Here is a 57,671-nt window from a genome sequence, read left to right as displayed (position 1 = left end):
CTACGGCAATGGCAAGGCGCGGATGAATGCCTTCGGCTTGCCCGATCCCATTCCGGTCCACCGCGAGCCGATCTACACGCCGCGCGTCGACCTCGTCGCCAAATATCCGACGCTGCCCGACGCCAAACAGTTCAGGATGCCCAATATCGGCTTCTCCGTGCAGAAGGCCGCGGTGGAGAAGGGAATTGCCAAACAGTTCCCGCTGATCCTGTCGTCCGGCCGTCTGGTCGAATATGAGGGCGGCGGCGAGGAGACCCGCACCAATCCGTGGCTCGCCGAATTGCAGCAGGACATGTTCATCGAGATCAATCCTGCCGATGCCGCCGACCGCGGCGTCAAGGACGGCGGCTGGGTCTGGGTCACGGGCGCGGAGAACAACTCCAGGGCAAGAATGAAGGCGCTCGTCACCGAGCGTGTCGGCAAGGGAGTTGCCTGGATGCCCTTCCACTTCGGCGGTTGGCTCGCAGGCAAAGACCTTCGCGGCAACTATCCGAAGGGGACCGACCCGATCGTGCTCGGCGAAAGCGCCAACACGATCACCACCTACGGCTACGATCCCGCGACGGGCATGCAGGAGCCGAAGGTCACTCTCTGCCAGATCGCGGCGGCATAGGAGCAACGACGATGGCACGTATGAAATTCCTCTGCGACGCCGACCGTTGCATCGAATGCAATGCCTGCGTCACCGCTTGCAAGAACGAGCACGAGGTGCCCTGGGGTATCAACCGGCGACGGGTCGTCACCATCAATGACGGTAAGCCTGGCGAGCGCTCGGTCTCGATGGCCTGCATGCACTGCACGGACGCGCCCTGCGCGGCAGTGTGCCCGGTGAACTGCTTCTATACCACCGCCGACGGCGTGGTTCTGCACTCCAAGGACCTCTGCATCGGCTGCGGCTACTGCTTCTACGCCTGTCCGTTCGGCGCGCCGCAATATCCGAAGGTCGGTAATTTCGGCTCGCGCGGCAAGATGGACAAATGCACCTATTGCGCCGGCGGCCCCGAGGCCGATGGCAGTAAGGAGGAATACGAGAAATACGGCGCGAACCGGCTTGCCGAAGGCAAGCTGCCGCTCTGCGCCGAGATGTGCTCGACGAAGTCGCTGCTCGCTGGCGACGGCGAGATCATCGCCCAGATCTACAAGGAGCGCGTGCTGAAACGCGGCTACGGCTCAGGTGCCTGGGGCTGGAAGACGGCCTATCGCGAGACGATCGAGTCCTGATGCGAGTTGCGACGGAGAACATCCAGGAGGAGCTCATGGTGTCATGTGGAAAGTTCGTTCGGCTTGCCTTCGGCGCCTGGGCTCTGCTCCTGCTCGTCATGGCGGCGCCGGTCCCGGTGAGCGCCCAGCAGGTCAACCCGACCGCGAGCTCGGTGAAGGAGCAACAGCTGTTGCAGGAATTCGACCGCATCCAGGGCCGCGTCAGCATCCCCGACCAACGCTCCAGTGTGCTGGTGCAACCGCAGGGGCGCGAATGGCGTGAATTCCGTACGGTGATCCTGCGCTGGATCGGCGGCGTTACCATCATCGGCATGCTCGCGGCGATCGTGATCTTCTATCTGACGCGCGGCATGGTTCGTCTGGAAAGCGGACGGTCGGGCCGCACTGTCGTGCGCTTCAACGTCTATGAGCGTTTCGTGCACTGGATGACCGCGACCTGCTTCATCATTCTGGCGATCTCCGGATTGAACATTACCTTTGGACGACCGCTGCTCTTGCCGTTGATCGGCTTCGAAGCTTTCTCCGAATGGTCGCAATGGGCGAAGTACGCGCACAACTATCTGAGCTTCCCATTCACCGTCGGCGTCGTCCTGATCTTTCTGATGTGGATCGCCGGCAACATCCCGAACAAGGTGGATGTCGAGTGGGCGAAGCGCGGAGGCGGCATGTTGGGCCATGATCATCCGCCGGCCTATCGGTTCAACGCCGGGCAGAAGGCGATCTACTGGATTGTCGTCATCGGCGGAGGGCTGATCGCCGCGAGCGGCTACGTCCTCATGTTCCCGTTCTACACCACGGGTATCGAAGGCATGCAGATGGCCCAGATCGTTCACGCGATCGTCGGCGTGTTGTTCGTCGCCGCGATGCTGGCGCACATCTATATCGGCACGATCGGAATGGAGGGCGCCTTCGAGGCCATGGGCTCGGGTGACGTCGATCTCAACTGGGCACGCGAACACCATAGCCTCTGGCTCGACGAGCAGATGGCGCGGACCGGATCGGACGACAACCGGCCGCGATCCGCAACCGCTGCGGCGGAATGAACGAGAGAGGCTGGCGCGACGCCCTATTGCGTCCGCTCCTTGGCAAACACAACGGAGCGGTCCTCGATCTCTTGGTCGGGTAACGTGCCCGAGCGTTGGGTCTGCAGCGCTTCGACGGACGGCATGCCGGTCTGCCTTGAGGGGGAGAGCACGTGTGATCTGAGCACGCTCGAAGCTGCGCCGATCGCGACAACCGCAACGACCATGGAAAACAGGAACCGTTTCATGCGTCATATCCGTTTGGAGTTGCGTCCGGGAACCAAGGGTAAGCCTCAATTCCCGTCGTCGATGTGAAACGCGTCACATTTTGCGAGATTTTGTCCGAGCTCGCCGATCACGCGCGCGGAGATGGAACTGCGGCGCGCGAAGCGGCAGCGCTCGTGGCCCCCGCGCTGGTCGGCGGCGACAGCCGCGCGACCTTCTTCTCTCGCTACGATCGCTTACCGCTGTGAGCAATATTGCCGGCTAGGACCGGATCGCTATGACCGTCCAGTAGCGAAGCGCGGTGCTCGAAGGACAGCATTCCAATGCCCATTGAGACACCGGTGGACCTGGTGCGCGAGGCTCGTATCTCCTTGCATGATATCGGTCATTTCAAGCGAGGCCGGAATCACGTCACGGGATGCTGGCGGGGGCACCTTTTGCTTGTCGCGAGCATGGCTGACTATGCAAAAACGGCAAGAAGACCAATCCGCACACCGGGAAATTGTGGCAGCGAAGGCACAGTCTCCCGCTAAAGCTGCACAAGCTCGGAGTGCGCCGGTTCCGCATAGGCGCGCTGTGGTAGCATCTGCACATTTTCCGGGTCCTCACACGGCCGGATTGTTCTTCGGTCGTGACAGGAGGGCAGTAGAAAAGTGGGGATCGGCAGATGCAGATAAAGGTCGGGACGTCGGCATCGACGGCTGGTTTTGTTTGGCGGTTTGGCGCGGCGGCAATTGCCGTCTTACTCATGCTCCCCAATGATGCGGCGCGAGCCGATGAAGGCGGCGTCAGCTTCTGGATACCCGGATTTTTTGGCAGCCTCGCGGCTGTGCCCGCGCAGGCGCCGGGCTGGTCGATGACCTCGATCTATTATCACACCTCGGTTTCCGCAGGCGCCGACGTCGCGCGGGCCCGCGAGATCTCGATTGGTCGCTTTCCCGCGAATCTGACGGCCACCGTGAACGCGAACGTTAAGGCGAATGTGGATCTTGGCCTTGTGGCCGGGACCTACACCTTTGCGACGCCGGTGCTGGGTGCTCAGGCCTCTGCCAGCCTGTTGGGCCTATACGGCTCCAACTCAACGTCGCTGGCGGGATCGCTCACGGGGGCATTGACGTTCCCGGGCGGCGCTACGCTCCCCTTCTCGCGCTTCGACACCATCGATAGCTCGCTCATTGCATTTGGCGATTTGCTGCCAATGTTCCAGATGAAGTGGAATGCCGGGACCAACAACTACATGGCCTACATCACCGGTGACATCCCGGTCGGAGCCTATCAGTCGGACCGTCTTGCAAATATAGGGCTCGGGCATTGGGTAATCGACGCTGGTGGCGGCTACACCTATTTCGATCCAAAGACCGGGCATGAAGCTTCGGCGGTGCTGGGATTCACATACAACTTCAAAAACCCCGCTACCCAATATCAGAATGGTGTCGACATGCACCTCGACTGGGGCGCGTCGCAATTTCTGACCAAGCAATGGCAGGTCGGCCTCGTGGGTTACCTCTATCAGCAGATCGGCTGCGACAGCGGCTCCGGCAACCGCGTCGGCTGCTTCCGGTCGCGGGTGGCCGGCGTCGGACCGCAGGTTGGTTACATTTTCCCAGTCGGAGACATGCAGGGATACCTGAACCTGAAGGCCTACGGCGAATTCGCCAACGAAAATCGGCCAGCAGGCTGGAATGTCTGGCTGACGTTCAATCTTCAGCCTGCGGCGGCAACGCCGCCGACGTCCTCGAGGCCGAGGTTCACGAAATAGAAGCGCCGGTGCTAACGCACTATTGTGATGAACTGAGCACCTATATCACTTCAAGCGTGCGCGAAGATCGTCGGTGAGGCGGTTTAGTTCACGGTCATTCGGGACGAGGCGAGAGAGCCGCTCAGCATATTCGAGGGCGGCTCCGATGTTTCCGGAATCGCGGCTGAACGTGACAAGGGCAGACAGGCTGTCGCGATCGTCTGGATGCCGGACCAGGTTGGCCTTCAAGACTTCAATTGATTCACCGACGCGGCCCGACGAATGCAGCGCCACGGCGTACACGTAGGCGTAGCGCGACCGGTCAGGTTCGAGTTCGCTTGCAGTCTGGAATTCGCTGAGCGCGTCGTTCGGTCGTTTCTGCCTGATAAGGGTGAGCCCCAGAGCATGGTGCAGGCCGCCGTCTTGCCGTGAAGACGTGATCGCTGTTCTCAGGATGCTTTCTCCCTCGCGATCCCGGCTGAGCTGCCGGTACAGGTCCGCCAGATTGATCGCTGCGGGCGTGTATTGGGGGCTGAGCCGCAGGGCTTCCTTGTATTCGCTCTCTGCGTCGGTTGTCAGCCCGCGCCGCGCATGGAAGTTTCCAAGCGCCGAGCGAGCTTCGGGCCGGTCCGCGTTGAGGCGTTGGGCCGCAACGAACTCGGCCGCCGCCCGCTCAAATGCTGCGCGATCGGAGGCGGTCTGGTTGGCAGGAGGCACGGCGGCCAAAACGGACACCGCCCTGATACGAACTCCGCGGCTTGGATCGGAAAGAAGCGGCGAGACGAGCGGCCAGATCCGGTCGCCCGGAAAGCCGTCGAGCATGTCAAGCGCTGCGACCCGCACCATTGGATCGGGATCGGCCAATCCCTTCCGGACGAGCTCGATATTCGCAGGCGAGACACGCGAATGAAGTTCGCTGAGAGCGCTCGCACGCGCGATTGCCGGCGCTGTGGGACTGGCCGCCACCGTAGCCAGCAGCGCGGCCGCGTCGCTTTGGTCGGTCCAGGACGCCAGGAATGCCTCGGCGTAGTTCTGGAAGCCTTTTCGGACAGGCCCGTGCCAGCGCTCGATCGCGTCGGCCGCCCATTGTGCGGATTTGTCGGTATGGCAATTGTTGCAGGCATTTGGCGTGCCCAGCTTCACGGAGAGATCCGGCCTCGGAATTCGAAGGCTGTGGTCGTGCCGCTTGTCGACACCCATGTAGGTACTGACAGGCATATGGCATGACGCGCAGGTTACCGCCGGCGTTACGCCTTCGTGGCGACTGTGTGAGGCAACTTCATATTTGTCGGAGGCGTGGCATTGCAGGCAAACGCCATTGCCTGGAGCGCGCAGCTTCGCGGCATGGGGTTCATGGCAATCGCTGCAGGTGACGCCGGCCGCGAACATCTTGCTCTGCTTGAACGGGCCGTAATTGTACACCTCGTCGCGCATCTGCCCGTCCGCATGATACAGGCCACGAGCAAGGAGGGAGATGGCATGCGTATCGGACAAGGGTTGTCCCGGCATCCAATCTTCTGAGAACTCGCCGCGTCGCGCGTGGCACAGCCCGCAGGTCTCGACCTCTCTGCGCGTGACCGCAGCCGCGATGCTGCGTTGCGGGTTGCCGGTCTTCGGATCGGGGTGCCAAGTGACGCCGTCGCGCTCGTTCAGCAAGGCGGTCAGCCCTTTGCGCGGGTCATCATCTTTTCCAAACCAGCTCCGCTGGCTGTGCGCCCAATCGACGTGGCGGGAGCCCTTGCCGTGGCACGCTTCGCAGCCGACGCTGATTTCCGTCCACGTCGTGTGGAAACGGTCATTGGCCGCGTCGTAGTTCTTCTGCACGCCGGTTGAATGACACTCCGCGCACATGAAATTCCAATTCTGATTGAGCCTGGTCCAATGCAGCACGTCGTCGTGCTTGATCTCTTCGTTGGGATAGAGATGAAACCAGCGTTGACCACCCTGGTCCTTCGGCCGGCTGTCCCAGGCGATTGTGAGCGCCTGTATGCGGCCATCCGCGAATTCGATGAGATATTGCTGGAGTGGGTCGATGCCGAAGGTGTATTTCACCTCGAAGGTCGCAAGCTTGCCGTCGGGTCCGTCGGTCTCGACGAAGAACTTGTCGTCCTTTCTGAAAAAGCGCGAATGGACGCCGAAATAGTCGAAACTGGCATCGTCGAAGTTGCCGAGCACGGAAGCAGTCGTCGCGTGTTGCATGGCATGCTTGTGCTGCGATTCCTTCCACAGCGCGGTTTCGGCCTGGTGGCATCCGGCGCAGGCCTCGCTGCCGACGAAGGCCAGGGCAGGGGCCGCGCCGCCGCTGCGAAGAGCGTTGGGCAGAACTAGCCCGCCCTCGGTGGCGAACAGCAAGGTCAGGCCACCCGCGAGAGTCGCAACTGTCGCCAGCACGGCTATGAGCGTCGCCGATCTCCACGAGCGGCGGGATGGGCTGTGGGACCCGTCGGGGCGGGCGCCTGTCGAGAGTTCAGCGGATCTCGACGCGGAAGGGCGTTTCGAAGGCTTATCGGTCCTGCCGGCTCTGATCTTTTTGTGCGCCACGAACTGAAAACTCCCAAATCCTCACGTTTGAGAGCCGCATCTGCCAGCAGCTCCTCGAACCATCGGCTTCTGACGATGCAAATCGTCGACGAGAAGTTGGGTGGAAGCGCCCGGAGCAGGCTATGCAGTTTCGGCAGAAAGTCATCAGAATCGGCCGCGTCATCGCATCTATCCGTCGCATTGATGTCTCGGAGGTCTGCAGGCGCCACGAGAGGGCTACCACTGTATTTGCTCGAATCGAGGGAGAGGGGCCCCACGATCAGCCTCTGCGGTTAGCGCTCAAAAGTCGATAATGCCGCGTTAGCCGAATCTGCATAGCGCGCTATTCGCTCCTGGTTCAGGCTGGCTGCTGTGGCAGTCAATCAAATGGAGCGGAAAATGAACAGGATCAGGGGCTTATTCCTCGGCCTGCTCGTGCTGCTTGCCGGAGCGACGGTGGCGATCCCGCCGGCAGCGGCGCAGCAGCAACAGCGGCCGAATATCGTTTTCATCATGGGCGACGACATTGGCTGGGCCAATATCGGCGTCTACAACCAGGGCATCATGGCTGGCCGCACGCCAAACTTGGACAAGCTGGCGTCGGAAGGCATGCGGTTCACCGACTACTATGCCGAGGCGAGCTGTACGGCGGGCCGCGCCAACTTCATCACCGGCGAGCTGCCGATCCGCACCGGGCTGACCACCGTCGGACAGGCCGGCTCTCCGTTGGGCATTCCGGACGAAGCGCCAACCATCGCGACCGTGCTGAAGTCGATGGGCTACGCCACCGGCCAGTTCGGCAAGAACCATCTTGGAGACCTGAATCAGTTCCTGCCAACGGTTCACGGCTTCGATGAATTCTTCGGCTACCTGTATCACCTGGATGCGATGGAGGATCCCTGCCACGTCAACTACCCGGCGGCGCTCAAGGCGACGGTGGGACCGCGGAACATGGTCCATAGCTGGGCGACAGACACTGATGACCAAACGATGCAACCGCGCTGGGGCAAGGTCGGCAAGCAGAGAATTGAGGATGCCGGCGAACTGTGTCCAAAGCGCATGGAGACGGTAGACGACGAGATACTCGATAACGCGCTCAAATTCGTGGACAAGGCGCGTCGCGACGGCAAGCCATTCTTCCTGTGGCTGAACCCGACCCGGATGCATGTCGTCACCCACCTCTCGCCGAAGTATCAGGGCATGCGCAACTCGGACAACAATTGGTCCGAGGAGGAAGCCGGAATGGCCCAGCTCGATGATGTCGTCGGGTCGGTCATGAAGTACCTCAAGGACAATGGCCTGGAAGGCAATACGATTCTCGGCTTCAGCACCGACAATGGCGCCGAGAACTTCACCTGGCCCGATGGCGGCCAGACGCCATTTGCCGGCGGCAAGGGGACCGCCCTCGAAGGCGGCTTCCGGGTGCCGATGATCCTGCGCTGGCCCGGCAAGGTGCCAGCCGGCAAGGTCGAGAATTCGATCGTATCCGGGCTCGATTGGTTCCCGACGTTGGTCGCAGCGGCCGGTAACCCCAACATTGCCGACGAACTCAAGAAGGGCAAGCAACTGGGTGATCGCAGCTACAAGGTCTATCTGGACGGCTACGACCAGACCGATTTAATCACCGGAAAGGGCCCTTCGAAGCGGCATGAAATCCTCTATTTCACCGAGACGACGTTGAGCGCAGTGCGCATCGACGACTTCAAATACCGCTTTACAGATCAGCCCCAGGGCTGGCTGGGTGGTACGGTGAAGGTCGATTGGCCGATCCTTACCAACATCCGGCTCGATCCGTTCGAGCGCACGAACCTGCCGAAGGGCGCTGAGGGATCCCTGGCTTTCTACAACTGGTTTGCCTTCCAGTTCTGGCGATTCCAATTCGTCCAAAAGGAGATTGCAAGGGTCGCCCAGACCGCAATCGAGTTCCCGCCGATGCAGAAGGGCGCGAGCTTCAATCTTGAGGCCGTGAAAGAGCAGATCGAGAAGGCGATAGCGGCGCAGCACAGCAAATAGGCTGACCCCGAAAGCGAGCGCCCGATCTGGGCGCTCGCTTTCCTCAGAGGACTACAAGCAAGACCGAGGTCGGTTCACCGGACCGCGTCGAACACAGGACCAGGCCACCAACGGCGATGCCACCGACCGCTGCCTGTGACACGATTGAGTGGAAAGCGGCAGCCGGGCGTTGTCCGTCTTGCCGAGGCTTGGCTTCGACCCCAGCGCCGGGAGAGCTTGCGCGCCACCGGCTCTGCCTTAGTAGACCTGCGATCCTCAGAGCTTGCTCAATATGGGCCAATTCGGGCTATGCAGATTCGGCAGCGAGCACAGTGATCGGTGCTAATTCTTGTTCCGGTTCTTGCCCGCGCCCCCTTAATGCCGGTGTTGGTGACAATGTCGCCGGGGCGTTCATCTGCATGCAGGTCAACAGGTCAACATAGCTGCCCGTTCCCAAAAGCGTCGCTTCGGCCGCGCAGCGGTCACGAATGGAAGCGGAATAATTTGACCAGATGGCGGCAAGCCGCTCTTGCGCAGCATTCTCGTCGCGCATGCAATTCTCGACCGATTGAGGAAGATCGAGGTCCATGGCCTAGTCCGTGGCCGCCGTTTCTTTGCAGGTCCTTTCGATGTTGATAACAGGCACCACATCTCCGACGGATATTACCAATGGACCACCAAGTTGAGTGACCAGTGCGAGTGACAAGAGCGCGCCGTTCATTGGAGGCTCCTTCCGACGATCGCGTTGTGGGTTGCGGGCGTTCTCAGGAGAGCGCCCGCATGTTGAAAGGTCGGGCCGATCACTGCCCTTGATGAGCTTTGATGGCTTGCTCAACCTCTTTTTTTACGGCTTCAAGGTTGAAGCTCGCCGGCGCTTGCATTGGGGGATACTCGATTGCCGTTTGCGCCAATCTGGCAACCTCCTGTTGAACAACCACGAACCGCCAGAATTCACGGCCCATGAAATCGTTCATATAGCCCCCGCCGGCGTTGTTCAGGCTTTCACCTCTAGTTATCGGCGTCCGCTCAAACGGGTCCTGGCGGATGTTGATGACGGTCGGCATGTCCGTGGTGTCCTTTTCGCCCGGCCACCCGTATGGCTGCTGGAAGAACTGGAACTTGAAATTATCGTGGCGGAGAGCACCGAGATGCGGACCAGCGAAATAGAAGATCTCGTGGCGAGCGGAGGGGCCCTTGCCCGTCAGCAGATCCATCTGATTGTAACCGTCGAGGTGGTTCTTGTAAGTGCGGCCTTCCAGTGTCACGCCCTTGAGAAGCTGGTCGGTGATGTTCGGATTTCCTGCTGCAGCCGTAAGTGTCGGGAACCAATCGAGCCCCGAGACGATTCCGTTTTCTACTGAACCCGGCTTGATGCGGCCTGGCCAGCGAATGATGGCCGGCACACGGAAGCCGCCTTCATAGCTGGTCCCTTTGGTCGCCTTGAACGGGGTCATGCCGCCATCCGGCCAAGTGAACACCTCGGCGCCGTTGTCCGTCGTGAAGATGACGATGGTGTTGTTGGTTTCGCCGATGTCGTCGATATGCTTGAGCAGGGTGCCGACGCTGTCATCGAGCTGGGCCATGCCGGCTTCCTCGAGACCGTAGTTCGTCTCGGAGTTCTGCATCGCGCTGTACTTCTTCTGCAGGAACGTCCAGACGTGCATGCGCGTCGTGTTGTGCCAGACGAAGAAGGGTTTTCCGTCGCGCTTGGCCTTGTCCATGAAGTCGCTGGAGGCCTTGGTCAAAACTTCGTCGAAGGTGGTCATGTCGTACTTCGCCTTCAAGAACGGCATATCGTGCATATTCGGCACGTTCGACATATCGGGGAACGGCGGCAGCGGCCCTTCGTCGACGATCCGTTGCTTGCCGATCTTGCCCCAGCGCGGCATCTCGGTGGGGTCGTCGTTGTCCGTCGCGTAGCTATGGATCAGGCTGCGCGGGCCGTACTTGTTGTAATAGTTCTGGTCGGCTGGGAACGAGTACCAGTACGGGTCAGACATCGCGTCGAGGTGATACAGGTAACCGAAGAATTCGTCGAAGCCGTGCACCGTCGGCAGATATTTATTGAGATCGCCGAGGTGGTTCTTGCCGAATTGTCCCGTTGCGTAACCGAGCGACTTGAGCGCGGTTGCGAGTGTGACGGCCTGGTCCGGTATGCCGACATCGGCGCCCGCCTGACCCACGGTCGTCAATCCGCTACGGATCGGCAATTCGCCGGTGATGAAGTTGGCGCGGCCCGCCGTGCAGCTTGCTTCGGCATAGTAGTCGGTGAACATCATGCCTTCGGACGCCAGCTTGTCGAGATTCGGCGTCCTGCCCGACATCATTCCGCGGTGGTAGGCGCCGACGTTGAACCAGCCAACATCGTCACCCATGATCACAAGGATGTTGGGCGGTCGTTGCTGCTGCGCGGAGGCAGGCATGCACGCGAGTGTCGTGGCGGTACACACCACGACAAGCGCGCCCCAGATTGCTTTGAACAAGCTCATGGTTGCTTTCCTCGATGTCGGCTGCCGAAGCCCGGGCCGCAGCCTTCGCCCAACTCCACCCACCCACCGATTTTGCATTGCGATCAATGGAGGATCGCATGTCGGCAACCGGTCGGACGCCTCGCTGACGGGAAATTGGTCGAAGCCTCCTGGACGCGCTATGCACTTTCGGCAAGCTATTGGAACGCGAAGACGCGTTTCCAATCATTCTTCATGCTGATCATGCTGCAGCCATCCTTCTTCGCCTCGTCGTAGAGCGCGGGGGTGAAAGTGCCGACCTTGCTGTCCGGCAGACCCTGCGCCGGGCCGTAGGCGTACTCGCGGACGTCATCGTCATGCAGCACGAGCATCTTCAGCCGAGCGCCGGCGCCTGCACCGGTCCACTCCAGCATCTCGCGATCGCCCGTCGAGTTGCCGAACGCGGCATATGGCCGGCGGCCGATCATGAGGTGAATTCCTTCGGGCTTGCCGGCGTCGTTGTCGTTCAGGAGGAGCTTTGGCTCTTTGGTCAGGAAAGGCTTGCCGTCCTTGCCGTAGCTGTATTTCGTTCCGCCCGCGGTTCCGACGACCTGCTCGGGCGGGATACCGTAGACTTGCTGGGCGTAGACGCGCACGAAGTCTTGCCCGCCGCCGGTCACGATATAGGTCTTGTAACCGTTGTCGCGCAGGAAGCGCAGGACTTCGAGCATCGGCTGATAGACGAGCTCGGTATACGGGCGTTTCCAACGCGGATGCCGAGCGGTCTCGATCCACTTCTTCGCCTCGGCGTCAAACTCCTCCACCGACATGCCGGTCAGCGTCGCCGCGAGGATCTGCTCAAGATCCCGCATCGAAAGCTTGGCGATCGCTTCCCGGTCGCCCGAGAGCACGGTCTTGAACGGTTCAACGTTCTTGAGCTCCGGCTTGTTCGCTGCCACCGTAGGGACGCGGTCCAGGCAATAGACCACTTGCGTGTACAGGGGATGCTCGACCCAGAGCGTGCCATCCTGGTCAAAGACGGCGATTCGATCCTCTGTTGGCACGTAGTTCGGGCCCGCGGTGTCGGTTGTGACGCGCACGAAGTCGAGGATCGCCTGCTTCGCGGCACCGTCATTCCACGAAGGCAATGGGCTTCCCGACGGGCTTGTCTGCGCCTGCGCCGGGAGCTTCAGGAGCGGTCCGCACAGTCCGGGCCATAGTGTGAGCGCCGAAAGTAGAACGCGACGGTTGGCGTGATAATGCAAGGGGTGCATGAGGACCTCGATCACGTTAGCAGGAGCGATACATCGCCTGCAGCGGCTTGCCGCGGAGGAAGATTGTCCGTGGAGTCAACCCTCCGTGACGAGCGATCCAGCGCCGCACCGGCACGGGATACATCGCAAAGAGCATCCGTGTTGCTTCAGGGCTCGTGATGGCGCGTCGGTGTGCGCCGACCACCCAGGCTGCGTGGAAAGCGAGGTTGGCCTTCGAGGTTACGCAAATTTTGTCGTTCGGGATCGCTGCAAGCACGATGGTGCAGGCCGACGCGCAAAGGCCGTCGATCATCACGCTTTGGCCGGAAGCACCCAGCTCCTCATAACTGTCCAGGTAGCTGTCGAGCAGTCCTCCACGGTCATTTGCAATGCGTACCGCTGCCTGGCAGGCTCCCATGCACGCGAGCATGAGCGCTGCCGCGAACATTCCGCTCACAAGCTTCATGTCTTGCCGCCCCTAGGTGAATATGATGCGTGTCAAGCGCTCCCTCGGGCTAGCTTCACCACCAGTAGCCGGAAGGTTGATCGCAGCCGTTCACCCAGGTGAAGCCGTCCCAGAACAAGCACTGGTCATAGCCCGCATACGGATAGCCGTAGTCCCAGCTACTCGCGGCGATGCCAGCGGCGACGCCGGCCGCAATCGGAAAGCCCCATCCGCCCCAGCCACCGCGCCAGCCAGGCCGCCATCCAGCCCAGCCTCCGCCCCAGCCCGGGCGCCATCCGCCGCGCCATGCACCACCACCCCAGCCGGGGCGTGCGACCACAGCGCCGCCGCCCCAGCCAGGTCGCGCAACCACAGCGCCACCGCGAAAACCACCAATAGCCATGGCGCGGCTTCCCGCGAATCCGGCGCCTCTAAAGCCGCCCCCGAAACCTCTTCCCGCAAAGCCCCCGCCATGAAAGCCGCCGCCATGGAATCCACCGCCGCCGAAGCCTCCTCTCGCTGCGGCAGGATCTGGACTCAGCGCCAGCACCGATGCGCCGATCGCAACAGCGCCTAAGATCATCAATCTCTTGTCGCGCATTGCATGCCTCCTGTTCATTCGGTCTTCCAAATCAGTCGTGGTTCCGGTTTTCCTGATCGGGGGCTCTGTCGGCACCTGTCCAACAGAGCCCGCACTTTCGCGTTGCCTCAGTAACTAGGTGGGTAGGGGCAGTAGCGGCAATAGGGGGCGGCCGCCGCGTCGCCTGCTGCCGCTGTGCCGTCGTTGATCGTGATGAACGCCCGCGGCGCCAGCCGGTTCGATTCATCATGGACATGAGCAATTCCCAGTTTTCACTGCCCAAACGCATGGGCGGCCAGGTTTACGATCTGTCGCAGGGAGGGCGCGGCAAGCGTATCAATCGCTTCATCTGTCGCTTGCGGACGCCCAGGCGGCCAAAGCAAGCAGGCCCATCATCCCTCCTTGCGGATATCCTAATGCTCTGGGACGAGCGACCGGTCCTTTGAGACCGGCCGCTTCTTTTCTTGTTCTCAAGTTGCGGCCCGAGGCGCCCGACTAGTCGCTGGCCCCGGCGGTCCTCATGTCCTTCACCCGCTGCATGACCTGTTCCAGGTTGTAGCTGGCAGGGTCCTGCAGCGGCGGGAATTTGATGAATGTCTCGAGGTGCCTCAACCACAACTGCTGTCCGATAGGCAGCATGTTCCAGTCATAGACATAGGCGGTCGACGGAGATGCAATCGCCCCGGCCATGCCGAACAGCGTCTTCTGCTGTTCGCCAACGGAGGTCTCGAAGGGATCGCGCTTGATGTTGACGACCTGCGTCCATGAATAGGGCCGCACACCGTTAATGAAGCCCGCCGGTGAGTCGGACACCATCGCGAAGTACATCTTCCAGTTCTTGTAGCGGACCGCAGACGGCTCCTTGCCGGAGTAATACAAGAAGTGGTCGCGGGCCGACTTGTCGGACTTGCCGCTCAGATAGTCGGTCTGATTAACACCGTCGAGCGTGGTCTTGACCATATTGGGATAGCCGGCCTCGACCTGTTGCTTCAGTGCGTCGCCCTTGGGCCCGCCGCAGATCTCGACGAAAGTCGGGAGCCAGTCGAGGGCCGAAAACATTTCGTTCTTGATCGTGCCGGGCTTTATGACGCCAGGCCAGCGGATCACCATCGGAGCGCGCATGCCGCCCTCCCAGGTGCTGAGCTTGCCGCCCTTGAACGGCGTGGTGCCGCCGTCCGGGAAGGTGATGGTCTCGGCGCCGTTGTCGGTGGTGAATACGACGATCGTGTTGTTGAGCTGGCCCATGTCTTCGAGCTTCTTCAGCACCACGCCGATGTTGTCATCCATCTGCTTCATGCCGGCTTCGTTGACGCCCCAGTCCTTGCCGCCGGGCTCCCCCACCATGGCCAGGTACTTGTCCGGCAGCACGGTCGTGATGTGCATGCGCGCCGGGTTGTACCAGACGAAGAACGGCTTGTTGGTCTTCTTCGGGTCGTTGCGATCGAGGAAGTCGACGACCTTCGCCGAGATTTCCTCGTCCACGGTCTTCGATCGTTCGAGGGTCAGCGGGCCCTCATCCTTGCATGTCATGTTTTTGGCGGTGCCGTCCGAGGACTTGCACGCCAGCATTGGCCGCGGCGGCGTCAGGCAGACCGTGGTCTTCGGATCGACAGCGCCGGGGACCTCGGCTACGCCCGGGATCGGTGTGTTCTGGCATGGCGGGGCAAGGGTCTGCTGGGTCGGGGTTTTGTTGATGTCCGGGAAGCTCACCCCTTGCATGGCGTCGAGGTGATAGAGATAGCCCCAGTACTCCTGGAATCCTTGCGCGGTCGGCAGCGACTCGGTGTGGTCGCCGAGATGGTTCTTGCCAAATTCGCCGGTGGCGTAGCCGAGATCGAGCAGGAACTTGGCAAGCGTCGGCGTCCCCGTCCGCAGGTAGGATGGGCTACCTGGAATTTCCGGCAAGACCATGCCGACCCGAACCGGCTGCATTCCGGTGATGAAGGCTGTACGTCCGGCCGTGCAGCTCTGCTCGGCGTAATAGTGCGTGAACATCGCGCCCTCATTGCCGATGCGATCGATGTTCGGCGTTTCTCCGACCATCAGTCCGCGGTGATAGATGCTCGGCTGCATCCATCCGATATCGTCGCCCATGATGAAGAGAATGTTGGGCTTTTGTCCCTGCTGGGCGGAGGCAGGAACACTTGCCATTGTCGTGGCCGTACACGCCACGACAACAGCGCCCCAGATTGTCCTGAACAGGCTCATCATTGCTTCCTTGATGTCGGCTGCCGAAGCCGGGCCGCAGCCTTCGCCCCCCACTCCACCCACTGAAGCTCTTCCGATCCATGCAGGATCATCCGAGCGGTCAGTCGCCATGCGGACGGGAAGTTGGCTGAAGGGCCCACGACGCGCTATGCGATTCCGGCAAGCCCGCTGTACCTTCTAGACGCAGCCATCCAGAAAATACTGGGCGACCAGTCGTAGGCGTACGCCCCGAGGGATGCCCGCCTGGTCACATCTCACGCCCGCCGGGTCCCTTGAAAAACTCCGAATCTGCATAGCCAGCGACGCTAGCCGGACCCTAACTTGGTACGCTTCTCGGCAAACTAAGCGGCCCAACCAGGCCGCCATTCTCGGGCTGTCAATGCCGAGCCCAGAGCTAACTGGAGGGAGTTACCCATGACTTGGAAGATTTTGTCAGCCACTATGCTGTCGGCCGCTCTCCTGACTTTGACTTCGCCAATCACGGCCCAGGAGACAGACAAAGAGACGAACGCTCGAGCGGCGTGTTTCAAGGAAGCTCATGCGGCGGCCGCCAGGCAGGGCCAAGCCTCTGCCCTTCCGCAGGGGGATGCCGGGCAATATGCGTATGATGCCTACGCCTCATGCTGCAAGAGGGTGGGAATCAGACCTGGGTTTTCGCCGCGCGTTGAACCTTGGCCAATCATGCCGACCTGGAATGGCTGACCGCGCGGCTGGCCTTGCGTCCGCTTTAATTTGTATGTCCATTCCCACTCTTTTGGTTTCGCGCGAGGAAACAGAACCGTAGTCCGACATTGTCGGCGGCAGCAGCGTAGCTGGCTATGCGTTTCCGGCAGAATTCGCGGATGCTCCGTTCAACGAACCTCTCCTCAACGGCTTGGCAGCTTCCTCATGAATCCGCGCCCCTGCTGCGGTCTCCGAGGTTCCGAATCTGCATAGTCAGTACTACGAACTAAAGATTAGCTTTGCCTGGTTTATCGGAAGGCAAATTGTCCCGACACGATTTCGAGTGTCAACTATGCAATCAAGAGCCGGAGCATTCCTTTTTGTGCGCCCGCGCAACCATCAAGTGAGCGTCGCACACAGTTCAGATTGCGCAAAGGCTTGTTGGCGCCATGAGAATGTCTGATTCAGAATCAGATGCGATCATGATGCGTCGCTGCGTTGCTCTCGCCCGATCCGCGGGCAAAAACGGGGAGTACCCATTTGCGGCCGTCATCGCGCGACGGGGCGAATTCATTTGCGAATCCCTCAATATGGTCAGGGTCGAAGGAGACCTGACGCGACACGCCGAAATGGTTGCAATTGGTTCGGCCCAAAAGATGCTCCGCGCGACAAGCCTTGACGATTGCACGCTCTATTCGACCATCGAGCCGTGTGCGATGTGTTCCTATGCCATCCGCGAAACCAGGATCGGACGCGTGGTGTTCAGCTTGCGGTCACCGGTCATGGGCGGCCACTCGCGCTGGAAGGTTCTGACCGATGGCAATTTGTCCTCGGTATTGCCGGAGGTGTTCGCTCCGCCGCCCATCGTCCTGTCCGGATACTTGCAACACGACGTTGAGGCGATTTTTCAGAAGCGGAATCCGCTCAGCTGGCGGTTCATGAAGGCTCGAAAGATCTTCGTGGAGAGCCCAGAGGTTGAGCGCTCGACTTCGAACCATAAATCGCGGGTCGGCCGTCGGTCCAGTCTCGCAAACTTTGTCAGGGCTGTGGTCCTTGATCGCCTTTGGCGCAGGTAGAATTTTCGGCGGCAACGTGGTCGTTCGACGCGCGTCAGTGCAACCGGCAACCTTGCGAGTCACAACGCCCGCTACGCAACGGGCGCCATGTTGACCCGATGACTCACCAGGCGTTGTCTGGTCATCGCAGGGCGGTCGGGAACGCGGACCAACTGGGGAGAGTGGCTGCCATCGGCCAGCCAGCCGCAGCCGTCGGCCCCTGGTCTTCCTTCGCCCGCAAATATTGGACCGACAGTCCGGCCGCCGGAGTGGTGAATGCGTCAGACCGATGTGGCCGCATCCCGCGTCCCGGACGTTTCAAGCATGATCGATTGCGAGTAATGCGCGCGACCCGCGCATGCGAAGCGCCCAGGATGGGCTATGCGCTTTCGGCGGGTGGCGCTTGTGTCTGCCGAGCGCGTTGCAGCGTGGTCGAAGGCGATTCACCGAAGGTGGTGCGATACGTCACCGAAAAACGGCCAAGCTCCAGGAACTGATGATTCCGGGCAACTTCAGCGACGCTCGCCTTTGAGGGGGCGGCTCGCTGCAGCGCGGCGCGAGCCTTGTTCAAGCGCTGCAATAAAAGATATCGTGTAGGGCTTACGCCAAGAAACTCGGCGCAACACATTCGCAACGTTCGCTCGGCCACGCCGATCTCCGCACAAAGCGTTGGCATGTTGAGCTTCTGATCAATGCGTTTGCCCAGCGTTTCCTCGAAGCGAACCATGACAGCGGCGTGATGATGTCTCCCCCTGGAGTGGTCGTCCGCCTCGTTGGCAGCCAGGCAATGGGTGATGGCGTCGAGCATTTCCTGCTCCAGCGCTCTTGCGATCTCGGGGCGCTTGGTTACCTTTCGGGTTTCCGCGAGATGGCAGGCTTGCCTGAACAGGCCCTGGAATCTTGACGCTAGCGCGCGCGAAGGACGGAGTATCCTGTTGGCGGGTGGTGATGCGATCAGTCCGGTCAAGGCCTTGCCGCCATCGGCGAATTGCTCGGGCGGTAACGACAGCAACCCCCACTGGCACTCACCGTTAGAGCGTTGATGCACGCGCTCGCCGCCGAGGTGAAGGACCATGTCGCCGTTTCGCAAGGCGAATCCGCCGCATCTGAGAGATGCGGTGGCGACTGGAAACGACAGGAAAGTCCGTTCGGGGAGCAGCGAGATATAGGCGATGCGGGGGAGGGCCTCGCAGCACCGATAAATTTCCAGCTGGTTCAGTTTCAGCCGCGTCAACTGAGCTTTGAAATCTCCGGCGCCCGCTATCGTGAGGTTGACGCGTACATCGCCGAACGCGGCCGCGTAACCATCCGGATCGCTAAATGTACGTGTACCGCCTTCTGCCATATTCCATGCCCCGTCGCGCCGGCGGAACAGTTCTTGCGACCGGTTGAAGCTTCTTGGGTCGCATCAAAGGAGCCAGCATTGGGCAATTGACGTTTTTCGGCTATGCGCCTTCGGAACTTCGAAGGTGCATTGCGGAGTCCGTCGACTATGCAAGTTCGGCAGGCGGGAAAGGTCTCGACGAGGCCGCGATCAATCGAAAGACCGCCCTCAGGGGGCGGTCTTTCGGATAGCGACCGAATGTCTACGGCCGTATTCCATCCTTGACGAACACTGGGCGCAACTCGCAGGTCATGCTGACCGGTTCCCGGATCCGAGTCAGCTCGCCTATGAGGACGATATCCGGCGGAGCGCGGGCGGCTATGCATTTGCGGCAAGGATCCGCAATTGTTTGCGGGATGGTCGACGGTGAGAGCGAGCGACTAGGCGAACTGAAACGGGCGGTTGGGGCGGTACAAAATCCGCCTGGGAGTCCGTATAGGAGCTTCGATTAGAACTGGCTGGGTTGAGCAGGTGGACCGGGATAATCCGATCGCAAATTGTTCGCGTCATTGCGATCGAACAAATCTTGCCGAAGGACACAGCCGCACCTGCCGCCGTCAACTGGTGACGGAGTTTTCCGCATGTCCCGAACGACGGAAAGTGAAGAAACTGTTTCTGGCTTGGCTACGCCGATTGTCTTCGGCAGCGAGACATGGCGCGGAGGAGTTGTCTGTGCCGATGTTAGACTTGTCATCGCTAATAGGGGAGCGGTGATGGCGAGCACGCGCAGCAGTTTGAAGAGCATGACATCCCTCCGGCATAGTCGGTTGACGGCCTTGTGGTGTGCCTGAAGAAGATACGCAATCTCATCGGGCCGCCGAGCCCGCCGATAGTTAGCCATGGCAGGTTAGCGCCGACTTCGCGTGGTTGACTATGCAGGTTCGGAATCGAGCCTGGAGCGGTCTGCCAGTCTGAGCGTGGGCTCAGCTCCATGAGGTCGGCAATAGACAGCCCATGCGTTCTGCCGTTTTTGCGCGATCACCCCTGTTGCGGAGCTCGCGCGTGCGGCCGACGGACCTAGCTGGCCTGTACGCCCGGCCCAAGATAGCTGCGCACTTGGATCTCAGTTGGATTGGGCAAATTCGTCCAGCACCTGGACCGGCACGGAGACGACGTTGGGCATTCCCCACGCTGTCGAGATCCGTATTTGGTGAGACGCCCAGACGATACTCTGCGTGAACACGTTGCTGATGACTGCCGCGACCCGGCCGTCGCAATCGATCACTGGTGCTCCCGACGCGCCATGGTCGATGACAAGGCGGTTCTCGCCTTCATAAAATTCCAGGAGTGCCATGCCGGCGAGCTTCCCATCGTCTCCGAAACGAACGAACCGTCCTCCTACGGGATGCAGGCGGCCGGCCGGATAGGCGAGCGTCATGACCTGCTCGTCCGGCACGAGCGGCTTCCTCCGGATTGTGACGCGCCGTGCGGCGGTGACTGCATGTTCGAGTTCGATGACTGCGAGCCTTTCGGCCTGGACTCCCGCGAGACGCTGGATTCGCGCGGCGATGAAATGGCTACCATCTTCGTCCGCGATCTCGAGCGGCTTCCACTCCTCCATCGAGAGCTTCATTCCCGCTGTTACGTGCGCGGCGGTGACGATTGTTGTTGGAGACAGGAACCAACCGGTACCACGCACGCCGATAAGATCCGGACGTGCATCGCGCTCAGCGTCATCGAAATATCGCATGATGCTGACGGTCGAGTGCGCAAGCTGTGCGGGATCGATGCAAGCTGCACGAACATGCTGGGTGGTCGCAAACAGAAGGAAGGAAACGAACAGCAAATGATCGGCACGTCCACGCATCTTAACGAGTCCCCGTATCCAGTCACAGTGGATGAGCGACTCTGCGACTGGGCAATAGGGCGGACCGACTTATCCGAAGCTTTTCCCAAGGCGCGGGAATTTTCGCGGCCGGTGTCGCGCCTTTGTCACAGACGTCGAGAATCTGCCGTGTCAGCAGCCGGCCAGCGCAACCCATTTCGGTTTGCGCTCTGCTCAAGTAACGCGAGGGAAGTCACGGCGTTCCTAAATTGATCGTGCGCTATTCAGGACTGGCGATTTGAAGCCGGTCGTCGCCCACCGAGTCCCTTGCGCAAGGTTCAAGCAGGCAAGGGAGGTGACGACAAAGACGCGCTTAGGTGTAACCGGTGCCAAGGGGTGAGAGTTAACTGGGCTGCATTGCAGCCTGCCAAGGTGAGCTGTCGCAATGTCTCAGACCGCGACTTTCCAAGGAGGGCGTAGGCATCGGAAAACTGGCCAAGCTCCCTTACGGGGGGCTTGCTTGCGCCCCATGAACTCAGGCGTATCCAGGTTCGGTGACTACAAGGGACGATGGCCGATTGAGGTGGATAGCAATCCTCTCTGCAGGGCGCCGCAACGTCTCGGATGGCGATTCACCGAACAGCGCGCGATAGGCGACCGAAAAGCGGCCAAGCTCCCAAAAACCATGATCGGCGACAATGCGCGTGACGGTTGACTTCAACGGATCCGCCCGCAGCAACGCGTGACGCGCGAGGTGCATCCGGCGCAGGGTGAGAAAACGGATCGGCCCCATGCCCAGGTGCTCTTCGCACGAGGCGCGAAGTGTTCGCTCCGCGACACCTATGGCGCCGCAGATTTCGGTGAGATAAAGCGGCCGGTCGGAATTTGCCGCCAAAAACTCCTCGAAACGAGCGACGATCGCATCGTGGTGGCGGTCAACCGTTTTGGGTTCTACGCCGACGCCGTCGGCGAGACATCGGACCATGACATGGATGAGTTCACTCTCCAGTGCGCGAAGCACCTCCGGGATTTGCAGTACATCTGGAGTGTCATGAGCGAGCTGTCCGATCGCTCTGTGCAGCTTCAACAGCCGCGACATCAATTGAGGGTGTGGATGAACAATGCGCTGGTCTGATTTTTCCACGAACTCGTAGCCCATGATCGCTTCGACCGCCTGATTCAACTCATCGGTTGGTAGAGAGAGCGAACCGTAGTCGAAATCAGGACCTGATCGCCGATGGACGACATCAGACCTGTTGACGATGATGTCGCCGGGCAAGACCTCCAATCCACAGTGCTGGAGGGGCGACGAATTGGATTCGGTCAGAAACCCGATCGACCGCCGCTCGGGTTTGCACGCGACGGTGCAGACTGTTGGCGCGGATGCACGAAGACCTTGCACCCAGAGCCGGTTGGCGCCGACCTGCGTGATCTCGACCTCAAAAGCATCCTTCGTTGTTGGCAGTATCTCGACGTCGGCAGCCAGGATCGCCGCCTGACATAGCAACGGATCTGAAAACGCAAGAACTCTACTCCAGGGCATTTCGGCCCCCCGAGACGCAAAAGTACGCTGTTGCAGGTGACGGCTACGCAATCAGTTCTTAGAATGAATTTGTCGGCTTTCTCATCAAACGGCGCCGACCCTGAGTTCACGCCGTTTTTTAACATAGGATCGTAGTACTCTAGCGCCAGCACTACTCCTGATCAATGTGGCGTTTACGACACTATTGGGGTGCGCAGCTACCCGGGCAAAATGCGGCAAGGTGCACGCCAGCCAGGAACGACGCGGGTGTTTGATATAGATCAACGCAAGGATTGTGACGCTGCAAATTGCGATCTTCGCGGCAACGTCGCCTGGAATCTTCACTTCTGGAATGCCAGCGCTTGTTGCTCTGAGTAAGCACTCCCGCCACTGATGATTTTCGGGAGACATTTGCTCCACTTGACCAGGTGCCGCTCATGATAGTTGCCTTGCGTGCAGGTCTTCGATTGGAAGCGGCCAGCGATCGCATAAGCGCGGCAACAGCATGCGATTTATACTCACATCGCCGAGTGAGTATAAATCGATGCCGACTTCCAACCTGAGTGCCTCGACAATCACTGATATTCGCGGGGCGAGTGGCGTGTGCACTCTCGCTCTCGTGCGCGCGACGTGTGTATTGATAATCCGAAGACGCGATTTTCGCTTCCAATTCATGCACATATGGTCCTAGAAGAGCCAAGCAGCGCAAGCTTGCTTAAACCAGATTTCTCAATCGGTCCCATAACATAAGGAGCCGATCGGAGTCGAAATATCTCAGTAAAATGAATGACTTTGGCCGTAAATTTTCTACGGCGCCCATGATGGACGGGACGCGGGATTTTTGCGTAATCGCAACAGGTTGGTGCGGGTGCAACTGCGTCTCGTAGCAAATGCTTCGCGTCTTTTGGTGATGGTGTCGAACCATCTTCGAACGCATCAGCACAATTCTCTGTAGTTGCTTGATAGTCGACTCACTCAAGTCAACTACGTAAGTGTGGCAGTTGATGAGATCGGCGCTCGCGCCGCGAAAGCGGACCTCGCCGGAGGTCTGGGCCGACCCAAAAACAGATTTAATCTGATCCCAACGGCGGGCTTATCGCGCTAGCGTCTGTGATGCCGAGCATCCGGCCGAGTTTCAACGCGGGCGGCAAGACCCAGAACGGAGAGTCTGGATCGAACGGCGTCGGCTCATGAGTGATGTTGTAGAGAGTCTTAGCGCAAATCTCTTCGAAGGCGTATTGAGCTGCAGCCGGCTGATCGCGACGTTGCTCTGCCGCCAATGTCTTGCGTCTAATCTCGTTAAATAATGCATGCGCTTGCTTGCGACGGGATTTGTCATTCGCCAGCGTGATCAGTTTTCGAAGTGTTTCCTTGTCCTCGCACCGTCGCTCAAAGAGCGTAAGCGGTGCTAGCATGGCCGAGATTATGTCTCCATTCATGCAGGAACGGTAACGCATTCAGCAGATCTCTCCAACGGGTCAAAACCGGCAATGCTCTGATTGAGCATCTGCTTAGCCCCCAAAGGCGGCATCGGCATTTTTCGACGCCAGATCTGATACGCATCGAGTCGCTTCCGGGTAGTTCGCTTAGTTGAGGATGCTTTGGTGCGCTATTGTTGAAACTGTCGCGATTGTAGGATCGCCCTTCGCTAGCATTTATTCCATCACGATCAGCGGGATCGGCAACGCAGTCATCGACTCGATCTTCTCCATCGCGAAGCGCGAGGTGATGTTCTTGAGCGGGACGGTGTGGATCAGCTTCTTGTAGAACAAGTCGCAGTTCTGCTGGTCAGGGATGACGACGCGCAGAATGTATTGACGGCAGCTGCGAAGCGCTTCAGCTATTCCGTCGGCGGCCATCAGTATGGTTGGATCGTGCTGAAGCCGCCATTCGTTTTCAAGCGGAGCATCGGGCGCGGCGGCGCTGGATCAGTCGTTCGCGAGCAACGCGAGCACGTCTGCGTGCCGCAGGCGCGGCGTGGAACCGACGTTCAGCGGCCGGCGGCAGGAGTCCGGCAGTACAGAAAGCGTAGGCATGCCCATGCTGCCGAACGACGCATAGAACGAGATACGGTCGGTGGGCGTATGCTGAGGCGCCCCTGTCATGATGCCGAGCGCGAAGAGGAGTGCGAGCAATAGGACGAGCGGCACGATCAATGCCTCATGCGTGCCGATACGATCCGTCACTGCTCTTGCGTCGATCGCTCGCGCGAGAGGAGAGCGAAGGTCGATCCATTCCAGGGTGAATTTGAGCATGCTGGCCCCACGTGTCGCTGTTGCTTCGCGAACGCCTCACTTCATCAAGAATCGGAGGCGACTGCTGCTCCGGACGTGCGCGAGCGGCGCGCCTGGAGCATCTCGATGATCGCGAACATCAAGATCACGACAATGAGCACGACGACGGATGCGGCAGCGATGACAGGGCTTACCTGAAGCAGGATTCCATCCCACATCTGCTTCGGCAAAGTCGTCTTGATGCCGCCGCCGACGAACAGTGCAACCGTCAGTTCCTCGAACGATTGCAGGAACCCGGTTACAAAACCGACGGCGAGCCCGCCCGCCACCAGCGGCAAGGTAATGCGCAAGAAGATGCGCAGCGGTCCGGCGCCAAGCGTTGCCGCTGCCGCATCGAGCTTCCAGTCATAGCCCTTGAAGGTCGCCAGCATGACCATGAACACCACTGGCATCGCGATGACGGTGTGACCGATGGTGATCCCTATGTCGCTTGCGACCAGCCCCATTCGCGCGAACAGATAGAACAGCGCGATTGCGGTGACGATGGACGGGACCATCATCGGTGAAAGGCAGAGCAGGAACGCGATGCCGCCGAGCCGGCTGCGGGTCCTGGCAACTCCATATGCTGCCATCGATGCGATCAGCAGCGTGATGGCCGCTGTCGCGAACCCGATGCCGAATGAACGGGTCATCGCGCCAAGCCAGAGCGACGAGGCAAAGAACTGTTCGAACCAGCGTGGACTCCAATTCGGCGGCGGAAACGACAGAAAGGTCGAGCCCGTGAAAGCCATAGGGACAAAAGCGATGATCGGCGCCAGCAGCAAGGCGATCATGACCCAGGCATAGATCGAGAGCAGAGCGCCCCCGCGCAGGCCGCGGATATTGCGCTTCCAGAGCTCCTCAATCGTACCGCAGGTCAGCCCGGCGGCATGGATGATGGAAAGACCGATACGTCGTACCAGGCCGTCCGCGTTGGTCGGTCGGCCACTGCCCGTCGACACCGCCGACAGATCGAAGAGCCTGTCATAAACGAAGCAGATCGTGATGGTTGAGATCAGGAGGATTGCCGCAAGCGCGCTGCCGAGTTGCCAATTCTGCAATTCGTTGATCTGCAGAATGATGAGCTGCCCGATCATGGTGTCCTTGGCGCCGCCGACGAGGGCCGGCGTGATGAAGAAGCCGAGCGAGGCAACAAGAACGAGGAGGCCGGCCGACGCGACGCCGCGTACCGAGGGTTGGAAGAACACCTGCCAGAATGCTCGTGAGCCGTTGGCCCCGAGCGTCGATGCCGCCATCATAAGGCGACGGTCGATCTGGTTCATGACCGGCAACATCGTGACGACCGCGAGCGGCAGCAGCGTGTGCACCATGGCGAAGATGACGGTGGTACGTCCGAACAGCAATTGATCCCCGCCCATCATCCCGATGGCAGCGAGGGTCTTCGCCACGATGCCGTTGCGCCCGAGCAGCACCAGCCAGGAAAAGTTCTTAATCAGTGCGCTGGTCCAGAACGGTAGCAGCACGAACATGGTGGCAATGCGTTGCTGCTGGGGCGGCTTTTGCGACAGCCAATAGGCGAGGGGATAGCCTAGTGCCAGGCAGAGTACGGTGGTCCAGCACGCGACCTGGAACGTCGTCGACAGCACGGTGAGATAGGGGCCGCCGTTCCATATGCGCAGGAATGGAGCGAAAGTCAGCGTGCCCGTGACCTTGTCCATCACGCTCACGGACAACATCTGCGCGGTCGGCCATACCAGGAACAAGGCCAGGAAGCCAAGACCAGGCAGCGCCAGCCACAGCGGATCGAGTTTGAGCTTACGTGCCTTCGTGCCAGGACGCTCGGCAATTCCAAGAGACGTGATCTCGGCCATCTCTCAATGCCCTCGTTCGATCTGTTGCAGTGCGGTCATCTCACTCTAGGCGCGCTTGGCAAGTGGCGCCTTTGCCAATGCCGCGTTGCGGTTCTCGGGGCGCGCAAGGCCGAGATGCTCGCGGAGGGTCTGCCCTTCATAGTCTCGGCGGAAACGCCCGCGCCGCTGCAGCTCCGGTACCACCTTCTCGACAAAGTCAGTCATCGTGCTCGGCAGTGCCACGAACGAGATCATAAAGCCGTCGCAGGCGCCTGCGTCGATCCAGGTTTCCATGTGATCGGCCACTTGGGACGCGGTGCCGCAGAACGTCGCCTTGGCGCGATTGAACCGGCGCGCGATCTCGCGCAAGGTCAGGCCTTGGCAGATCAGGCCGGCGATCTCGTCGAAATACGCCTTGTGGAGGTTGGACGTCGCCGGAATCCGGCTGACCGGCACCGGCTCGTCGAGGGGGAGATCCGACAGGTCGGTTTCGAGGTCCTGCCCAAGGCGCAAAATGCCGACATCGGGATGGATCAGATCCTGCCAGCGATCGAGCTTGTCGCGGGCCTCTTGCTCGGTATCGCCGATCACGACCGAGATACCTGAGGCGATCTTCAGATCGTCCGGCCGGCGGCCGAACTTGGCCATCCGGGTCTTGAGATCGCTGTAGAATGCCTTGGCGGCATCGAGATTGCCGCTCGACCCGAACACTACTTCGGCATGCTCGGCCGCGAAATCCCGGCCGGTGTCGGATGCGCCGGCTTGGATGATGACCGGGCGGCCCTGCGGTGAACGCTCGATGTTGAGTGCGCCATGCACGGTGAAGTACTTGCCCTTGTGGTCGACCAGATGCTGCTTGTCGGGCAGGAAGCTCTGGCAGGTCTCCTTGTCGTAAACGAAAGCGCCGTCTTCCCAGGTGTCCCAGAGCGCCTCGACGACCTCGAGGAACTCCTTCGCCTTGGTGTAGCGGTCGGCATGCGGGGGCAACCGTTCGAGACCGAAATTGCGGGCCGCGTAGTCATTGGCGGAGGTCACCACGTTCCAGGCGGCACGGCCGTGCGAGATGTGATCCAGCGAGGAGAACAGCCGCGCAATATTGTAGGGCTCGTAGAAGCTGGTCGACGCGGTCGCTCCGAGGCCGATACGGGTAGTCGCCCCTGCGATGGCCGAAAGCAGGGTGATCGGCTCCAGGACGTTCATGAACAGCGGCGATCGGCTCCAGGCTCTCAGGTTCTCGGTGCGTGCCGCCGGCGTGTCCGCAATAAAGAAGAAGTCGAACTTGCCGCGTTCGGCGAGTTGCGCCATCTCGCGGTAATAGTCGATGTCGGTCGAGGCGTGCGGCCGCGCCTCGTCCATCAACCAGGATGCCGCGTGCGATCCGTTGGCGTGCACCAACGCGCCAACCACCATCTGCTTCTTCTTGCTCATGACCGTCCCTCCGTGTTTCTTCGCGCGTCGCAGACGTTACTTCTTGCCGCCCATGAGCAGCCACTCCTGGAAGCGTTCCGAGACTGCTGCGTAGTTCTTGCCCCAATAGGCATAGTCGCGCACGGTGAGGCCGGCGAGATTTTCGGGCAGCGTCGGAAGCACCTTGGCGCGCTGCGGCGTAATGAACTTGTAGGCATTGAGGTTGCTCGGGCCATTGGCGACGATGCTGGAATAAGCTGCCTGGCGCTCGGGATGCATGGAGAATTTCACGAATTCGCGAGCCTGTTTCAGCTTCGTCGTGCCCTTCGGAATCGACCAGCCGTCGATCGAGTAGAGGCCCTTCCAGACGATATTGACCGGAGCGCCGGAATCGATCGCGGCGAAAGCGCGCGCCGACCACGTGTCCGCCATATCGACCTCGCCGTTCTGCAGGATCTGCGTGTTCTGGGCGCCGGCCGTCCACCACACCGCGACCTCGGAACGGATCTTGTCCATCATCTTGAAGGCGCGATCGACATCGAGCGGATAGAGATCTTTCGGCGCGACGCCATCGGCAAGCAGCGCCGATTCCAATACGCCCTTGGGGTTGCGATACAGGCCGCGACGTCCCGGAAACTTGGCCGTGTTCCAGAAGTCGGCCCAGCCCGTCGGGGCCTCCTTGTAAACGTCGGTTCGATAAGCCATCACGATGCCATAGGCGGAGAAGCCGAACCAGTTCGGCATCAATGCGCCCGGAATTAGCTCGTCATCCGGTCCCTTGTCGACCTCGAGCGGCTCGAGATAGTTTTTGTCCTGGGTCAGCCTCAGCACGTCGTCGGGGGTGACCATGCAGACATCCCAGAGCTTGCTGCCGGTGTCGACGATAACCTTGAACTGCGTCACCGGATCGGATTCGTGGGCAACTCCTTCGACGCGGATGCCGGTGGCCTTCTCGAACGGATCATAGAAGGCGGTGCGCAGCGCGGCACCGGGAGCGCCACCGACGTCGGCGACAGTGATCTGCTCGGCCGCACCGGCCCGTCGAGACCAGACTGCTGGCAGTGCGATGCCGGTAGCGGCGGCGCCCGCGGCCTTTAGAAGCTTCCGTCTCGAGATGCGCGTGATAGCGGACATTGTTGTTCTCTCTGTGATGCAATGAACGGTGTCGGAGGACGCGATGTGATGGCGTGATGCTACGCGCCTGCCATTGATGGACCGCTTTCGAGGACTCGGGCTTGGTTACGTTCCCAGCGGATAAAGACGCTTTCATCGATTTCGACCGGCGGCAGGCCGGCCCCACGACGCACGGTGATCAGCGTGCCGCCGGCGAGACGGACCAGAAGCCGCGTCTCCGAGCCCGCATAGATGCTTTCCTGAACGCGACCGCTCAGCAGCGCCTCGTCACCGCCGCAAAGAACGAGCTTCTCCGGACGCACCACTAGCGCGGCCGATTGGCCGACCTGCATATTGCAGTCGTCGGGCAGCGGAAGGACGCCATCGCTGGTCTCAAGACATCCGTTCGCGGCGACCTTGCCATGGATCAGATTAGATGCGCCGATGAAGTCGGCGGCGAAGATGTTGGCCGGCCGTTCGTAGATCTCCTCGGGTTTGCCGAGTTGCTCGATCCGGCCGTCGTTCATCAGGCATATGCGATCGGCCAGCGCGAGAGCCTCTTCCTGATCGTGCGTCACGAAAATTATCGTGGCGCCGGTTTCTCGATGCAGGCGCTTGATCTCGATGCGCATGTCCTCCCTGAGTTTCTTGTCGAGCGCCGACAGGGACTCATCCATCAGGATCAGCGACGGCCGATAGACGAAGCAGCGCGCCAACGCGACCCGTTGCTGCTGGCCGCCGGACAGTTCGCGGGGAAAGCGGCTGGCAAAGTCCGACAGCCCGACCATCGCGAGCGCTGCTTCCGTCCGGCTCTTGACCCCCTCCGCCGGCATTCGCCGCATCTGCAGCGGGAACGCCACGTTCTCTCGGACGGTGAGGTGAGGAAACAAAGCGTAGTTCTGAAAGACCACGCCGATGTCGCGCTTGTCGGCGGAGCTCTCGGTCTCGTCACGGCCATCAATGATCAACTGGCCGCCCGATGGTTCGACTAGACCGCAGATGATCTGGAGCAGGGTCGTTTTGCCGGAGCCCGATGGACCAAGAACCGCGAGGAGTTCACCGGCAACAACCTTCAGCTCGATCGGCTTGAGCACGGTTACGGCGCCATAAGCCTTCGAGATACCGCGAGCGTGCAGCTTGACCTTCGACGTCATCATGCCGGCCGATGCCGAGGTGTGGTCGGATAGCGCGGGCCCTGCAGGTGCATCGTATGCGTCGCGCGGCGATCGCCACAACATACGAAACACGTCGCTACGGCGGCTTCGGAGAGGCGGAACGGCGCGGATCGCATCCATTACAGATCCTGTCTGGTCAACTCGGGCAAAGTAAGCCTCCCGGATCCGTGATGTGTAAATTACGAAAACCGGGTCCTTTGATTAGACGACGCCTAATCGATCCAGTTGAGGAATTATTGGGCGAACGGTGGTCAATCATTGGCCTTTTCGCCTACGGCGTCGGCGTTGGCCCGCTATAGCTTTCAGGTAATCAGCGACGACGATTTTCTTATTTTACGCCCGTACCGGAATCCATAACTCTCGTTTGCCTGAACGTGCCTGTCGTAGGAGCAATAGATGACGAATTCCGCCGTCTCGTCGGAAGAGCAGCAGCTTCGTGTTGATCTAGCAGCCGCCTTCCGCAGCATCGCCAAGCTCGGCATGCATGAGGCCGTCGCCAACCATTTCAGCGCCGCGATCTCCTCGGACGGCCGCCGGTTCTTGATGAATCCGAAGTGGCGGCACTTCTCGCGGATCAAAGCCAGCGATCTGGTTCTGTTCGACCTAGACGACGAGCAGGGCGTCAAAGGGCGGCCTGATGTCGATCCGACGGCCTGGGCCATTCATGGCCAGATGCACCGGCAGCTTCCGCAGGCGCGGGTCGTGATGCATCTCCATCCTCCGTTCGCGACCACGATCGCCTCTCTCATCGACCCCCAGATCAAGCCAATCGATCAAAATACCGCGCGCTACTTCAATCGGCTCGCCATCGACGATCGTTATGGCGGTATGGCCGACAGCGAGCAGGAGGGTGCGCGACTTGCGGCGCTGCTCGGCAACAAATCGCGGCTAATGATGGGAAATCACGGCGTGCTCGTGATCGCCAACACGGTCGGCGAAGCCTTCGACGACATCTACACGCTGGAGCGTGCCTGCCAGATCCTGGTCCAGGCCTACGCGACGGGGCAGCCGTTGAAGGTTTTGCCCGACGCCGTTGCCGAAAGCACTGCACAGGATTGGGAGCAGATCACGGATTTCTCGATCGCGCATTTCGAGGAGATGAAGTGCATCCTGGATGCCGAGGATCCGTCCTACGCGCATTGATCGCGACTGCGGTTGCGGTGGGGTAGCGCGAATGAAATCGAGACAGGAGCGGACATGATACGGACAGGCGAAGAATACAAAGCCTCCATTCGCGACGGCCGCGCGGTCTATATGAACGGCGAGAAGATCACGGACGTCACCGTCCATCCGGCGTTCAAGCCACTGATCGATCTCAGGGGGCGGATATACGACCTTCAGCATGACCCGGCGACGCGGCATCTGATGACTTACCGCGAGGACGGAGAGGTCAATGCGATCAACAACAAACTGCCGCTCAGCCAGCAGGATTGGTGGGACAAGCGTCGCGCGACTGATACGGTTCTCGAGGATGTCGGCGGCGTCATCACACGCGTTGGCGACGAGACGGTCGGCGAAATGTGGTCGCTGTTCGACGGGCAGGATGTGCTCAACGACGTCGATCCGCAATTCTCCAAGAACATTCGCAACCACATTCTGAAGGTGCTGCACTCCGATCCGTTCCACGTCTCGGCAAATACGGATCCCAAGGGTGACCGCTCGAAGGCCCCGCAGGACCAGGATCCCGACATGTTGCTGCATGTCGTCAAGGAGACCGACGCCGGGATCGTGGTGCGCGGTGCCAAATACGAGACGGCCGCGGCCTACGCCAATCAGGCCTTCACCAAGCCGACCATCGCCAATTGGGGCGATGCCGCCTACTCCGATTATGCGGTTGGGTTCATCTGCGATCTCAACGCCCCGGGCCTCAAATTCATCTGCCGCACCGGCTTTGCGGGCCGCGCACCGGCCGAAGACTACCCGCTGTCGAACCGGTTCGACGAGGTCGATACGCTGGTGATCTTCGACGACGTCCTGATCCCCTGGGACAATGTGCTGTTCTATCGGCATACGAAGGCGGCGGCCTACATCCGGGCCACGCTGCATCGCTACTCGGCCTTTGCGTTCGTGCAGCGGAATCTGAAATTGGCCGACATGCTGATCGGCGCAGCGCTGTTCAACGTTCGCCAGACCGGGCTCGAGAAGCAGCAAGCCGTGCAGGAAAAGCTCTCCAAGCTTGCGATCTATCGCGAAGGGATCAACGCGCATCTGACGGCGGCAATTGCTCTACCTGAGCGCAGCCCGGGCGGCCTGATGATGCCGAACCAGTCGCTGCTCTACACCGGGCGCGTGCTGGCTTGCTCGCAGCTTCACGAGATGATGCACGTCGCGCGCGAGTTGTGCGGAGGCCAAGTCTGCGTGACGCCGGACAAGGCGGCTTTCGAGGATGCAGAGACCGGGCCGTGGCTGGAGAAGTTCTACACTGTCAACGAGCATTGGATCGCTGATGATCGACGTCGGCTGCTATCCTTTGCGCGCGACCTGCTCAACTCGGACTATGCGGGCCATCGCCTGACGTTCCAGCTGTTTGCGCAGTCGGCGCCGTTCGCGCACCTTGCTGCGGTCTATCGAAATTTCGATTGGGACGGCCCGCTCGATTTCGTGCGCAGATCCGCGGGGTTGTCGGAGAGGGTCATGAAGGAGAAGGGCGCTCAGACCGGGGATCGTGCCGTCAATCAATGGTTTGGACAGATCCGCGATGCGGCCGAATAGCGAGAGGGCATGACATGTCAGCCATAAGCGTGCAACCGACGGCAACGGACATTCGGACGCAGTTCCTTGACGGCATGAGCCGGGCCGCATTTTGCGTCAACGTCGTGACGACGGATGGGCCGGTGGGACGTGCCGGCGTCACGGTCTCGGCGATGTCGTCGGTCTCTGCCGACGGCAGCACCCCGACAGTCCTGGTCTGCATCCATCATCAGAGCAAGACGGCTGCGGCCATCGTCGACAATGGCGTCTTCTGCATCAATATCCTGCGCGACGACCAGGCCGATATCGCCGATCACTTTGGCGGCCGCAGCAAGTTTGGCGGCGACGACAAGTTTGCATATGGGCAATGGCTTCCGAGTGAGACCGGCGCGCCGCGGCTGGCTGAATCCGTGGTGGCTTTCGACTGCCGCGTCATATCGTCCGAGCGCGTCGGCACCCACCACATCTTCGTCGGCGCAGTCGGCGCGGTGACGGTGGGCTCGGGGCGGGCCTTGATCTATGCCGATCGCGTCTATGGCCGCGCCCATCCCATCCCGGCTTCTCAAGCCTCGTAATCGTTTTTGCTCCGACATCAGGACCGCTCGATGACTCACAAACGTATCCGACAGTTCAACACCAAGGACACATATCCCGAGCAGAAGCTCGACAACGATCTGTGCCAGGTCGTGGTCGCCAAGGGCAGCATGGTGTTCGTGCGCGGCCAGGTCGGCCAGGATCTCGACACCGCGGTCAATGTCGCGATCGGCGATGCTGCTGGCCAGACCGAGCAGGCGATGACGAACGTCAGGACGTTGCTGGCGGAGGCGGGCGCAGAACTCGGCGACATCTGCAAGATCACGATCTACATCACCGATCCCCGCTATCGCGAGGCGGTCTATCGCAAGATCGGAGAGTACCTCAAGGGGGTCTTCCCGGTCTCGACCGGGATCGTAGTGTCGGCGCTGGCGCGGCCGGAATGGCTGGTCGAGGTCGATGTGACGGCCGTCATCCCCGACGGCAGGTGAGGGCTGCATGACCTTCTCCCTGACGGCCCGATGCCCGGACACCGGGATGTTCGGCATGGTGATCTCGTCCTCGTCTCCGGCCGTTGCGGCCCGCTGCGTCCATCTGCGCGCCAAGGTCGGTGCGGTCGCGAGCCAGAACATCACGGATCCCGCGCTGGGGCAGATCGGTCTCGATCTGCTGGCGCGTGGTCTGAGTGCAACCGAGGTCCGCGACGCGCTGGTGGCTTCGACGCCGTTCATCGCCTACCGGCAGCTCGTGGTCGTCGATTCGCAGGGGCGCAGCACGTCGTATTCAGGCGGCAATACGCTCGGCATTCACGCCACCCATGGTGGCGAGGGCGCGATAGCTGCGGGCAACATGCTCGCCAACGCCGAGGTGCCGGTGGCCATGGTTTCGGCTTATCAGGGCAGTGCAGGCGAGCCGTTTGTCGAGCGGCTGCTGGCGGCGCTGAGAGCCGGCCTTGCCCAGGGGGGAGAAGCCGGACCGGTTCATTCCGCCGGCCTCCATGTGGTGCGCGACGTATCCTGGCCGATCGTGGACCTCCGGGTCGATTGGAGCGATAGTCCGATCGAGGAACTCCGGAAGCTCTGGGAGGTCTACCAGCCTCAGGTCGACGCCTATATCGACCGGGCAAGAAATCCGTCGGTGGCGCCCGGTTTCGGCGTCGCCGGCGACGACAGGGCCTGATCGGGCGCGCGCCCATGCTATAAGTCGGCTCCACGGAGTCCGATGCAGGGGGCGAACAGAAGCTGATGAGATATACGCTACGCCAGATCGAATATTTCATCGCGACAGCGGAGACCGGGAGCATCACTCTGGCGTCGGAGCGGGTGAACATCTCGCAGCCCTCGATCTCCACGGCGATCGCGCATCTGGAGGAGGAACTCGGGACACAGCTGTTCGTGCGCCGACACGCGCAAGGGCTGTCGCTGACATCGGCGGGACGCGTCCTTCTCGTGGAGGCGAAGCGGCTGATCGAGCAGGCCGAGCAGGTCTATTCGGTCGCTTCCGAGGTGGGAGAGCGCATCCGGGGGCAACTGTCTCTGGGCAGCCTGGTCACGCTGGCGCCGATGGTCATGCCGGAGCTGTCGCACTCGTTCACGTCCACCTATCCGGAATCACGCATCATCCAGACGGTCGCCGATCACGAGCAGTTGCTGGAGCGCCTGCTGCGCGCAGAGATCGATGTCGCCATCACCTATGACCTCCTGATTCCCGACGAGTTCGAATTTCTGCCGCTGGCGAGCCTGCCACCGCATGTCGTGGTCAGTGAAGCCGGGCCGCTGGCACGCCACTCTGCCGTGAGCCTGCAAGAGCTTGCGCGAGAACCGCTGATTCTGCTGGATCTGCCGATCAGCCGCGAATACTTCCTCAGCATGTTCATGAAGGAAGGTCTCGAGCCGAACATCGTATCGCGTTCCACCCACCAGGACGTGATCCGGACCATGGTCGCCAACGGCTACGGCTACACGCTGGCGAATGTTCGGCCGCGCTGCGAGATTGCCTTGGACGGCCGGCGCGTGTCCCGGGTTCGGCTGTCCGGCGATCACCGGCCGATGGTCATGGGCGTGCTGACTCTCTCCCAGGGACGAAAATCCAGGTTGGTCGACATGTTCGAACAGCATTGCCGCCGCTTCGTCTCCGACGCCTATATCCCGGGTATGGTCGCGCCCGTCATGGAGCGCCGCACCTTCCGCGGACTGGTCGAGGGAGAGGAGAACCGGCCCGAGAAGGGCACGCCGGACTGAACGGCTCACGTCGCGTTGCCTGAAGTGTCGCAGGGCATATCGAAATCCGTCGAAGCCCATAGGTTTTTTCAATTTTCGTCCAGATGACGTGGCTGGCTACTGTTCGTGCGGCCGTGCGCGTTTCGACTGGTATGCGTCCTGCATCGCCAACGGACGAGGCGGGTGTCGACCGTGCTGGACGGAGGTGTAAGCGCATCCATGACGAAACCGACGATCTATTTCCTCAATGGTCCGAACGCCAATCTCTATGGCCTCGATCGTAGCGGAACCTATGGCCGCGAGAGCTTCGTCTCGATCAGGAAGCGCTGCGAGGATCATGCCGCCACGCTCGGGCTCGCGCTCGATTTCCGTCAGTCGAACCACGAAGGCGTTCTCGTCGACTGGATCCAGGAAGCACGGGAGAAGGCCGCCGGCGTCGTCATCAATGCTGCCGGGCTCACCTATACATCGGTTGCCATTCTCGATGCGCTGCTCGCCTTCGAGGGGCCGATCATTGAGGCTCATATGAGCAACATCTGGAAGCGTGAACCGTTTCGGCATCACTCCTATGTGTCACGCGCGGCCACGGGTGTCGTTGCCGGCCTAGGCGCGCTCGGCTATGAACTCGCACTGACGGCCGTCTCCCGGTTGATCGCGTAGCAGGCGGCTCGATGACATCGGAGTTGATGGCGTTCTATAGCGCACATGACGATTTCGATGCGTGGCATGCGGCGCTCGCGGTCGAGGATGTCGAACTGCGCCAGGCCGATGATATCGACGATGTCGGCCGTGTCCGGCACGCGCTGGTCTGGAAGCCGCCGCATGGCTTCTTTGCACGCTTTCCCAATCTCGGCCTCGTCGTCAATCTCGGCGCCGGCGTCGATGCGCTGGTTGGGCGCGCCGACCTGCCCGACGTACCGATCACCCGCCTGTCCGATCCAAAGATGGCACGCATGATGGCCGGCTATGTGCTGTTCGCGGTGCTGCGGCATGCGCGCAACATCCCCGCCTTCGAACGGGCGCAGCACGAGCGGCGCTGGCACTACATCCATCCGCGCGACCCCGAGACAATCAATGTCGGCGTGCTCGGTCTTGGCGAACTCGGCCTGACCGCCGCGATCGAATGCGCTCGTCAGGGCTTTCGGGTGCGCGGCTGGTCGAATTCGCCGAAAGCGGTCGACGGCATTGAGACATTGGCCGGTCCCGATGCGCTGGAAGTGGTGCTCGAGAACAGCGATATCGTCGTCTGCATGCTGCCGCAGACCGCGGCGACCCGCGGGCTTCTCGATGCCGCCAGATTGGCGCAGATGAGGTCAGGGGCCGCCTTCGTCAACGTGTCGCGCGGCAGTATTGTCGATGAAGTTGCGCTGATCGCGGCATTGCGAACCGGTCATATCGCCGAGGCAACGCTGGATGTGTTTGCAACCGAACCGCTGCCATCGGAAAGCCCGCTCTGGGCCATGAACAATGTGCTGATCACGCCACATCTGGCATCAATCGCGCTGCCGGCGTCCGCGGCCCGGCAAATCGGCGAGAATGTCCGCCGTTCCCGGACCGGTGAGCCGTTGCTAAGTCGCGTCGACCCCAGGCGGGGCTATTGATCCCGGCCCGAACGGGGGCACCGATCGCAAACGCATCGCGGGTGCAATCGGCAAAGCTCTGCACGGCCGCACGCAGCGTATTGCCGAGAGGCTGTGCACTTTGCGCAAAATCACGCGCGTGATTGAGTAACAATCGAGCACCGGTGACGAGACGCTGTCCGGCCGGTGACGGCGTGACGCCTTTTGCCAGATGCCGCAAGAAGACCTGAATGCCGGGTTCCGCCTCGATCTGGCCAAGTGCAGCCCTCAGTCGCAATCCCCGCGTCGGCCGTTTCGACCATGTACCGAAGGGCGCGGAGAGAGGACCTCATCGTGTTTTCCTATGCATCTCCAAAGATAATTATATTTTCCTTATGCTGGCTGCTCCGGCACCTTTTCGTCCAGTGCAACAGGAGCCGATCGATGATCCGCACGGGCGAAGAGTACAAGCAGGGCATTCGCGATGGTCGCGAAGTCTGGATCGACGGTGAGCGTGTCAAGGACGTCACCACGCATCCCGCGTTGAAGCCGATCATCGACATCAAGGCGCGCATGTACGACATGGCGCACGAGGAGCGTTACAGCGGGGATCTCACCTATGTCGAGAGTAACGAGCGACACTCGATCTTCTACAAGCCTCCAACGGTCCAGAGGGACTGGCACGACAAGATCAAGGCGCTCGATCACTTCATGAAGGACATTTCCGGCGTTGTTACGCGCGTCGGTGACGAAACCATTGGAGAGATGTGGTCGCTGACCGATGGTCGCGACGTTCTGGCCGAGATCGATCCGCGCTTCGCGCCGAATATCGACCGTCACATCCGCGCCGTGGTCGAGAAGGACGTCTTTCACGTTTCCGCCAACACCGATCCGAAGGGCGATCGCTCGCTGCCGCCGCAGCAGCAGGATCCCGACATGATGGTGCATGTCACGCGCGAGACTGACGCCGGCATCGTCATCCGAGGCGCGAAATACGAAACCGCGGCCGCCTATGCCGACCAAGCCTATTTGAAGCCCACGGTCGGCGCATGGTCGACCGAGAAGCTGTCGGACTATGCGGTCGGCTGCATCGTCAAGATGGGGGCGCCCGGCGTCAAGCACATCTGCCGCAGCGGCTTCGCCAGCCGCAGCAATCCGCAGGACTATCCGCTCGCCAACCGCTTCGACGAGGTGGAGGCGCTGGTCGTGTTCGACGATGTCCTGATTCCATGGGAAGACGTCTTTTTCTATCGCCACACGCGGGCCGCACAATTCGTGCGTTCGACGCTCCATCGCTATTCGGCATTTCCTTATGTGCTGCGGCTGCTTTACGTTGCCGACATGATGATCGGGGCGGCGATGTGGAACGCGAAGCAGACCGGCCTCGACAAGCTCCAGTCGGTTCGTGAGAAGCTCGCCGATCTCGTCTGCTACCGCGAGGGCATCAATGCGCATCTCACGGCGTCGATTGCGATGGCCGAGAAAAGCTCGGGCGGGCTGCTGATGCCGCAGCAGTCCATGCTCTACGCGGGACGCGTCTTTGCCTGCTCGCAGCTGCCGGCGATGATGCACATAGCACGCGAGTTGTGCGGCGGGCAGATCTGCATCACGCCCAATGCGAATGCGTTCGATGCCAAGGGCAGTGGAGAGTGGCTGAACAAGTTCTACTCCCTGAACGATCAATGGCAGGCCGACGATCGCCGCAAGCTGCTTGCCTTTGCGCGTGATCTCCTCAACTCGGATTATGCCGGTCATCGCCTGACGTTCGTGCAATTCGCCCAGGCGCCGCACTTCAACCATCTGGCCGCGGTCTACAACAACTTCGATTTCTCCGGCCCGCTCGATTTCGTGAAGAAATCGGCCGGCTTGTCGGATCGCATCGATGGAAGGACATCATGAGCGAGCCCGCTGTACGGATGAGGATTGCCGCGGAACATATCAGCCTGCTGCTCGAACGGGCATAAGCGAACCGGATGTCGCGCTCGCTGTGACAAATCCGGATCTCTGAGGTCTCGCCAAGCTGACGGAGATCGATGTGATCGCCGAAATTTTGATGATCGGATCGCGCCAGGGCTGATCGACCGTCCGATTTTTTCAAGATGAGCGCCGATCTCTCGGGTGAGGGATCGGCATGTTCGCATGCGCATTTTCGTGAGTATTTTCAATGCGTTATTGATCGATCTGGCATGCCATTTGCTTTCCGATCCGTGTCAAACATTGTTGTGAGGGGTCGAGATGAAACGTGTCCTGAAGCACTTCATGATGGTGCTGTCGTCGGTGCTCATCGTCGGCGGCGGGTCGTCCGCTGCTTCTGCTGAAGAGAAGATTGTCGTCAGCACCTGGGGCGGTAGCTTTCGCGATCTGATTGACGATTCGATCGCGAAGAAGTTCACGGCGGAGACCGGAGTCAAGGTCGAGTACGTCACGGGCGGCACGATGGATCGCCTCAACCAGGCCAAGCTGGCGGCCGGCAAGCCCGAGAGCGACATCACCTTCACGACGGCGCATGTCGGCTGGCTCTACGCCAATGACAATCTGTTTGAGAAGCTCGATCTCTCGAAGATCCCCAATGCCGCGCATCTGGTGGGGCAGGCCAAGATCAGCCCGTATCACATCGGCGCCTGGGCTTATGTCTACACGATCGGCTACCTGCCGGATCAATTGCCGAAGGGTGTCAGCTTCGACAGCTGGGAAGGTCTCTGGAATCCGGCGCTGAAAGGCATGATCTCGTCGCCCGATTTCGATCCCAGCCACGTCATCGCCGTCGCCGCAAAATTATCCGGCTCAGATCCGGCGCATTGGGAGGTCGGCAAGGACAAGCTGAAGGCACTGAAGCCGAACTACAAGGCCTTCTACACCAACGATGCCAATAGCCAGCAGATGTTCGCGACCGGAGAAACACCGGTGCAAGTCGTGCTGTCGATGAATGCTTACTACATGCGCGACCAGGGCGTCCCGATCAAGCTCGTCATTCCCAAGGAGGGTGCGGTGCTTGGTGTCGACACCATGGGCATCACCAAGGGCACGGCCAAGGCTGATTTGGCCTACAAGTTCCTGAACATTGCGCTCGATCCGGCGGTGCAGGCACAGATTGCCGATCTCAAGAAGGGTAGCCCCGTGGTCGATAACGCGAAGCTCCGGCCCGAGGTGGCTGCCCTCCCTGGCGTGTTCACGACGCCTGACCAATGGGCGCATCAGACGCTTATCATCGATCACAAGCTGCGTGCCGAAAAGACAGCCGAGTGGCGGAAATGGTTCGCCGAGAACATGATGGCTCCCTGAGCGAAAGGTGCGGCCCGGCTACGGCCGGGCCGCGAATTCCTGCGCGGAGTTCGCGATGATCAAGCGCCCGTTTTTGGGATGGTTCGTTTCGCCGGCCGGGCTCGTCGCGCTGGGACTGACGGCTGCGATGGCGGCCGTGTTCCAGTTCAGCATGAGGGTCTACATCCCAGGCTCGCTGGAAGTGGGCGGGTTCACATTGCAGAATTTTGCGGCCATGCTCCGGCCGCTTTATGCGCTCGCATTCTGGAACACGATCCTGCTCTGCTTCGAGACCGCGGCGTTCACGCTGATTCTGGCTTATCCGCTCGCTTTTGCGCTCGTCCGCACGAGAAGTTCGGCGGTGCGTTCCTTCATCCTGATCGCGGCGGTGACGCCGCTGTTTCTGGGGGAGGTGGTGCGGACCTATTCCTGGATGATCGTGCTCGGAAACAATGGCTTCCTGAACACTCTGCTGGTGAAGCTTGGTCTCGTCGAGCGGCCTGTACAGATGATGTTCACCGCTGGCGGCGTGATCGCAGCGCTGGTCCATGTGACGATGCCGATCATGGTCATTATGCTGGCCGCGGGTCTGTCGCATATCGACCGGAATTGCGAGAAAGCGGCGGAGAGCCTCGGCGCCGGACCGATCCGGGTCTTTCTCACAATCACCCTGCCGCTGTCGATGCCGGGTATCGTCGCCGGCTTCTCGACTGCGTTTGCCTGGACATTCAGCGCCTTCGCGACGCCGCAACTGATCGGTGGCGGGCGGGTCAGCACGGTATCGACCCTGATCTATCAGCTCGGCTTCTCGTCGTTCAATTTCCCCTTTGCCGCGAGCCTGTCGATCGTTGGTCTCGCGCTGTCTCTGGCCGTCATCGCATTGCTGAAGCAGGCGACCCGGCCGCTGGAGCGGCTCGCGAGCGCCACATGAAGCGGTCGCCGGCCAACATAGCGCTGAGATGGTCGGGGCGCATCCTTGTCGCTGCGATCCTTCTGTTCGTGCTGCTGCCCGGCATCGTCGTGGCCGTTACCGCGTTCAACGACCGCGCCATTCTGGCGTTTCCGCCGCAAGCATGGTCGCTACGCTGGTTCTGGCGGGCCTTCTCATACAGTGACTTCGGCCGGGGCTTCTGGAACGGCATCACGGTGACGTTATGGGCGTCGAGCATTGCGCTGGTCATCGGCGCAGCCTTCGCCATCGCGATCCATCGTTACAATTTCGTCCTGAAGTCGCTGCTCGAGGGCATCCTGCTATCGCCGCTGATCATCCCGCATTACACGATCGGCCTGGGCGTGCTGATCCTGGCATCGCAGGCGGGTACGGGGCGCGGCTTTCCGCTTGTGATCCTGACCCACGTGCTGCTGGTGCTGCCATTCGTGATGCGCAGCACCTTCATCTCGCTGGGCAATCTCGACAGCCGGCTCGAGCTTGCAGCTTCCAGCCTAGGCGCCAGACCAGGCCGCGTACTGCTGACCGTGACGATCCCGCTGCTGCTGCCGGGGCTGTTGAGCGGTTGGCTGTTTGCCGCGATCCTCTCGTTCAACGAGTTTACGGCGACGCTGTTCGTCAGCAGCCAGGCGACGCAGACGCTGCCGGTCGCGATGTACAACTATGTCCGCGAGTTTGCCGATCCGACGTTGGCTGCATTGTCGGTGATCTATATCGCCGTCACGGCATTGCTGCTGAGCTTCGCTAATGCTTTCCTTGGTCTCGGGAAGATCCTCAATGTTGATGCACACTGACCGGACGGCCGCGACTGCAGGCAGCGAGGCGGGTTGGCAAGGCCAGCCGGCGGTGCAGCTCGACGGTGTGACCAAGCGCTACGGCGAGTCCATTGCCCTTCATGAGGCCTGGCTCAAGATCCAGCCGGCGGAGTTCATGACCCTGCTCGGTCCGTCCGGCTGCGGAAAGACCACGCTGCTCAACCTCGTTGCCGGCTTTCTCCAAGCCGATGGTGGCGAGATCTTCATCGAAGGCACGCTCGTCACCGAGACGCCGGCCCATCAGCGCGAGATCGGCATCGTCTTCCAGAATTATGCGCTCTTTCCGCATATGAGTGTCGCCAACAATATCGCCTACGGTCTGAAGACCCGCGGCATCGACAGGAAAGAGATTGCGCGCCGGGTCGACGAGGCTCTGGCGCTGGTGAGGCTGGACGGATTCGGTGACCGCAAGCCGCGGCAGCTGTCGGGCGGCCAGCAGCAGCGCGTCGCATTGGCGCGCGCGCTTGTGATCAAGCCGAAGGTGCTCTTGCTCGATGAACCGTTCTCGGCGCTCGACAAGAATCTGCGCGGGTCGATGCAGGTCGAGCTGAAGCAGATCCAGCGCGAGCTCGGCGTCACCACGATCTTCGTGACCCACGATCAGGGCGAGGCGTTGTCGATGTCAGACCGTATTGCGGTGATGTCGGCGGGGCGGATACGTCAGATTGCCACGCCTGGTGATGTCTATTGCCGTCCCGCGGATCGCTTCGTTGCATCCTTCGTCGGGAATGTGAATGTTCTCACCGGATGCCTCGTCGAGCGGCGCGGAGAGGCCGCGACTGTCTCCGTCGGCGACATGCGCGTGGAGGTTCCGGCGGCGCCGCTCGCGAAGCTTGCCATCGGTGACGATGTGGACGTCTTCATTCGGCCGGAGCATCTGGCCGTGACGTCGGGAAGCACGCCGGGATCGTTGCGCGGAACAGTGACGACACAGGTCTTCCAGGGCGATCACATCGATCTCTACATCGAAATCGCCGGCGTTGCCCGCGCACCCGTCCTGCTGCGCGCGCCGGGGATCGCGGCCTTGTCGTCTTGCCCGGCCGGCGCCGAAGTCGGACTGATCGTGGGGTCTGACGATGTCGTGGCATTTCCCCCCGAAGCGCGAGAGTCGTGAGAGGCGCGTAGCCATGGGCGGGTTGCGCCCTATACGCGCGATTCCATCATACGGAAAATGCTAGAAATGAGCTCGCGGAGCTGTTCCAACATGGCTCTGGTGCCTAGTGCGCTCAGATGCGCGTGAGCGCTCGTGCGCTGCAATAATAGGCTTTCTGCTGCCCGCGCGATGGGCGCGTGGCGCTGAAATGGTCGGATTTTATGATGGACCATTCCAGGATCATGATGCAAACTATGGATACATAATTTGTCAGAGGGGTGTGGCGATGGTGCGAACAGTGGTCCGGGCAGGCCATGTCATTGCCTTTCAGGATGGCGGTCATCGGCATTTGCAGAACGGCGTGATCGTCATCGAGGACGATCGCATCACGCATGTTGGCGGCGGCGAATTCGACGGTCAGGCCGACGAGATCATCGATGCCAAGGACAAGATCGTCACGCCGGGCTTCATCAACACGCACACGCATCTGAGCGAGTCGCCGCTCGACCGCTCGTTCGTCGAGGATCGTGGTCCGCGGAATTTCTACCTCTCCGGTCTCTTCGAGTTTCTGACAGCGCGCGATGGTGCCATTACCGACCAGGCGCGCCGCGCGTCGGTTGCGGCGTCCATGCCGGAACTGATCCGTACGGGCACGACGACCGTCGTGGAGATGGGCAGGCACGGCCAGTATGTCGCCGAACAGGCGGAGAAGGCCGGACTGCGTGCCTACATCGGCGAGTTCTACCGCTCGGGGCGCTGGTACACGAAGGACGGCAAGAGCGTTCAATACGAGTGGTCGGCCGACGACGGCGCGGCAGCGATGCAGCACGCGGTCAATTTCATCAAGGAAGTCGATGGCCGCGCCAACGGCAGGATCAAGGGTTTTCTGACGCCGGTGCAGGTGGATACCTGCTCAGAGGCGCTGCTGCGCCGCTCGCGCGAGATGGCGACCGAACTGAAGGTGCCGCTCGCGCTGCATGTCTCGCAGTCAGTTCCGGAATTCCAGGAGATGGTTCGTCGCAACGGCTGCTCGCCGGTCGAATGGCTGGAGAAGATCGGCTTCCTCGGCAACGACGTCATCCTCGGCCATGTAATCATGCCCGGTGGATCGAGCTGGACCAATTATCACGCTGACGACGTCGGCATCCTCGCCGACACGGGCACCAATGTTGCGCACGCGGTCTGGGTGTTCGCCCGCCGCGGCATCGCGATGGAGAGCTATTCCAAGTACCTGGCTCGGGGTGTCAACATGACCCTGGCGACGGACACCTGTCCGCAGAGCATGATCGAGGCGCTGCGCTGGACGGCCGTCATCAGCAAGATCATGGATCGGCGGACCGAGGTGGCGACCGCCGCCGACGTGTTCAACTCCGCGACATTGTCGGCCGCGAAGGCGCTTGGCCGCGACGATCTCGGCCGGATCGCACCTGGCGCCAAGGCCGACCTGCTGTTCTGGGAAGGTGCAAGCCTGTTCATGACGCCGATGCGCGATCCCGTGCGCAACATCGTCTATTCCGCGCAGGCGGAAGACCTGAACGCAACTATGATCGACGGCAGGTTCGTCATGAAAGATCGTGTCGTCCCGGGTTTCGACGTTGATGTGCTGCTGGCCGATCTGCAGGCGGGGGCTCAGCACATGTGGGCCAACATGCACCGTGAGGATTGGGCCCATCGCGACATCAACATCCTTTCACCGGAAAGCTATCCGGCGTTCAAACGCTAGCCTGACCGACGATCTCTCCGCGATGAAGCTTGCGGGGAGGCACTGCGTTACCGCGCAATCTAGGGGACTGAAATGAAGCTGCATACGAAGATGGCATCGTCGCTTCTGGCTGCCGTCGTATCGACGTTGTTGATCTGCGCACCGGCAACGGGAAGCGAGCTGAAGATCGTGATGGAAAGCCGGCTCGGCAATCTCGACCCGATCCTCAGCGCCTCGCACCAGACGCGTGACCACGGCTATCTCATCTATGACACGCTGTTCGCGCTCGATGCGCAGCAGAAGATTCATCCGCAGATGGTCGATAGCTACAAGGTGTCCGAGGACGGCAAGGTTTATACGTTCACGCTGCGCGACGGCCTGAAGTGGCACAACGGCGCTCCCGTCACCGCGGCGGACGTGGTCGCGTCGATCAAGCGCTGGGGTAAACGCGATCGCATGGGCATCGCCTTGATGTCGATCACGTCGGACGTTTCTGCCGCCGATGCCAAGACTTTCTCGCTCACGCTGTCGACCCCGTCCGGAGTCATCCTCGACGCCTTTGCCAAGCCGAGTGGCGTTCCGCTCTTCATCATGCCGGCAAAAGTCGCGGAGACCCCGGTGACCGAGGCGATCACCGACTATACCGGCTCCGGGCCGTTCATTTTCAAGGCCGACGAATATCAGCCGGGCGTCAAGGCGGTCTACGTCAAGAACGAGAGCTACGTGCCGCGCAAGGAAGAGCCGAGCTGGTTTGCCGGCGGCAAGCTCGCAAAGGTCAATCGGATCACCCGTATCGAAATGGCCGATCCGTTGACCTCGCTGAACGCGCTGAACAGTGGCGAAGTCGACTACGTCCAGAACATCAATTCCGACCTGATGCCGCTCGTGAACGCGTCGAAGGTAACGACGGCGCGTCTGGACCAGCTTGGCTACCAGATCAGCTATCGCTTCAATCATCTCCAGGCACCGTTCAACAACAAGCTGGTCCGCCAGGCGGCGCTCTGGGCAATCGGGCAGCAGGAAGTCATGCAGGCCCAGTTCGGAGCGCCGGAAAACTACAAGCTCTGCGGCGCGGTGTTCGGTTGCGGGCTGCCGTATGAGAGCGATGTGCTGGCAGAGATGGTGATGAGGCCGAACGTCGAGAAAGCGAAGGCCTTGCTGAAGCAAGCCGGCTACGACGGCAAGCCGGTTACCATCCTGCACATCTCCGACATTCCCTCGCTGTCCTCGGTCGCTCCGGTCATGGCCCAACAGCTTCGCGCTGCGGGCTTTGTGGTCGACTTGCAGGCGATGGACTTCATGACCATGCTGTCGCGCCGTGCCAATCAGGGACCGACGACGGAAGGTGGCTGGAGCATCTTCATCACCAGCTGGCACAACACGGAAATCCAGGAGCCGCTGCGCAACTTCATGATCGTGGCGGAAGGTAAGGGCGGCTATGCCGGCTGGGCCGAGGTACCCGCCATTCCGCAGCTCACGAGGGCCTTCCTGACCGCGGGGTCGGAAGCCGAGCGCAAGGAGATCACGACCAAGATCCAGTCGATCGTCTATGACGAAGGCGTCTTCGCGCCTCTTGGTTCTTTCGCCCGCATCAGCGGTTACAGCAAGGACGTCAAGGGCGTACTGCCGGCGCCGGCGAACATCTTCTGGAACGTCTCCAAGGGCGCGCCGTAGGACGATGTTTGGCTATATCGTCAGACGCTCCGTGATGACCATCCCCGTGATGGGGGTGGTCGCACTCATCGTGTTTGCCCTGCTGCATTTCGCGCCGGGCGATCCGGCAGCAATCATGGCTGGCGATTCAGCCTCTCCGGCGCAGCTCGCCGAGATCCGCGCACGGCTAGGCCTCGATCAACCGCTCCACATCCAGTTTTTCTACTGGCTGGGTCAGCTCGGCCAGGGGCATTTCGGAACGTCATTGCATTCGCACAAGCCGGTCTCCGAGATGATCTCGTCGCGCATCGGGCCGACGCTCTCGCTCGCCGTGACGACGATGACATTCTCCCTGCTGGTCGCCATTCCCATGGGCGTCTACGCCGCCTGGGCGCGCGGCCGGCTTAGCGACCGCCTGGTGATGATAATGGCCGTTCTCGGCTTCTCGACGCCCGTCTTCGTCACCGGCTATGCGCTCATCTACCTCTTTTCGCTGAACGCTGGCTGGTTTCCGGTACAGGGATTCACCTCGCTCGCGGCGGATCCCGTGCGTTTTCTGCAAACTGCAACGCTGCCGACGCTGACGCTGTCGGCGGTCTATGTCGCCCTTATCGCTCGCATCACCCGCTCGAGCGTGCTGGAGATCCTGGGCGAAGATTTCATCAGGACGGCGAGGGCCAAGGGCGTCCCCGAGGCGCGCGTCGTGCTTCGTCATGCGCTGCGCAACGCAGCCGTGCCGATCGTCACGGTGGCAGGCGCGGGCGCAGCTTTCCTGATCAGCGGAGTGGTCGTGACGGAAAGCGTCTTCAACATCCCCGGTCTTGGCCGGCTGATGGTGGAGTCGGTGCTTGCGCGCGACTATCCGCTGATCCAGAGCCTGATGCTGCTCCTGTCGCTGATCTACATCCTCATCAACCTCGCGGTCGACGTCCTCTACATGGTGTTCGATCCTCGCATCCGGGCCTGATCGGTGGGAGAACTCGACATAAAAATGTCCGCCGTCTTGCCTGCCGCGCGGGAGCGCGGAGCCGGGCAGTGGCGCGCACGCCTACGCGGCAATGGGCTTACGATCGCAGCTTCAGCTTTCCTGGCGTGTCTTGTTCTGGTTGCGATCCTCGCGCCGCTGCTGACCAGCGCCGATCCGATTCTGATCAACGCCGTGAACCGGTTGAAGCCGCCTTCGGCGCAATTCTGGTTCGGCGCCGACACGATGGGGCGCGATCTGTTTGCCCGCGTCGTCTACGGCGCGCGGACGTCTCTGGTCGTCGGCGTCGTCGCGGCGGGGGCATCGCTGCTGCTTGGCCTCGTGATCGGCCTTGTCTGTGGCTATTTCCCAATCGTCGATAGCGTGTTGATGCGGGTTATGGACGGCATCATGTCGATCCCGTCGATCGTGTTCGCCGTGGCGCTCGTCGCTATCACCGGTGCCAATCTGGTCACGGTGCTGCTCGCGATCGTGCTCCCCGAATTTCCACGTGTCGTGCGCCTTGTCCGCGGCCTCATTCTCTCTTTGCGCAACGAAGCCTATGTCGAGGCGGCAGTCTCGCTCGCGACGCCGGCCTGGCGCATCCTGCTCGGCCATATGTTGCCGAATACGCTGGCGCCGTTGATCGTCCAGGGGAGCTTCATCCTGGCGTCGGCCATCCTGACGGAAGCCGTGATGAGCTTCCTTGGCGTCGGATTACCGCCAGAGGTCCCGTCCTGGGGCAACATCATCGCCGACGGTCGCTCCTATTTTCAGCTCAGACCCGGCCTCGTCTTCTTTCCCGGCATCCCGCTCGCATTGACAGTGCTTGCCATTAATCTGATTGGCGATGCCTTGCGCGATGCGCTCGATCCAAAGCTCGCGCGTAGGGGCTGATCCATGACGGAAATCAATGCGGCCGCGGAAGTGCTGCGCATCGAGGGGCTGACCGTCGCGTTGAAACAGTCTGGTGCGCCGGTCATCGATGGCATCACTTTTGGCGTTCGCGCCGGTGAGACGCTCTGCCTGGTCGGAGAGTCCGGCTCGGGCAAGTCCGTGACGTCGCTCGCAGTGATGGGCCTGCTGGATCCAGCCGCGCTGGAGGTCGCAGGTGGCCACATCACGGTCGATGGTGCGGACGTGTTGTCGGCCAGTGCCGAGGAGCTGCGCCGGATGCGGGCGTCCCGCATGTCGATGGTGTTTCAGGAACCGATGACCGCGCTGAACCCGGTCGAGAAGGTCGGGGCGCAGGTCGAGGAGGTGCTGCGAGTGCACGGTGAGCGCAATGCGGCCTCACGCCGCCGCCGTGTGCTGGAGATGTTCGAGGCGGTGCGGCTGCCGCACCCGGAGCGCATCCACGCCTCCTATCCGCATGAACTTTCGGGCGGACAGCGTCAGCGTATCGTTATCTCCATGGCGCTGATCATGAACCCGAAGCTCCTGATCGCGGACGAGCCAACGACGGCGCTCGACGTCACTACCCAGCGGCAGATCCTGTTGCTGATCTCGGAATTGCAGCAACGTTTCGGCACGGCCGTCCTGTTCATCACCCATGATTTCGGAGTCGTCTCGGAAATCGCCGACCGGATCGTTGTGATGAATCGCGGCAAGATGGTCGAAATCGGCAGCCGGGCGGACGTTCTGTCGAACCCGCAAGCCGACTACACGCGGATGCTGGCATCGGCGGTTCCGAGCCTGGTGCCGCCGCAGAGGCCGGCCTCGATCGATGCCGAGGTGCTGAGCGTCTCGAATCTGGCGATGTCGTACAAGGTTGGTGACCTCTTTTCGCCCCGGCCGCCGGTGCACGCGCTGAAAGCGACCGACATCAGCCTGCGACGCGGCGAGATCCTGGGTATTGTCGGCGAGTCCGGCTCCGGCAAGACGACGCTTGCCCGATGCATCACCCGGTTGATCCGCCCGTCCCAGGGCTCGATCGTGCTCGATGGCGTTGACATCTCGCGGCTCGGAGAGACAGCGCTCCGTCCGCATCGCCGCCGCCTCCAAGTTGTATTTCAGGATCCGTTCCGCTCGCTCAACGCGCGCAAGCGTGTGCGTGACATCGTCGTCGAAGGCATGCTCAATTTCGGGACGCCGAAGAGCGACGCCTACGAGCGCGCCGCGGTGCTGCTCGAGCGGGTCGGATTGTCGCGGGACATGCTGATGCGTTTTCCTCACCAGTTTTCCGGCGGGCAACGCCAGCGCATCTGTATCGCCCGTGCGCTGGCGCTCGATCCGGATGTCCTTGTCGCCGACGAATCCGTCTCGGCTCTGGACGTCTCCGTTCAGAAGCAGGTGCTCGAACTCCTGCGCGGCATCTGCGATGAGCGCGGTGTCGGCATCCTCTTCATCACCCATGATCTGCGCGTCGCCGCGCAGATCTGCGACCGGATCGCCGTGATGCGGGACGGGCAGGTGGTCGAGGCCGGCACGGCTCATGCGGTGCTGGCGACGCCCGAGCACACTTATACGCGAGAGCTGATTACCGCAGCTCCCGGCCGCGACTGGGATTTCGCGAATTTCCGCCCCTACAGCCGGTCCGCGTGAGGCGGCATCCGCCGCGGCAGGACTGTCGACAATCAGTGCAAGAAGACGAGGTGAGATGAAAACGATCGGCGTTGATGTGGGCGGAACGTTCACGGATCTCGTCTGCTGCGACATGACGAGCGGTCAGGTTGTCATTCACAAGGTGTCCACGACCCCGCACGATCCGTCCGTCGGCGTCATGCAGGGCGTGAAGGAGCTGTGCGAGAGCGCGGGGGCCAAGCCGTCGGAGATCGCCTACGTCTTCCATGGTACGACGACGGCGACCAACGCGGTGCTGGAGAACAAGATTGCCCGTACGGGCATGATCACGAACGAAGGCTTTCGTGACATCGTGCATATCGGCCGGCACCAGCGCGTCGAGCACTACTCCATCATGCAGGAGCTACCCTGGCAGAACCGGCCGCCGGTCGCGCGTCGCTATCGCAAGACGGTCGCCGGCCGCCTCGCACCGCCCGACGGCAGGGAACTCATTGCTCTCGATGAAGCAGGCGTCCGTCGCGCGGCGGAAGAACTGAAGGCGGAGGGTGTCGAAGCCGTCGTCATCTGCTTCCTGTTTTCATTCCTCAATCCCGCTCACGAGCTCCGCGCCCGTGCGATCGTGGAAGAGGTCATGCCGGACGCTTTCATCACGACCTCGTCGTTCATATCGCCCCAGTTCCGCGAGTTCGAACGCTTCACCACCGCGGCACTTGCCGCCTCCATCGGTCCGAAGGTGGAGCGCTATATCGCCAATCTCGAAGCCGCGCTGTTCAATCTCGGCATCGCCGGTGAACTCCGGATCATGGCCTCGAATGGCGGCGCCGCAACCGCGCGTATGGTGACGGAGAAGCCGGCGCTGACATTGCTGTCCGGCCTTGCGGCTGGCGTATTGGGGGGAGCTTGGGTCGGCGACCTCGCCGGCCGAAACGATCTGATCACCTTCGATATCGGCGGCACGTCGGCCGATATCGGCATCATTCGCGGCGGCCGCTTTGCAGAGACGGATGCGCGATCGACCTCGCTGGCCGGCTTTCCTCTGCTGATGCCGATGATCGACGTGCACACGATCGGTGCCGGGGGCGGCTCGATCGCACATATCGATCGCGGCGGCGCCTTCCGCGTCGGGCCGCAGAGCGCAGGCGCTGTGCCGGGACCGGCGGCCTATGGACGCGGCGGCAACGAACCCACAGTCACCGACGCCAATATCGTCCTCGGCCGGCTCGATCCGGATAATTTCCTCGGTGGCGGCATGAAACTCGATGCCGAAGCCGCGCATCGGGTCGTTGCCGAACTCGCGGAGCGCCTTGGCTTGCCGATCGACGAGGCCGCCGAAGGCGTGCTGACCGTGCTCAACGCCAACATGGCCAACGCAATCCGCTCTCGCACAGTGCAGAAGGGCATTGACCCGCGCCGCTTCGCCCTGGTCGCCATGGGCGGCGCCGGGCCGCTGCATGGGGCGGAAGTCGCCGCGATGCTGTCGATCCCGGAGATCATTGTGCCGCCATATCCCGGTATCACCTCCGCGATCGGGTTGCTGACGACGGATCTGAAATATGACGAGGTGCGCACGCAGTTCCAGACGTCGCAGGCGCTCGATATCGATCGGCTGAGCCGCAATTTCGCGGAGATGGAAGCGTCATTGGCCGCGCGCCTCAGGGCTGATCGCGTGCCGGACAATGCCGTCAGTTTCCGGCGCAGTGGCGACTTGCGCTACGTCGGTCAAGGCTACGAGTTGAAGATCGACTTCCCGCCAGGTCCGACGACGCCGGAAGCGATGGCCAAGGTCTGGCGGGATTTTCACGACAGGCATGCCGAGGAATATGGCCATGCCTTCACGGCCAGCGTCATCGAGATCGTCAATATTCGGGTCACCGGCATCGGTGCGCTGCCGAAGCTGCCGCCGCAGGGCGCGCCCAGGGGCGGCCCGCTCGCACAAGCGGAGCTGCGCCGCAACCGCTGCACCTTCCGCATCAATGGTGCGCTGAAAATGTTCGACACGCCGGTCTATCGGCGCGCGGCCCTGCCGGTCGAGATCCCGTTCGCGGGACCGGCCATCGTCGTCCAGCAGGACAGCACGACGGTCGTGCCGCCGGGAGCGGAGGCCTGCGTCCATCCATCGGGCAGCATCATCATCACTTTGGGAGACCGCGCGTGACCGCAGATCAGCCGAAGGGCGAAAGCCGCATCGATCCGATCACTGCTGCAGTCATTCAGGGGGCGCTCGATAATATCGCCATCGAGATGGGCCACAAGCTCATGCGTATGAGCTATTCGTCCATCATCCGAGAGTCCGAGGATTTCGGCACCGCGTTGACCGATGCCGAGGGTAGCCAGCTCTGCGAGTGCCGGATGTCGACGCCGCTGCAGTCTGGTCCGATTCCCGGTTACATTCGTCATCTGTTGAAAACGATGAAGGAGCGGGGCGACGTGATCCGTCCCGGCGACGTCATCATGCACAATGATCCCTATGGCGGCGCAAGCCACGGTCCTGACGTTGCCTTCTGCGTGCCCGTGTTTCACGATGACGAGCTTGTCGGCTTCTCGGCCACGACGGCGCATCATCTCGATATCGGCGCCCTCTCGCCGGGGAGCTGCGGTATCGTCGATGCCGTCGACACCTACGCCGAGGGGCTGCAATTCAAAGCGGTGAAAGTCTACGATCAGGGCCGCCGCGTCGATCCGGTCTGGTACATCCTGGAAGCCAATCTGCGCGCGCCGCATCTCGTGGTCGGTGACATGGAAGCCCAAATCAAGGCGGCGAGGATCGGAGCGGATCGCTATCTCGAACTGATCGGCACGTGGGGCCTCGACAAGCTCAGGGCCGCCCATGCGGATCTCATGGACTATTCCGAGCGACTGATGCGCGACACGATCCGTGCGCTGCCTGACGGCGACTATGGCGCGGTCGGCCATATCGACGGCTATCTCGACGATCCCGATCCGGCCCGCAAGGACATGCCATTGGCAGTCACGCTCCGCATTCGCGGCGATTCCATGGTCGTCGACCTTACCGGAACGGCGCCGCAGATTCCGGACAAGCCGGTCAACATGCCGTTTGAGGGGACGGTGGATTGTGCCGTCTGGCTGACGCTGCGCTCGATCCTGCTCGATAGCGTCATTTACGGCAACATTCCGCAGAACGAGGGCTTGACGCGTCCGATCACTATCGTCGCGCCGAAGGGGTGTCTTGCGAATCCCGAATTTCCGGCGCCGGTGATCGCGCGCTTCTGTCCCGGCAATCAGCTCGCCGATACGCTGATGAAGGCGTTGGCGCATGTGGTGCCGACCAAGGTATCGGCAGGTATCGGCAATCTCCGCATCGCCTCGTTCTCGGGCTTCAAGGATGGACGGCACTGGGTTCACATGGAGATCCTCGAAGGCAGCTATGGCGGCCGCGCCGGACTTGACGGCATGGATGCGGTCGACACACTTTATGCCAACACGAGGAACAACCCGATCGAAGACATCGAGATGCACCTGCCGCTGCGCGTCAACCGCTACGAATTGCGCGAAGGGGCTGTGCCGGCGGGCCGCTGGCGTGGCGGCATCGGAAGCGTGCGCGAATTCGCCTTTCTCAAGGACGGCGGCTTCTCGATCGAGGGCGATGGCCACAAATACCGGCCATGGGGCTATGACGGCGGCCACGATGGCAGGACCGCATCGATCACGCTCGTTTCAGACAATCAAGTCACGAAGGATCTTGTCTCGAAGGTCTCCTATCTCAAGGCGAGGCCGGGTGACCGTCTGATTTGCCTTGGGCCCTGCGGCGGAGGCTATGGCAATCCGCTGGAGCGTGATCCGGAAGCTGTGCTGCACGACGTGCGCGAAGGCTATTTCGGTCCCGACACCGCACTTGGGGACTATGGGGTCGTTGTGAACGAAACAGGCGTTGATCTCGCCGCGACACGCGCCGAACGGCTGAGCCGCCAGTGATCGGCAGGCCGCTGCCGGAGATCCTCACGCTTCGAGGAATTCCCGCCAACGGCGGACCAGATAGGTGTGCTCGTCCATGAATGTGTTCCACACGCGCACGCGCCCCATGCGAGTCGCATAAGAGCCACCCTCGCGCACGTGCCCGGCGGGAATCGCGGGCTCGCCGAAAGGATCGGGCAGGGCACGTGCGGCGGGCAGGCCATCATACCAATAGTCCCACTCGTCCTGCTCCAGATAGCTGCGCGCGCGTTCGGGGAAGAAGGCGTAATAGCCTTGACGCGAGAGGCACGCACTCGGCCAGCCCTCGGCCCACCAGTTCAGATAGGCGTAGGCTGCATCGAGCGCCTTCCCGTGCGTCGCCGACGAGATGCAGAGATCGGAATGCCAGCCGCGGCCCCCCTCGATGGGATTGGCAATGGTCACGGGCAAGTTTTCCCGGCGCAGACGCGTCGCACCCGGCGTAAACATGCTCTGCACCAGCGCGCCGCGCTGCATGAGACGCGCGGCCTCCTCATAATTTGACCAGACACCGCGGAAATGGCCGAGCTTCTTGAGCTGGATCAGCGTATCGGCAACCAGATCGATGTCCTCGATGGAGAGATTGCCGATGTCGTCGAAGCTGATATTCCGGGAAGCTTCCGTCGCCAGAGCCGCCTCGATCATTCCGAGAACGGGATCTGACAGCAACCCGACATGGCCCCGCAACCGATCGTCAAACAACCAGCCCCAGCTTTCACGGGCATCCGGGCCGATCAGGTCGCGGACTGCCGGCTGATAGGCGAAGCAATCGACGCCGCGGAGAACCGGCAACATCGACACGTGACCGCTCGGTGCGGCTTCGAGCTCGCCGTCCGCCTGGAGGAACAGTTTACGCGTGACGGTGGGAGGCGACAACGCATCAAGCGGAGGCCGCGAGATGGCGCGCAGGGCGGCGGCGCAGCTCAGGCGATCGAGCGCGATCGGCTGGATCGCCCTGGACGTCCAGATGAGGTCGACCGTGTGCCATTGGTGATAGACGTCGAAAGTCTCGGGCGCCGTGACCACGCGGCGCAGTCCATCCAGCGTATCGACGACGTCGAAGATGATGTCGATGTCGAGCGCGCGCATAGCCTCGACCTTCAGCGGCTCGGGCACGAATTCCCGGCGAGCGATGACACGGAGGCGCGGGCGGCTCATATCAGTGAATTCGCGTGAGATACGGCAGATCGTTCGGTGCGTCGAAGATCGATAGGACCTTGAGTCTTGCCCGCGTGCGCTGGTGCTGAAGGTCGAGATGACGCCTCAATGCCTGTCCGGCGCCTTCGGGATCCCTGCGGGTGAGATGTGCAAGGACAATGTCATGCTCGTCGAGCAGGGCGGATTCGTCCTGCACGCCGATATGCTCACGGAACAGATCATCGACAACCGGCGCAATCTGCAAGTTCAAGACGTTGGCGACCATGCGGCGGTTACGGCATCCGCCCGGGAGTTCGCGGTGCAACGCGGCTTCGGCGGCGGCGATCTCTTCGATTGTCAGGACGTCGTCTCTCCTGCGCAACGTCTCGATCTCGCGCCGCATGGCCAGCAGACGCTTCTGGTCGGCGCGCGGTGCCGCATCCATCAGCGCTTGCGGCTCGAGAAGGCGGCGCATTTCGTGCGTTTCGTCGAGCGCCCGGGCCGAGAGCGGGCCGACGATCCAGTGGGAGCTGCGGCTCTTCTCGACGTGCCCCTGTGTATCTAGCCGCGCAAGCACCTCGCGGGATACGGTGCGGCTGACTCCAAAATGGTCGCAGATTCCGGTCTCGGAAATCTGGAAGGTACCGAACGGAATCGCGCGCAGGACGCCCCGTTTGACCTCTTCGAGGATCGTTTCCCAACGAGGCGCCAGTGGCGTCGATTTGCCGCCCTCGAGCAGCGACAGATCGAGGTCCAGCAGATGCAGGTTTTCGCGCCCTGGCTGTCCAGCCTCCTGGACATTGCTGCCCACAACATAGCCGTGCTGGGGATGGAGGATTAGGACACCTTCTTCCATGAGCTGGTCGAGTGCCCGGCGGACGGGCGGGGGGCTCAGTGACAGCCGGTCTGCGACGGCGGCCGTATAGAGACGTGTTCCATGTGGAATCCGGCCCTGACGGATGTTCTCCTTCAGAAGAGTTCGAACAAGGCTGTAATACCCCTTACTCCGCATGGTCCTTGAATATGGCGAGCGACTACCTGAGAAGATTGTTGATCCACTATTTCTAGAATGTGTTGCGGATCATTTGCAAGGACCGCCACTGCTGTGGGGGGGCGGTCGCGTTGCCTGTCTCGAACTCCCGCCGCCTTACCTTGCAGGCTGGTGCGAGCGGCTCTTGCTCGGTGCCGAGCCATTCCGACAAAAGGAAATCCAACTGCTGGTCCAAAGCGGGATCAACGACACGTTTGTCGGAATGGTCGTTGATTTTGCAATGGAATCATGCGCTTCTTAATCAGCGGGTCCCAGGTTCGAGCCCTGGTGCGCCCACCACCCTTAAGAGATTGGCCCCGCGAGGGCTGCTTTAAATTCTTCAACGGAACAAACCGGGTCTCGTGCGACGCTTTTTATGGTCGTACGTCGCACGACGTGCGACGAGTCGGTTAATTTGGGAGCGTTGTTCATTGGGCGCAGGCGCTCGCCGAGTGGCAGGAAGAACTGCGCGCCGATCGTTTCCGGCGAACGATCAAAATCCCCAAATCACAGTTGTAACGAGCTTTGTCCGGGCTGAAACCATGCTGTGACCGGCTTGTCGCCTCATACCTGCGCACTTCGGCGAGGATGGCGGCTGCCGCGACGGAGTGTTCGGACTAACCCAGTCAGCCATTTCATGCGATCGGCGACTGAAGATGCCGAGCTGGGAGGTCGGCTTATTCGCGAGGGCGACTGGTTGATGCTGTCATATCTTTCGGCCAACAACGACGAGAGCGTGTTTGACAAACCGGAGCGCTTTCGGGTCGATCGCGATGGGTTCCCGCATATCGCGTTCGGTGTGGGGGCCCATGCCTGTCTTGGACCGCATCTCGCTCGGCTGGAGATGCGCATCCCGTTGGACGAGTTGATCCCCGGCTCGACACTCTGGAGCTCGCCGGCGAACCGAAACGCTCCGCCTCCTCGTGGTCGGAGGCCCCAAGACGCTCCCAGTGCGATCGTACTCCGGTAGCCTTGCGTGAGGAGGATCGGATATCGCCATCAGGGCGGCAACCAGCACTCCTCTGAAAAAACCGTCTTAAACAGAGGCGCAATCGTCTTCGGCGAACGAATATTCTAAGGTTGGGGCCAGATCGCAAGTGACTCTCCTGTCAAGGCTATTCGTGCTGGTGGCTGTCGCGCTTTTGCCGGCGATCGCGCTCCAAGCGTACAACGAATTCGATCGTCGGCGCGCGCGCCAACTCGAAGTGCAGGACCATGCGCTGAGCCTGGCCAAGCTCGCGGCGGCAGACCAGCAACAAATCGTCCAGGGAATTCGTCAGGTCCTGGTCGCGCTGTCGGAACTCCCACAGATCAAGTCGAGGGATAGCCTGGGATGCACGACTTACCTCGCTGCGGTGAAGGAGCGGTTTCCCGCTTTCATTACCTTCTTCGCGACCGACTTGAACGGCGTGAGTTTTTGCCACACCGGCGATCAAAAGCAGATTGACGTTTCCAAGCGCGCCTACTTCGCGAGAGCGCTCGCGACCGGTGCATTCGCGGTCGGAGAATTCTCGATAGGTCTGGCGTCAGGCCGGAAGGTCATACTGTTTGCACTGCCGTTCTACGACGACAATGGGAGTATGGGCGGCGTTGTCGCTGCGAGTCTGGGCCTGGAGTGGCTCGCCGACGACATCGCCCAAAAGGGAGCTTCGAAAGGAGTCGCGCTCGCCGTCACGGACCGCAACGGAACCTATCTTGCCCGCTATCCCGACAACGACCGGTTTGCCGGTACAAAGATGCCCGGTGACAAACATTCGACGGTGGACGACCG

48 protein-coding genes and 1 pseudogene (2 of these 49 cut by a window edge) are annotated in these 57,671 nt (G+C 61.3%); 28 read left to right on the top strand and 21 right to left on the bottom strand.

Going from position 1 to position 57,671, the window contains the following annotated elements; translation table 11 throughout:
- The 3 genes in view from RAD16_RS27160 to RAD16_RS27150 are tightly spaced (at most 35 nt apart) and all read left to right on the top strand, a layout consistent with a single transcriptional unit that may run on beyond the window.
- On the top strand, positions 1 to 613 hold the final stretch of the coding sequence (locus tag RAD16_RS27160; protein WP_458160947.1) for a formate dehydrogenase subunit alpha. Its footprint begins 2,336 nt before the window's first position; 613 of the gene's 2,949 nt are visible here — the last part of the coding sequence; its start codon lies off the left edge, out of view; its stop codon occupies positions 611 to 613.
- A gap of 11 nt (positions 614 to 624) precedes the next feature.
- A complete protein-coding gene (gene fdh3B, locus RAD16_RS27155; protein WP_063688766.1) occupies positions 625 to 1,221 on the top strand; it encodes a formate dehydrogenase FDH3 subunit beta in 597 nt (198 codons plus the stop codon).
- Between the two features lie 35 nt (positions 1,222 to 1,256).
- Positions 1,257 to 2,264, top strand: a complete 1,008-nt coding sequence (locus RAD16_RS27150; RefSeq protein ID WP_458160946.1) for a formate dehydrogenase subunit gamma — start codon at positions 1,257 to 1,259, stop codon at positions 2,262 to 2,264.
- 23 nt (positions 2,265 to 2,287) lie between these two features.
- Here RAD16_RS27150 and RAD16_RS27145 read toward each other — a convergent pair whose 3' ends face one another.
- Positions 2,288 to 2,491, bottom strand: a complete 204-nt coding sequence (locus RAD16_RS27145; protein WP_458160898.1) for a hypothetical protein — start codon at positions 2,489 to 2,491, stop codon at positions 2,288 to 2,290.
- 725 nt (positions 2,492 to 3,216) lie between these two features.
- Between RAD16_RS27145 and RAD16_RS27140 the strand changes: the two genes are divergently transcribed.
- Positions 3,217 to 4,227 carry a SphA family protein gene (locus tag RAD16_RS27140; RefSeq protein WP_458160945.1) on the top strand — a complete coding sequence of 337 codons (1,011 nt, stop codon included), beginning with the start codon at positions 3,217 to 3,219 and terminating at the stop codon, positions 4,225 to 4,227.
- 45 nt (positions 4,228 to 4,272) lie between these two features.
- On the opposite strand, the gene RAD16_RS27135 is transcribed toward RAD16_RS27140, so the two are convergent.
- Positions 4,273 to 6,558 carry a tetratricopeptide repeat protein gene (locus RAD16_RS27135; protein WP_458160897.1) on the bottom strand — a complete coding sequence of 762 codons (2,286 nt, stop codon included), beginning with the start codon at positions 6,556 to 6,558 and terminating at the stop codon, positions 4,273 to 4,275.
- 567 nt (positions 6,559 to 7,125) lie between these two features.
- Here RAD16_RS27135 and RAD16_RS27130 point away from each other — a divergent pair.
- Positions 7,126 to 8,739, top strand: a complete 1,614-nt coding sequence (locus RAD16_RS27130; RefSeq protein ID WP_458160896.1) for an arylsulfatase — start codon at positions 7,126 to 7,128, stop codon at positions 8,737 to 8,739.
- A 286-nt stretch (positions 8,740 to 9,025) separates the two neighbouring features.
- Here RAD16_RS27130 and RAD16_RS27125 read toward each other — a convergent pair whose 3' ends face one another.
- The 6 genes from RAD16_RS27125 to RAD16_RS27100 all read right to left on the bottom strand — a co-directional run bounded on the left by RAD16_RS27125 (position 9,026) and on the right by RAD16_RS27100 (position 15,594).
- Complete coding sequence (locus tag RAD16_RS27125; protein WP_458160895.1) at positions 9,026 to 9,307, bottom strand: hypothetical protein; 282 nt, start codon at positions 9,305 to 9,307, stop codon at positions 9,026 to 9,028.
- A gap of 211 nt (positions 9,308 to 9,518) precedes the next feature.
- A complete protein-coding gene (locus RAD16_RS27120; RefSeq protein WP_458160894.1) occupies positions 9,519 to 11,207 on the bottom strand; it encodes an arylsulfatase in 1,689 nt (562 codons plus the stop codon).
- 176 nt (positions 11,208 to 11,383) lie between these two features.
- Complete coding sequence (locus RAD16_RS27115) at positions 11,384 to 12,454, bottom strand: HAD family hydrolase (protein WP_458160893.1); 1,071 nt, start codon at positions 12,452 to 12,454, stop codon at positions 11,384 to 11,386.
- A gap of 1 nt (position 12,455) precedes the next feature.
- Positions 12,456 to 12,884 carry a hypothetical protein gene (locus RAD16_RS27110; protein WP_458160892.1) on the bottom strand — a complete coding sequence of 143 codons (429 nt, stop codon included), beginning with the start codon at positions 12,882 to 12,884 and terminating at the stop codon, positions 12,456 to 12,458.
- A gap of 55 nt (positions 12,885 to 12,939) precedes the next feature.
- On the bottom strand, positions 12,940 to 13,266 hold the full coding sequence (locus tag RAD16_RS27105; protein ID WP_458160891.1) for a hypothetical protein: 327 nt from the start codon (positions 13,264 to 13,266) through the stop codon (positions 12,940 to 12,942).
- Positions 13,267 to 13,938: 672 nt separating this feature from the next.
- On the bottom strand, positions 13,939 to 15,594 hold the full coding sequence (locus RAD16_RS27100; RefSeq protein ID WP_458160890.1) for an arylsulfatase: 1,656 nt from the start codon (positions 15,592 to 15,594) through the stop codon (positions 13,939 to 13,941).
- 1,175 nt (positions 15,595 to 16,769) lie between these two features.
- On the opposite strand from RAD16_RS27100, the gene RAD16_RS27095 reads away from it, so the two are divergent.
- A complete protein-coding gene (locus RAD16_RS27095; RefSeq protein ID WP_458160889.1) occupies positions 16,770 to 17,390 on the top strand; it encodes a nucleoside deaminase in 621 nt (206 codons plus the stop codon).
- A gap of 358 nt (positions 17,391 to 17,748) precedes the next feature.
- On the opposite strand, the gene RAD16_RS27090 is transcribed toward RAD16_RS27095, so the two are convergent.
- From RAD16_RS27090 to RAD16_RS27040, 11 genes and pseudogenes are all read right to left on the bottom strand, one after another.
- Complete coding sequence (locus RAD16_RS27090) at positions 17,749 to 18,714, bottom strand: helix-turn-helix domain-containing protein (protein ID WP_458160888.1); 966 nt, start codon at positions 18,712 to 18,714, stop codon at positions 17,749 to 17,751.
- A gap of 487 nt (positions 18,715 to 19,201) precedes the next feature.
- Entirely contained in the window at positions 19,202 to 19,498 is a 297-nt protein-coding gene (locus RAD16_RS27085; protein ID WP_458160887.1) for a hypothetical protein, read from the bottom strand.
- A 318-nt stretch (positions 19,499 to 19,816) separates the two neighbouring features.
- Positions 19,817 to 20,560, bottom strand: a complete 744-nt coding sequence (locus RAD16_RS27080; protein ID WP_458160886.1) for a S1 family peptidase — start codon at positions 20,558 to 20,560, stop codon at positions 19,817 to 19,819.
- Positions 20,561 to 21,053: 493 nt separating this feature from the next.
- A complete protein-coding gene (locus RAD16_RS27075) occupies positions 21,054 to 22,061 on the bottom strand; it encodes a helix-turn-helix domain-containing protein (protein WP_458160885.1) in 1,008 nt (335 codons plus the stop codon).
- Between the two features lie 1,049 nt (positions 22,062 to 23,110).
- Positions 23,111 to 23,497, bottom strand: coding sequence for a hypothetical protein (locus RAD16_RS27070; protein ID WP_458160884.1), 387 nt, complete (start codon positions 23,495 to 23,497; stop codon positions 23,111 to 23,113).
- Positions 23,498 to 23,695: 198 nt separating this feature from the next.
- A pseudogene (locus tag RAD16_RS27065) lies at positions 23,696 to 23,854 on the bottom strand (transcriptional regulator); the annotation flags it as partial.
- 114 nt (positions 23,855 to 23,968) lie between these two features.
- Positions 23,969 to 24,295 (bottom strand): hypothetical protein, encoded by a 327-nt coding sequence (locus RAD16_RS27060; protein WP_458160883.1) that lies wholly within the window; start codon positions 24,293 to 24,295, stop codon positions 23,969 to 23,971.
- Positions 24,296 to 24,339: 44 nt separating this feature from the next.
- Positions 24,340 to 26,145, bottom strand: coding sequence for an ABC transporter permease subunit (locus RAD16_RS27055; RefSeq protein ID WP_458160882.1), 1,806 nt, complete (start codon positions 26,143 to 26,145; stop codon positions 24,340 to 24,342).
- 45 nt (positions 26,146 to 26,190) lie between these two features.
- The gene (locus RAD16_RS27050; RefSeq protein ID WP_458160881.1) at positions 26,191 to 27,552 is read right to left on the bottom strand and encodes an LLM class flavin-dependent oxidoreductase; all 1,362 of its coding nucleotides are present in this window, start codon (positions 27,550 to 27,552) and stop codon (positions 26,191 to 26,193) included.
- Positions 27,553 to 27,588: 36 nt separating this feature from the next.
- Complete coding sequence (locus tag RAD16_RS27045; protein WP_458160880.1) at positions 27,589 to 28,665, bottom strand: ABC transporter substrate-binding protein; 1,077 nt, start codon at positions 28,663 to 28,665, stop codon at positions 27,589 to 27,591.
- Positions 28,666 to 28,724: 59 nt separating this feature from the next.
- Positions 28,725 to 29,939, bottom strand: a complete 1,215-nt coding sequence (locus RAD16_RS27040; RefSeq protein WP_458160879.1) for an ABC transporter ATP-binding protein — start codon at positions 29,937 to 29,939, stop codon at positions 28,725 to 28,727.
- A 276-nt stretch (positions 29,940 to 30,215) separates the two neighbouring features.
- Between RAD16_RS27040 and RAD16_RS27035 the strand changes: the two genes are divergently transcribed.
- The 20 genes from RAD16_RS27035 to RAD16_RS26940 all read left to right on the top strand — a co-directional run bounded on the left by RAD16_RS27035 (position 30,216) and on the right by RAD16_RS26940 (position 53,715).
- A complete protein-coding gene (locus tag RAD16_RS27035; protein ID WP_458160878.1) occupies positions 30,216 to 30,962 on the top strand; it encodes a class II aldolase and adducin N-terminal domain-containing protein in 747 nt (248 codons plus the stop codon).
- Positions 30,963 to 31,016: 54 nt separating this feature from the next.
- Entirely contained in the window at positions 31,017 to 32,531 is a 1,515-nt protein-coding gene (locus RAD16_RS27030; protein ID WP_458160877.1) for a 4-hydroxyphenylacetate 3-hydroxylase family protein, read from the top strand.
- A 14-nt stretch (positions 32,532 to 32,545) separates the two neighbouring features.
- Positions 32,546 to 33,085 (top strand): flavin reductase, encoded by a 540-nt coding sequence (locus RAD16_RS27025; protein ID WP_458160876.1) that lies wholly within the window; start codon positions 32,546 to 32,548, stop codon positions 33,083 to 33,085.
- Positions 33,086 to 33,115: 30 nt separating this feature from the next.
- Positions 33,116 to 33,535: a RidA family protein gene (locus RAD16_RS27020; protein WP_061879145.1), complete on the top strand. Its 420-nt coding sequence runs from the start codon at positions 33,116 to 33,118 to the stop codon at positions 33,533 to 33,535.
- Positions 33,536 to 33,542: 7 nt separating this feature from the next.
- Complete coding sequence (locus RAD16_RS27015) at positions 33,543 to 34,223, top strand: DUF1028 domain-containing protein (RefSeq protein WP_458160875.1); 681 nt, start codon at positions 33,543 to 33,545, stop codon at positions 34,221 to 34,223.
- A gap of 65 nt (positions 34,224 to 34,288) precedes the next feature.
- Positions 34,289 to 35,284, top strand: coding sequence for a LysR family transcriptional regulator (locus RAD16_RS27010; protein WP_458160874.1), 996 nt, complete (start codon positions 34,289 to 34,291; stop codon positions 35,282 to 35,284).
- 198 nt (positions 35,285 to 35,482) lie between these two features.
- Positions 35,483 to 35,923 (top strand): type II 3-dehydroquinate dehydratase, encoded by a 441-nt coding sequence (locus RAD16_RS27005; RefSeq protein ID WP_458160873.1) that lies wholly within the window; start codon positions 35,483 to 35,485, stop codon positions 35,921 to 35,923.
- An 11-nt stretch (positions 35,924 to 35,934) separates the two neighbouring features.
- Positions 35,935 to 36,864, top strand: coding sequence for a 2-hydroxyacid dehydrogenase (locus RAD16_RS27000; protein WP_458160872.1), 930 nt, complete (start codon positions 35,935 to 35,937; stop codon positions 36,862 to 36,864).
- Positions 36,865 to 37,266: 402 nt separating this feature from the next.
- Positions 37,267 to 38,721 carry a 4-hydroxyphenylacetate 3-hydroxylase family protein gene (locus RAD16_RS26995; protein ID WP_458160871.1) on the top strand — a complete coding sequence of 485 codons (1,455 nt, stop codon included), beginning with the start codon at positions 37,267 to 37,269 and terminating at the stop codon, positions 38,719 to 38,721.
- A gap of 336 nt (positions 38,722 to 39,057) precedes the next feature.
- Entirely contained in the window at positions 39,058 to 40,104 is a 1,047-nt protein-coding gene (locus tag RAD16_RS26990; protein WP_458160870.1) for an ABC transporter substrate-binding protein, read from the top strand.
- 55 nt (positions 40,105 to 40,159) lie between these two features.
- The gene (locus tag RAD16_RS26985) at positions 40,160 to 41,014 is read left to right on the top strand and encodes an ABC transporter permease (RefSeq protein WP_458160869.1); all 855 of its coding nucleotides are present in this window, start codon (positions 40,160 to 40,162) and stop codon (positions 41,012 to 41,014) included.
- On the top strand, positions 41,011 to 41,826 hold the full coding sequence (locus RAD16_RS26980) for an ABC transporter permease (protein ID WP_458160868.1): 816 nt from the start codon (positions 41,011 to 41,013) through the stop codon (positions 41,824 to 41,826). Before RAD16_RS26985 ends, RAD16_RS26980 begins: the two co-directional genes overlap by 4 nt.
- Complete coding sequence (locus tag RAD16_RS26975; protein ID WP_458160867.1) at positions 41,810 to 42,961, top strand: ABC transporter ATP-binding protein; 1,152 nt, start codon at positions 41,810 to 41,812, stop codon at positions 42,959 to 42,961. The genes RAD16_RS26980 and RAD16_RS26975 overlap by 17 nt, the downstream gene beginning before the upstream one ends.
- Positions 42,962 to 43,067: 106 nt before the next feature.
- Positions 43,068 to 44,663 carry an amidohydrolase family protein gene (locus RAD16_RS26970; RefSeq protein ID WP_458160866.1) on the top strand — a complete coding sequence of 532 codons (1,596 nt, stop codon included), beginning with the start codon at positions 43,068 to 43,070 and terminating at the stop codon, positions 44,661 to 44,663.
- Between the two features lie 72 nt (positions 44,664 to 44,735).
- A complete protein-coding gene (locus tag RAD16_RS26965; RefSeq protein ID WP_458160865.1) occupies positions 44,736 to 46,316 on the top strand; it encodes an ABC transporter substrate-binding protein in 1,581 nt (526 codons plus the stop codon).
- A 4-nt stretch (positions 46,317 to 46,320) separates the two neighbouring features.
- Positions 46,321 to 47,262, top strand: coding sequence for an ABC transporter permease (locus RAD16_RS26960; RefSeq protein WP_458160864.1), 942 nt, complete (start codon positions 46,321 to 46,323; stop codon positions 47,260 to 47,262).
- 24 nt (positions 47,263 to 47,286) lie between these two features.
- Entirely contained in the window at positions 47,287 to 48,156 is an 870-nt protein-coding gene (locus RAD16_RS26955) for an ABC transporter permease (RefSeq protein ID WP_458160863.1), read from the top strand.
- A gap of 3 nt (positions 48,157 to 48,159) precedes the next feature.
- The gene (locus RAD16_RS26950; RefSeq protein ID WP_458160862.1) at positions 48,160 to 49,803 is read left to right on the top strand and encodes a dipeptide ABC transporter ATP-binding protein; all 1,644 of its coding nucleotides are present in this window, start codon (positions 48,160 to 48,162) and stop codon (positions 49,801 to 49,803) included.
- A gap of 55 nt (positions 49,804 to 49,858) precedes the next feature.
- Complete coding sequence (locus RAD16_RS26945) at positions 49,859 to 51,937, top strand: hydantoinase/oxoprolinase family protein (protein WP_458160861.1); 2,079 nt, start codon at positions 49,859 to 49,861, stop codon at positions 51,935 to 51,937.
- Positions 51,934 to 53,715 (top strand): hydantoinase B/oxoprolinase family protein, encoded by a 1,782-nt coding sequence (locus RAD16_RS26940; RefSeq protein WP_458160860.1) that lies wholly within the window; start codon positions 51,934 to 51,936, stop codon positions 53,713 to 53,715. Before RAD16_RS26945 ends, RAD16_RS26940 begins: the two co-directional genes overlap by 4 nt.
- A 24-nt stretch (positions 53,716 to 53,739) precedes the next feature.
- Here the strand turns inward: RAD16_RS26940 and RAD16_RS26935 are convergent, their stop codons facing one another.
- Both RAD16_RS26935 and RAD16_RS26930 read right to left on the bottom strand, forming a co-directional pair.
- Complete coding sequence (locus RAD16_RS26935) at positions 53,740 to 54,891, bottom strand: ABC transporter substrate-binding protein (protein ID WP_458160859.1); 1,152 nt, start codon at positions 54,889 to 54,891, stop codon at positions 53,740 to 53,742.
- Between the two features lies 1 nt (position 54,892).
- Positions 54,893 to 55,882, bottom strand: a complete 990-nt coding sequence (locus tag RAD16_RS26930) for a GntR family transcriptional regulator (RefSeq protein ID WP_458160858.1) — start codon at positions 55,880 to 55,882, stop codon at positions 54,893 to 54,895.
- Positions 55,883 to 56,537: 655 nt separating this feature from the next.
- Between RAD16_RS26930 and RAD16_RS26925 the strand changes: the two genes are divergently transcribed.
- Together RAD16_RS26925 and RAD16_RS26920 are read left to right on the top strand one after the other, a co-directional pair.
- Positions 56,538 to 56,870, top strand: a complete 333-nt coding sequence (locus RAD16_RS26925; RefSeq protein WP_458160857.1) for a cytochrome P450 — start codon at positions 56,538 to 56,540, stop codon at positions 56,868 to 56,870.
- A gap of 151 nt (positions 56,871 to 57,021) precedes the next feature.
- Positions 57,022 to 57,671, top strand: partial view of an ATP-binding protein gene (locus tag RAD16_RS26920; RefSeq protein WP_458160856.1) — the 5' end (the start) only. Its footprint extends 1,906 nt past the window's final position; only the first 650 of its 2,556 coding nucleotides appear in the window; the start codon lies at positions 57,022 to 57,024; its stop codon lies beyond the right edge, outside the window.

This window comes from Bradyrhizobium sp. 18BD, from assembly GCF_054185225.1.
This window is presented reverse-complemented; position numbering and strand designations above follow the sequence as displayed.

Excerpts from the sequence above, each read along its gene's own strand:
- fdh3B (WP_063688766.1), top strand. The coding sequence starts at position 625 with ATGGCACGTATGAAATTCCTCTGCGACGCCGACCGTTGCATCGAATGC.
- RAD16_RS27150 (WP_458160946.1), top strand. The coding sequence starts at position 1,257 with ATGGTGTCATGTGGAAAGTTCGTTCGGCTTGCCTTCGGCGCCTGGGCT.
- RAD16_RS27145 (WP_458160898.1), bottom strand. The coding sequence starts at position 2,491 with ATGAAACGGTTCCTGTTTTCCATGGTCGTTGCGGTTGTCGCGATCGGC.
- RAD16_RS27140 (WP_458160945.1), top strand. The coding sequence starts at position 3,217 with ATGCTCCCCAATGATGCGGCGCGAGCCGATGAAGGCGGCGTCAGCTTC.
- RAD16_RS27130 (WP_458160896.1), top strand. The coding sequence starts at position 7,126 with ATGAACAGGATCAGGGGCTTATTCCTCGGCCTGCTCGTGCTGCTTGCC.
- RAD16_RS27125 (WP_458160895.1), bottom strand. The coding sequence starts at position 9,307 with ATGGACCTCGATCTTCCTCAATCGGTCGAGAATTGCATGCGCGACGAG.
- RAD16_RS27120 (WP_458160894.1), bottom strand. The coding sequence starts at position 11,207 with ATGAGCTTGTTCAAAGCAATCTGGGGCGCGCTTGTCGTGGTGTGTACC.
- RAD16_RS27110 (WP_458160892.1), bottom strand. The coding sequence starts at position 12,884 with ATGAAGCTTGTGAGCGGAATGTTCGCGGCAGCGCTCATGCTCGCGTGC.
- RAD16_RS27105 (WP_458160891.1), bottom strand. The coding sequence starts at position 13,266 with ATGGCTATTGGTGGTTTTCGCGGTGGCGCTGTGGTTGCGCGACCTGGC.
- RAD16_RS27100 (WP_458160890.1), bottom strand. The coding sequence starts at position 15,594 with ATGGCAAGTGTTCCTGCCTCCGCCCAGCAGGGACAAAAGCCCAACATT.
- RAD16_RS27095 (WP_458160889.1), top strand. The coding sequence starts at position 16,770 with ATGTCTGATTCAGAATCAGATGCGATCATGATGCGTCGCTGCGTTGCT.
- RAD16_RS27090 (WP_458160888.1), bottom strand. The coding sequence starts at position 18,714 with ATGGCAGAAGGCGGTACACGTACATTTAGCGATCCGGATGGTTACGCG.
- RAD16_RS27085 (WP_458160887.1), bottom strand. The coding sequence starts at position 19,498 with ATGCTCTTCAAACTGCTGCGCGTGCTCGCCATCACCGCTCCCCTATTA.
- RAD16_RS27080 (WP_458160886.1), bottom strand. The coding sequence starts at position 20,560 with ATGCGTGGACGTGCCGATCATTTGCTGTTCGTTTCCTTCCTTCTGTTT.
- RAD16_RS27075 (WP_458160885.1), bottom strand. The coding sequence starts at position 22,061 with ATGCCCTGGAGTAGAGTTCTTGCGTTTTCAGATCCGTTGCTATGTCAG.
- RAD16_RS27070 (WP_458160884.1), bottom strand. The coding sequence starts at position 23,497 with ATGCGTTACCGTTCCTGCATGAATGGAGACATAATCTCGGCCATGCTA.
- RAD16_RS27060 (WP_458160883.1), bottom strand. The coding sequence starts at position 24,295 with ATGCTCAAATTCACCCTGGAATGGATCGACCTTCGCTCTCCTCTCGCG.
- RAD16_RS27055 (WP_458160882.1), bottom strand. The coding sequence starts at position 26,145 with ATGGCCGAGATCACGTCTCTTGGAATTGCCGAGCGTCCTGGCACGAAG.
- RAD16_RS27050 (WP_458160881.1), bottom strand. The coding sequence starts at position 27,552 with ATGAGCAAGAAGAAGCAGATGGTGGTTGGCGCGTTGGTGCACGCCAAC.
- RAD16_RS27045 (WP_458160880.1), bottom strand. The coding sequence starts at position 28,665 with ATGTCCGCTATCACGCGCATCTCGAGACGGAAGCTTCTAAAGGCCGCG.
- RAD16_RS27040 (WP_458160879.1), bottom strand. The coding sequence starts at position 29,939 with ATGGATGCGATCCGCGCCGTTCCGCCTCTCCGAAGCCGCCGTAGCGAC.
- RAD16_RS27035 (WP_458160878.1), top strand. The coding sequence starts at position 30,216 with ATGACGAATTCCGCCGTCTCGTCGGAAGAGCAGCAGCTTCGTGTTGAT.
- RAD16_RS27030 (WP_458160877.1), top strand. The coding sequence starts at position 31,017 with ATGATACGGACAGGCGAAGAATACAAAGCCTCCATTCGCGACGGCCGC.
- RAD16_RS27025 (WP_458160876.1), top strand. The coding sequence starts at position 32,546 with ATGTCAGCCATAAGCGTGCAACCGACGGCAACGGACATTCGGACGCAG.
- RAD16_RS27020 (WP_061879145.1), top strand. The coding sequence starts at position 33,116 with ATGACTCACAAACGTATCCGACAGTTCAACACCAAGGACACATATCCC.
- RAD16_RS27015 (WP_458160875.1), top strand. The coding sequence starts at position 33,543 with ATGACCTTCTCCCTGACGGCCCGATGCCCGGACACCGGGATGTTCGGC.
- RAD16_RS27010 (WP_458160874.1), top strand. The coding sequence starts at position 34,289 with ATGAGATATACGCTACGCCAGATCGAATATTTCATCGCGACAGCGGAG.
- RAD16_RS27005 (WP_458160873.1), top strand. The coding sequence starts at position 35,483 with ATGACGAAACCGACGATCTATTTCCTCAATGGTCCGAACGCCAATCTC.
- RAD16_RS27000 (WP_458160872.1), top strand. The coding sequence starts at position 35,935 with ATGACATCGGAGTTGATGGCGTTCTATAGCGCACATGACGATTTCGAT.
- RAD16_RS26995 (WP_458160871.1), top strand. The coding sequence starts at position 37,267 with ATGATCCGCACGGGCGAAGAGTACAAGCAGGGCATTCGCGATGGTCGC.
- RAD16_RS26990 (WP_458160870.1), top strand. The coding sequence starts at position 39,058 with ATGAAACGTGTCCTGAAGCACTTCATGATGGTGCTGTCGTCGGTGCTC.
- RAD16_RS26985 (WP_458160869.1), top strand. The coding sequence starts at position 40,160 with ATGATCAAGCGCCCGTTTTTGGGATGGTTCGTTTCGCCGGCCGGGCTC.
- RAD16_RS26980 (WP_458160868.1), top strand. The coding sequence starts at position 41,011 with ATGAAGCGGTCGCCGGCCAACATAGCGCTGAGATGGTCGGGGCGCATC.
- RAD16_RS26975 (WP_458160867.1), top strand. The coding sequence starts at position 41,810 with ATGTTGATGCACACTGACCGGACGGCCGCGACTGCAGGCAGCGAGGCG.
- RAD16_RS26965 (WP_458160865.1), top strand. The coding sequence starts at position 44,736 with ATGAAGCTGCATACGAAGATGGCATCGTCGCTTCTGGCTGCCGTCGTA.
- RAD16_RS26960 (WP_458160864.1), top strand. The coding sequence starts at position 46,321 with ATGTTTGGCTATATCGTCAGACGCTCCGTGATGACCATCCCCGTGATG.
- RAD16_RS26955 (WP_458160863.1), top strand. The coding sequence starts at position 47,287 with ATGTCCGCCGTCTTGCCTGCCGCGCGGGAGCGCGGAGCCGGGCAGTGG.
- RAD16_RS26950 (WP_458160862.1), top strand. The coding sequence starts at position 48,160 with ATGACGGAAATCAATGCGGCCGCGGAAGTGCTGCGCATCGAGGGGCTG.
- RAD16_RS26945 (WP_458160861.1), top strand. The coding sequence starts at position 49,859 with ATGAAAACGATCGGCGTTGATGTGGGCGGAACGTTCACGGATCTCGTC.
- RAD16_RS26935 (WP_458160859.1), bottom strand. The coding sequence starts at position 54,891 with ATGAGCCGCCCGCGCCTCCGTGTCATCGCTCGCCGGGAATTCGTGCCC.
- RAD16_RS26930 (WP_458160858.1), bottom strand. The coding sequence starts at position 55,882 with ATGCGGAGTAAGGGGTATTACAGCCTTGTTCGAACTCTTCTGAAGGAG.
- RAD16_RS26925 (WP_458160857.1), top strand. The coding sequence starts at position 56,538 with ATGCGATCGGCGACTGAAGATGCCGAGCTGGGAGGTCGGCTTATTCGC.